Origin of the sequence: Vibrio sp. 070316B (assembly GCF_013114115.1) — a bacterium.
Classification (GTDB): Bacteria; Pseudomonadota; Gammaproteobacteria; order Enterobacterales; family Vibrionaceae; genus Vibrio; species Vibrio chagasii_B.
Genome location: NZ_VTYC01000037.1, coordinates 1 through 56867 on the forward strand (window position 1 = coordinate 1; position 56867 = coordinate 56867).

43 protein-coding genes and 1 pseudogene are annotated in these 56867 nt (G+C 43.2%); 19 read left to right on the forward strand and 25 right to left on the reverse strand.

The genetic code is table 11. The features are described 5' to 3' along the window. A pseudogene (locus F0251_RS24710) lies at positions 1–122 on the reverse strand (regulator); the annotation flags it as partial. An 804-nt stretch (positions 123–926) separates the two neighbouring features. Here F0251_RS24710 and F0251_RS20895 point away from each other — a divergent pair. Then, positions 927–1526 (forward strand): porin family protein, encoded by a 600-nt coding sequence (locus F0251_RS20895; protein ID WP_116872033.1) that lies wholly within the window; start codon positions 927–929, stop codon positions 1524–1526. Between the two features lie 315 nt (positions 1527–1841). Further along, complete coding sequence (locus F0251_RS20900; RefSeq protein ID WP_061033436.1) at positions 1842–2444, forward strand: DUF2971 domain-containing protein; 603 nt, start codon at positions 1842–1844, stop codon at positions 2442–2444. Between the two features lie 94 nt (positions 2445–2538). Here the strand turns inward: F0251_RS20900 and F0251_RS20905 are convergent, their stop codons facing one another. The 4 genes from F0251_RS20905 to matP all read right to left on the reverse strand — a co-directional run bounded on the left by F0251_RS20905 (position 2539) and on the right by matP (position 5107). After that, complete coding sequence (locus F0251_RS20905; protein WP_171731729.1) at positions 2539–3759, reverse strand: hypothetical protein; 1221 nt, start codon at positions 3757–3759, stop codon at positions 2539–2541. Positions 3760–3902: 143 nt separating this feature from the next. Beyond that, a complete protein-coding gene (locus F0251_RS20910) occupies positions 3903–4214 on the reverse strand; it encodes a hypothetical protein (protein WP_105057175.1) in 312 nt (103 codons plus the stop codon). Between the two features lie 105 nt (positions 4215–4319). After that, complete coding sequence (locus F0251_RS20915) at positions 4320–4628, reverse strand: DUF3634 family protein (RefSeq protein ID WP_171731730.1); 309 nt, start codon at positions 4626–4628, stop codon at positions 4320–4322. Positions 4629–4651: 23 nt separating this feature from the next. After that, the gene (gene matP, locus F0251_RS20920; RefSeq protein ID WP_008221970.1) at positions 4652–5107 is read right to left on the reverse strand and encodes a macrodomain Ter protein MatP; all 456 of its coding nucleotides are present in this window, start codon (positions 5105–5107) and stop codon (positions 4652–4654) included. A 189-nt stretch (positions 5108–5296) separates the two neighbouring features. Here matP and F0251_RS20925 point away from each other — a divergent pair, with 189 nt between their 5' ends. After that, positions 5297–6949: a Lon protease family protein gene (locus F0251_RS20925; RefSeq protein ID WP_105057177.1), complete on the forward strand. Its 1653-nt coding sequence runs from the start codon at positions 5297–5299 to the stop codon at positions 6947–6949. Between the two features lie 70 nt (positions 6950–7019). Then, positions 7020–7535, forward strand: coding sequence for a bifunctional 3-hydroxydecanoyl-ACP dehydratase/trans-2-decenoyl-ACP isomerase (fabA, locus tag F0251_RS20930; protein ID WP_004742305.1), 516 nt, complete (start codon positions 7020–7022; stop codon positions 7533–7535). Positions 7536–7780: 245 nt separating this feature from the next. Here the strand turns inward: fabA and rmf are convergent, their stop codons facing one another. The 14 genes from rmf to F0251_RS21000 form a co-directional block, all read right to left on the reverse strand. Then, positions 7781–7954 (reverse strand): ribosome modulation factor, encoded by a 174-nt coding sequence (gene rmf / locus F0251_RS20935; RefSeq protein WP_004742306.1) that lies wholly within the window; start codon positions 7952–7954, stop codon positions 7781–7783. Between the two features lie 162 nt (positions 7955–8116). Beyond that, positions 8117–9823 carry a DUF3466 family protein gene (locus F0251_RS20940; RefSeq protein WP_061033441.1) on the reverse strand — a complete coding sequence of 569 codons (1707 nt, stop codon included), beginning with the start codon at positions 9821–9823 and terminating at the stop codon, positions 8117–8119. A gap of 9 nt (positions 9824–9832) precedes the next feature. Beyond that, positions 9833–11749 (reverse strand): ABC transporter ATP-binding protein, encoded by a 1917-nt coding sequence (locus tag F0251_RS20945; RefSeq protein ID WP_061033442.1) that lies wholly within the window; start codon positions 11747–11749, stop codon positions 9833–9835. Further along, the gene (locus F0251_RS20950; protein ID WP_081090360.1) at positions 11727–11987 is read right to left on the reverse strand and encodes a glutaredoxin family protein; all 261 of its coding nucleotides are present in this window, start codon (positions 11985–11987) and stop codon (positions 11727–11729) included. Before F0251_RS20950 ends, F0251_RS20945 begins: the two co-directional genes overlap by 23 nt. Positions 11988–12012: 25 nt before the next feature. Continuing rightward, the gene (gene rlmKL, locus F0251_RS20955) at positions 12013–14133 is read right to left on the reverse strand and encodes a bifunctional 23S rRNA (guanine(2069)-N(7))-methyltransferase RlmK/23S rRNA (guanine(2445)-N(2))-methyltransferase RlmL (protein ID WP_061033443.1); all 2121 of its coding nucleotides are present in this window, start codon (positions 14131–14133) and stop codon (positions 12013–12015) included. A gap of 507 nt (positions 14134–14640) precedes the next feature. Beyond that, positions 14641–15192 carry a cell division protein ZapC gene (locus F0251_RS20960; RefSeq protein WP_008221983.1) on the reverse strand — a complete coding sequence of 184 codons (552 nt, stop codon included), beginning with the start codon at positions 15190–15192 and terminating at the stop codon, positions 14641–14643. A 220-nt stretch (positions 15193–15412) separates the two neighbouring features. Then, complete coding sequence (gene pyrD, locus F0251_RS20965; protein ID WP_061033444.1) at positions 15413–16423, reverse strand: quinone-dependent dihydroorotate dehydrogenase; 1011 nt, start codon at positions 16421–16423, stop codon at positions 15413–15415. Positions 16424–16728: 305 nt separating this feature from the next. Continuing rightward, positions 16729–21570, reverse strand: coding sequence for an NAD-glutamate dehydrogenase (locus F0251_RS20970; RefSeq protein WP_171731731.1), 4842 nt, complete (start codon positions 21568–21570; stop codon positions 16729–16731). A gap of 228 nt (positions 21571–21798) precedes the next feature. Beyond that, positions 21799–22017, reverse strand: a complete 219-nt coding sequence (locus tag F0251_RS20975; protein WP_081090361.1) for a DUF2835 domain-containing protein — start codon at positions 22015–22017, stop codon at positions 21799–21801. 206 nt (positions 22018–22223) lie between these two features. Then, positions 22224–24830 carry an aminopeptidase N gene (gene pepN, locus F0251_RS20980; RefSeq protein ID WP_171731732.1) on the reverse strand — a complete coding sequence of 869 codons (2607 nt, stop codon included), beginning with the start codon at positions 24828–24830 and terminating at the stop codon, positions 22224–22226. Between the two features lie 218 nt (positions 24831–25048). Then, complete coding sequence (locus tag F0251_RS20985; protein ID WP_061033448.1) at positions 25049–25732, reverse strand: hypothetical protein; 684 nt, start codon at positions 25730–25732, stop codon at positions 25049–25051. Between the two features lie 260 nt (positions 25733–25992). Further along, on the reverse strand, positions 25993–27987 hold the full coding sequence (gene prc / locus F0251_RS20990) for a carboxy terminal-processing peptidase (protein WP_171731733.1): 1995 nt from the start codon (positions 27985–27987) through the stop codon (positions 25993–25995). Positions 27988–28004: 17 nt separating this feature from the next. Beyond that, positions 28005–28628, reverse strand: coding sequence for an RNA chaperone ProQ (gene proQ / locus F0251_RS20995; protein ID WP_004742319.1), 624 nt, complete (start codon positions 28626–28628; stop codon positions 28005–28007). A 97-nt stretch (positions 28629–28725) separates the two neighbouring features. Then, positions 28726–29199 carry a GAF domain-containing protein gene (locus F0251_RS21000; protein ID WP_008224656.1) on the reverse strand — a complete coding sequence of 158 codons (474 nt, stop codon included), beginning with the start codon at positions 29197–29199 and terminating at the stop codon, positions 28726–28728. Positions 29200–29289: 90 nt separating this feature from the next. Here F0251_RS21000 and F0251_RS21005 point away from each other — a divergent pair, with 90 nt between their 5' ends. The 4 genes from F0251_RS21005 (at position 29290) to rsmF (ending at position 36649) form a co-directional block, all read left to right on the forward strand. Next, the gene (locus tag F0251_RS21005) at positions 29290–31086 is read left to right on the forward strand and encodes an ABC transporter ATP-binding protein (RefSeq protein ID WP_116872024.1); all 1797 of its coding nucleotides are present in this window, start codon (positions 29290–29292) and stop codon (positions 31084–31086) included. A gap of 66 nt (positions 31087–31152) precedes the next feature. Next, a complete protein-coding gene (locus F0251_RS21010) occupies positions 31153–32424 on the forward strand; it encodes a paraquat-inducible protein A (protein ID WP_253821646.1) in 1272 nt (423 codons plus the stop codon). Continuing rightward, positions 32411–35068, forward strand: coding sequence for an MlaD family protein (locus tag F0251_RS21015; RefSeq protein ID WP_105057186.1), 2658 nt, complete (start codon positions 32411–32413; stop codon positions 35066–35068). Before F0251_RS21010 ends, F0251_RS21015 begins: the two co-directional genes overlap by 14 nt. A gap of 159 nt (positions 35069–35227) precedes the next feature. Continuing rightward, on the forward strand, positions 35228–36649 hold the full coding sequence (gene rsmF / locus F0251_RS21020; RefSeq protein WP_171731735.1) for a 16S rRNA (cytosine(1407)-C(5))-methyltransferase RsmF: 1422 nt from the start codon (positions 35228–35230) through the stop codon (positions 36647–36649). A 311-nt stretch (positions 36650–36960) separates the two neighbouring features. Here the strand turns inward: rsmF and F0251_RS21025 are convergent, their stop codons facing one another. Next, positions 36961–37869, reverse strand: a complete 909-nt coding sequence (locus F0251_RS21025) for a S1 RNA-binding domain-containing protein (protein ID WP_008223483.1) — start codon at positions 37867–37869, stop codon at positions 36961–36963. A gap of 28 nt (positions 37870–37897) precedes the next feature. Here F0251_RS21025 and F0251_RS21030 point away from each other — a divergent pair, with 28 nt between their 5' ends. Then, positions 37898–39253 (forward strand): hypothetical protein, encoded by a 1356-nt coding sequence (locus tag F0251_RS21030; protein WP_061033454.1) that lies wholly within the window; start codon positions 37898–37900, stop codon positions 39251–39253. 102 nt (positions 39254–39355) lie between these two features. On the opposite strand, the gene F0251_RS21035 is transcribed toward F0251_RS21030, so the two are convergent. Both F0251_RS21035 and F0251_RS21040 read right to left on the reverse strand, forming a co-directional pair. Next, positions 39356–39841, reverse strand: coding sequence for a PaaI family thioesterase (locus tag F0251_RS21035; RefSeq protein WP_061033455.1), 486 nt, complete (start codon positions 39839–39841; stop codon positions 39356–39358). 176 nt (positions 39842–40017) lie between these two features. Continuing rightward, on the reverse strand, positions 40018–40905 hold the full coding sequence (locus tag F0251_RS21040) for a putative PEP-binding protein (RefSeq protein ID WP_137406476.1): 888 nt from the start codon (positions 40903–40905) through the stop codon (positions 40018–40020). Positions 40906–41112: 207 nt separating this feature from the next. On the opposite strand from F0251_RS21040, the gene F0251_RS21045 reads away from it, so the two are divergent. Together F0251_RS21045 and F0251_RS21050 are read left to right on the forward strand one after the other, a co-directional pair. After that, on the forward strand, positions 41113–42171 hold the full coding sequence (locus tag F0251_RS21045; protein WP_171731736.1) for a 3-deoxy-7-phosphoheptulonate synthase: 1059 nt from the start codon (positions 41113–41115) through the stop codon (positions 42169–42171). A gap of 12 nt (positions 42172–42183) precedes the next feature. Next, positions 42184–42666, forward strand: coding sequence for a YajQ family cyclic di-GMP-binding protein (locus F0251_RS21050; protein ID WP_004742331.1), 483 nt, complete (start codon positions 42184–42186; stop codon positions 42664–42666). Between the two features lie 157 nt (positions 42667–42823). On the opposite strand, the gene F0251_RS21055 is transcribed toward F0251_RS21050, so the two are convergent. Further along, positions 42824–43765, reverse strand: a complete 942-nt coding sequence (locus tag F0251_RS21055) for a bifunctional precorrin-2 dehydrogenase/sirohydrochlorin ferrochelatase (RefSeq protein WP_171731737.1) — start codon at positions 43763–43765, stop codon at positions 42824–42826. Between the two features lie 480 nt (positions 43766–44245). Between F0251_RS21055 and F0251_RS21060 the strand changes: the two genes are divergently transcribed. The 6 genes from F0251_RS21060 (at position 44246) to F0251_RS21085 (ending at position 49963) form a co-directional block, all read left to right on the forward strand. Further along, on the forward strand, positions 44246–45274 hold the full coding sequence (locus tag F0251_RS21060; RefSeq protein ID WP_061033459.1) for an amino acid ABC transporter substrate-binding protein: 1029 nt from the start codon (positions 44246–44248) through the stop codon (positions 45272–45274). A gap of 147 nt (positions 45275–45421) precedes the next feature. Beyond that, positions 45422–46627, forward strand: a complete 1206-nt coding sequence (locus F0251_RS21065) for an amino acid ABC transporter permease (RefSeq protein WP_171731738.1) — start codon at positions 45422–45424, stop codon at positions 46625–46627. 1 nt (position 46628) lies between these two features. Next, positions 46629–47726: an amino acid ABC transporter permease gene (locus F0251_RS21070; protein WP_061033461.1), complete on the forward strand. Its 1098-nt coding sequence runs from the start codon at positions 46629–46631 to the stop codon at positions 47724–47726. A 22-nt stretch (positions 47727–47748) separates the two neighbouring features. After that, positions 47749–48513: an amino acid ABC transporter ATP-binding protein gene (locus tag F0251_RS21075; protein ID WP_004742336.1), complete on the forward strand. Its 765-nt coding sequence runs from the start codon at positions 47749–47751 to the stop codon at positions 48511–48513. Positions 48514–48807: 294 nt separating this feature from the next. Further along, positions 48808–49473 carry a Bax inhibitor-1/YccA family protein gene (locus F0251_RS21080; protein ID WP_105057192.1) on the forward strand — a complete coding sequence of 222 codons (666 nt, stop codon included), beginning with the start codon at positions 48808–48810 and terminating at the stop codon, positions 49471–49473. 160 nt (positions 49474–49633) lie between these two features. Continuing rightward, positions 49634–49963 carry a TusE/DsrC/DsvC family sulfur relay protein gene (locus F0251_RS21085; protein WP_008223499.1) on the forward strand — a complete coding sequence of 110 codons (330 nt, stop codon included), beginning with the start codon at positions 49634–49636 and terminating at the stop codon, positions 49961–49963. Between the two features lie 44 nt (positions 49964–50007). Here F0251_RS21085 and yccX read toward each other — a convergent pair whose 3' ends face one another. Next, entirely contained in the window at positions 50008–50295 is a 288-nt protein-coding gene (yccX, locus tag F0251_RS21090) for an acylphosphatase (RefSeq protein ID WP_008223500.1), read from the reverse strand. An 88-nt stretch (positions 50296–50383) separates the two neighbouring features. On the opposite strand from yccX, the gene F0251_RS21095 reads away from it, so the two are divergent. Both F0251_RS21095 and F0251_RS21100 read left to right on the forward strand, forming a co-directional pair. Continuing rightward, complete coding sequence (locus F0251_RS21095) at positions 50384–51787, forward strand: methyl-accepting chemotaxis protein (RefSeq protein WP_061033464.1); 1404 nt, start codon at positions 50384–50386, stop codon at positions 51785–51787. A 150-nt stretch (positions 51788–51937) separates the two neighbouring features. After that, complete coding sequence (locus F0251_RS21100; RefSeq protein ID WP_008223506.1) at positions 51938–53131, forward strand: class I SAM-dependent methyltransferase; 1194 nt, start codon at positions 51938–51940, stop codon at positions 53129–53131. Positions 53132–53186: 55 nt separating this feature from the next. Here the strand turns inward: F0251_RS21100 and F0251_RS21105 are convergent. Then, a partial coding sequence (locus F0251_RS21105; protein WP_171731739.1) for a VWA domain-containing protein occupies positions 53187–56867 on the reverse strand: 3681 nt, incomplete at its 5' end.

Genomic DNA, 56867 nt, shown 5'->3' on the forward strand with positions numbered 1-56867 from the left:
TCTTCCTTGGTCATTTGGCACTCTAACTCTCGAAAAATGTAATTCTTACTCATTTCGCGATACTTCAATGATAAAACCTCTAAATACAAGAGGTTGCACTGATTTAAGGAGATATGCACGATTGAACATAAGCAGACATAATGCGCAGTGATGCACATTAAAATCTAGGAGACTTATTAGCCTTATTCCTAGCAGATTTTACGTACAGAGCTATTTAAATTAACTCTTTTAAGCATTTTATGGATTGGCTACATGTTTAATCGATATAATTCCCACCACCTTGATTGCATCAGATAAACACTCTTACAGGCTCCAATCAAAGCGTCTGTCAAAATTAACTTTTACCTCATTACATTACAGCGCCTGCTGGAAAAATTTCAGGTCGACTTCTTGCAAAAACTAACTCTATCTTGATGTTATCCACTCGCTGTTGAAAACAGTTTATCTCTGAGACCTGAACAAACTGAAAAGCCTGAATAACCTGGCCAGCTCATAGTGCTCGTGCATTCCAAGATCTCCCACACATGACTAATGTCTAATCTGAATTGCTGATTACTTAGTTGGGCTCTTTCAAGTTGAGCTCGCTTTAAGCTCTATCAATTTACATCGTTCTCATTACTCAGGCTTAATTAGCTTGTCTCTGATACTCAAAAGAGATTCTTAGAAAGCTGCATAGCATTGAAAATGTATCCGTAGTTAATCGCACTGCAGTAAATTGTGGATAAGTGACAACGCAACGTATTTACTGTTCATATTCATCACTTTGTTGGTGCTCTTCATACCTTGTCTTACATGTGAGATGTTGATACTTCTATTACCTACAAGCTTTTAAAATCAGATATTTAGACAGGTTTCGTATTAACTAATACGTCTTTTGTTTGATAGCATGTCCGGGAAATCAATAACTTACTAAATAAAGGTTTTACATGAAAAGCAGTATGGTCGCCCTATCACTATTATCTATCTTCGCAATGAGCTCCCAAGCGGTTGCTAGTGATAAAGAAGCTTCATCTAAGGAGCTTGGTCAGTTTTATGTTGGTGCTGATATCGGCTTTTACAATGAAACCGAATTTGAATTCCCTAACAACGCTATTGAAGATTCATCAGACCTTTCTGACCTCAGTTATAACCTAGTTGGAGGCTACGAATTCAATACTCATGATGTTGTTAAGTTAGGACTAGAAGCCGAATACCGAAAAATTGGTAAGGTAAGCTATAGCGATTCGATGGATATCGAAGGTCAGGCTTTCTTCGTCAACGTTAAGCCAAAATTCATTGTTAAAGGAGATGCGTTAGACTTATACGTATCACTATTAGCTGGTGTTGGCTCGATGGATATGGACGTAAAAATGTCCGGAACCTCGGAATCTAAATCAGAAGCAGCTTACCAAGTTGGTGCAGAGCTTGGTGCGATAGTCTCAAACAATATCGACATCCACCTTGGCTACCGAAATGCACGTGTTGAAATCTACGATGTCGATGTTTCTTCACAAACCGCTTATATTGGTGCGCGATACAAGTTTTAACCCCTTCGAATAACCGTTAGTCCACTCTAGCAAAGCCTTCCTCTCTAAAGTGGGCGTTACTCGGTCCTTTATCTTGACTGAATCGGCCTATATAAGTTACGTTGTATCTTATTTTGTGTAGGTATAGGAAGTTTAAGGGACTACGTTTTGCAAAATAAACCACCTAAACAGACCACTATTTCGTGTTTAAATTTTGATCTATCAAACAGTTATAATTGAAAATAAGGTGATTAAGCAATCAAATGCTGTGCATTCGGAGTTGCATTACCAATTAAAGTGTTAACATCAGGAAATGTTGTAAACTAGGTGTTTGATATGTTGCCTAAACTTTATAAGTTCAGATCGCTCCACGATAGAAACATACAATCTATATCCGAGTGTTCGTTGTGGTTTGATTACGCTAAATCCTTTAACAACCCTTTTGATTCTAACCACATCTTCAGCCAGTGCCTTCAAAATGATTTTAAGGTGATGTGTTTCTCGCAGTCCAGCGACCACCCTATACTGTGGTCTCAGTATGGTGACAACTTCAAAGGTATGTGTATTGAGTATGACCTTAACTATTATGAGGGTGACGCGAACCTAAATTGCTTTGAGGTTCAATATGAAGACCATCCAAACAATATCTGTTTGCCTTTGTTAGAGAAGTTACCGCCATTAAACTTAGGTACCGAACTCTTTAAGGTAAAGCACTCTAATTGGCGCTATGAGCGAGAATATCGCTGGGTACTTCCTAAGGAAGAGCTCGAAGGCAATAAACTGTTTCTTAACAAGCAATGCCTTACTTCAGTCATTCTCTCAGAGCATGCTCCAGCGGATAGAAAGCTTAAACTGTTAATGACATGCCAACGCCTAGGTATTCCAGTCAAACAAGCAATGGCCAAACAGGACTCATTCACGTTTGAAGTGGTTTGCTAAACAGCCACTGTTGGTAAGTCCGGCTTTGTCAGCAACCTAAATAAAGTGACAGTGCAACTTAAAAGAAAGAGCCACACAAGTGTGGCTCTCTTCATTACATCTTATCGGTTATTTTACCTGGTACCCTATTCTGCATTTGCTCAATTGTCGTCGCTGACATTTGAACATTGGAAAACCAATAGGGTCTGTGCTTAACATTGAACAAATCACTATTATCCAGCGCTTCAAAAATAGAAAACTTTCTCCCTTGGGCTAACGCAGCTCCATAAAGGGTTCTTTCTAGCGCTGGTATGTCATTTACTTCCTCTAACAACGCTCGCTTTATAAACTGGTTGGTTGGGCTCCAGTCAATAAATTCGACAAGCTTCTTAAGTAGCTTGAGTTCGAGTTGCTCTATCATCGACTCTAGAAATTTCGTATTTGGGATGACTTCAGCGCAAGCATAATACTCTTCATGCTTATCACTCGCATCACGATAGCCGATCATGGTTTTAACCAAAGCATCTTCGAATGTCGAAGAGAAATGATTACAAATCAGAAATAAAGGTAAGACTCTCAGTACACCTAAAAGAATTCCAACATTTGGATCTTTAACGGACGTTTCTTGTAACCTCATGCGCGTAGTATTCGAGGTCACCACCAAATGTTGCCAAACCTTCGGTACGATATGTTTAATGTTGTTGTCATTCCACTTAATCAGTTGCTGACTCATTAGTAATGGAAACAACAAACGGCAGTTCTCGATACCGATTTGCCTTGCCGCAACTTTGGGGTCGAGAATGATTTTAGATTTCTTACCGTACTTTTCTGTGAACTCTCGGTTAGACACAAACTCAACAAGGCTAGAGCTAAGCGTCCTGCTTTCTGATGATATTTTGTGTAACTTTGAAAAGTTTAAAGATGGAGAATACCCAACACTCGCGAACTGATTGTAATCGGGTAATTGGGTAAATAAGGAGCTTATGAGTGTGCCTTGAAGCTTCTCTAGCATGAGTACAGAGGCGGCGTCACTCACATCGTCAATGACGTAACGCAGTGTCTGTTGTTTGGCCGCTACCTTCTCGCGTTTGGCATTTACTCTATCTTGTTCACAGCGCAACAGAATGCGCTGGTTATGTGAAATTCGATCCGCTTCATCAAAGATTACGCTCTCGCAATATCTATTCTCTAAACTAAGTAGCGTGTCGACCTTTGATTGGTCGAGTTTATATTTTGTGGATATCAACCATTTAGTAAAACGAGCCTCAACGTTAATTGAAACTTTTCTAGAGATCTCTATGACTTCTGGGGTGTAATTTTTATTTGCTAACAACAACCGAGACTTTCCTTTGCCCTAATCTTCTTTTGGCAGCATATGCTGACTTTATAAGTGAGCTAAATATTAATAGAAATTAGAGATTGGTTCACGAAATTGTTTCATTAAAATTATAGATATTTAATTATAGTGCATTAGAGCGGTTATTCTGATATGTGAAGACGAATGTATTTCTCAGGAAAGCTGTACTTGAACTTTTTACGCTTAGGCAGATGCTTTTTAGCTTCTTTACAGATTTTGCTATCCCCAGAGGTTCTGACCTTTTTGATTCTTGCATAACCTTTGGCGTGCTTCATCTCAATCATAAGATCACAATATCCTTCTACCTCAATATGACTCTTACTGAGCCCTTTAAGGACAGAGGTCTTAATCTTCTTTGCTACTGGGTTAATCAAGGCATCGTCGGAAAGTGTTAGTGGTGACAAAAAGCACAATAAAATTACAAGATATCTCATACTGTTCTCTTTTAGTTAAGATTGAAAACAGTATGCAGATAATGGAGAGATGTTTAGGATTAACTTAGTATGATGTTGTATTGGATAACACGTAATTATCGAAAATTAAGCTTTCTTTGAGCCTTTAGACTTGAATCCGTTATGCGGGAACACATTGCGAATGCGTTGCTGTACGCTTTTAGGTACGTCCTTAGTGAACTTCAAGTTATAGCCAGAACGTTTCGCATACACTTTTAATTCGCCCTTAAACGCATTGTTGTGGCCGATCTCTTGAAGGTTGTGCTTAAAACTCGGCGGAAGATGACCTTTAACCTGCTCAATAGCGCCATCATTGAATTTGATTTTCAGGACGGGTCTATCTACAGCGACCAACCAAAATACCAACACTGCACCGATTAAGATTACATACATCATAACGTCACCACTAATATTGATGGTTACTTATCGTCAGAAAGAAGCTTGCTTAAATCTTCTTTAAGGCTCGTTACCGTTTTACTCGCCTGTTCGCTGCGTGATGCTTCACTCACCAAATATTCGATGGCGTCAGACAAGGTACAACCTAGCTCATTCGCTCTTTGGGATAGCTTTTCCCAGACGCGATAATCGAGGTCGATTGATTTCTTTTTGGTATGAACTTGTTCAGCGTTAAAGTGGCGTTTGCGCTTCGCCCTAATCGCTTGTTTGAGCTTATTGTCGAGCTCTGGAGACATGTTGTCTGATATCCACTCAAGCACACCTGTAGGTTGGTGTTCGAGCTTTAATAACGCCTGAATAGCGACGTCAGCTTCACTTGAATCAATGTGGCAGGTGATCGATTCGCCTTCTTTCCATTTTTTGACCAGATAGTTCCATTTCCAACCACATTCTAAGTTTTCAAGTTGCTGATATTTCATGTCTAATCTCGAGTGTTAATCCTAGTGACAGCGTAACCCAAAATGGGCGATTTAACAATTATTGTCTTGAAAGAATAGACCAAGATCATACTTATATTAGTCCAGTGATCAGTAACGTCCATATAGAGCTACAAGCGAGATCGGTTTTTCTATATACTCCCTACCTCATTATCATAATCAGAAACTTAAATGACTCAAGTAGATTGGCGACATGTTACGCCTCAGTACGACGAATATAGCGCTCAATTAGAGCAATTCCATGACATCTCGCCTCTCCCATTTTCAGATATTCAACACAGATTCAGAGACGCGTTGACTCGCTTTGTCCGCTTATCAAACCTTTCACGTGTTTTGTTGGTCAACTCTCCGGACAACTCGATCTATCGCCAAATGATCGTTGAGTCTTTAGTCGCTGAACTGAATGACGATACACAGCCCGTTATCAAAACCGAATCGTTGAATGCAATTTCTCTGTTTGACCAAGTTCAGTCTAGAGATGGAAAAGTCATCGCGACGAAACCTGGTCTACTCACCAGAGCAAACAACGGCTACTTGATCGTATCTGCAAATTTGATTCTTGCTAACCCGGGTAGCTGGTTATTATTAAAATCTGCGCTTCTTAGCGAAGCTGTGGAGCCAATCAGCAGTAACCCTGAGCACTTGAATCAATCACCAACGCTTCCTCTTACATACAACATCAAATTGATTGTCGTTGGAGACAGAGCGCAACTCGGTGACCTTGATTACTTGGATAGCGATATTCAAACTGGTTTTTGTCTTTTTAGTGAAATTGAACAAGACATTAAACTGTCTGAAGAGACTTTGACTCAATATCTAGGGTATCTGAAGTGGCTTCAGAAGCGTTACGAACTGCCGAATATTACTCAACAAGCGTTGACGGCAATTTTGACCGCAGGCGCTCGAGAAACAGAAGATCAAAGTTACATTCCATTGTGTCCGATTTGGCACAACGCGCTACTGAATGAAGCGCTGATTGAAGCCAATAACGGCGAGATTGATATTCAGCATATCCAACAAGCTCAACAGCATAAATACAATCGAGAATCATACCTACCAGAGCGCGCACTTGATGATATTCGAGATGGCCAAGTCATCATCGAAACTGAAGGTGAACAAGTGGGCCAAGTGAACGGCCTAACCGTTATCGATGTTCCAGGCCACCCAATCTCTTATGGTGAGCCAGCACGTATTTCGTGTGTCATTCACTTTGGCGATGGTGATATTGCCGATGTTGAACGTAAAGCTGAGCTTGGTGGTAACCTGCATGCGAAAGGCATGATGATCATGCAAGCGTTCGTTAGCAGTGCGCTAAACCTTGAAGATCCATTGCCATACGCTGCGTCTGTCGTGTTTGAACAATCGTATTGCGAAGTTGATGGCGACAGTGCTTCGCTTGCTGAGCTGTGTTCTCTAGTGAGCGCACTATCTGAATACCCTATCGACCAACAAATCGCTGTAACGGGTGCTGTCGACCAATTTGGTCGTGTGCAAGCGGTTGGTGGCCTCAATGAGAAGATCGAAGGTTTCTACCATGTTTGTAAGCATCAAGGCCTAACAGGCAAACAAGGCGTGATACTTCCAAGGTCTAATCTGAGACATCTTGCACTGAAACCGGACCTTATCGAAAGCATCAAAAACGAAGAATTTCACATCTGGTCTGTGTCAAATGTAGACGAAGCTATTCCTCTCATTATGAGCAAACCATTTAGAGACGATGAAGAAGAAAGCGTTCTTAGTAAAATCGCGGAACGTATTGAAAACTTTGAAAGACATGAGCACCCAATTGGAATTGTTGGACGCATCAAAAACTGGTTTGTCTAGTACTGATCGGACTTGTTTAGCGTACACCTGTTCACTAATATGCACCTATCAAAAATCGGAGTAATTGATAATGCAAAACAAACGTGATTCTTACACTCGCGAAGAGCTTCTAGCTTCAAGCCAAGGCGAACTATGGCCACAAGGTCCTCAACTACCAGCACCAAACATGTTGATGATGGACCGCATCACCAAAATGTCTGAGACTGAAGGTGATTTCGGTAAAGGTTTAGTGCTTGCTGAGCTCGATATTACTCCTGACCTATGGTTCTTCGATTGTCACTTCCCTGGTGACCCAGTAATGCCTGGTTGTCTAGGCCTTGATGCAATGTGGCAACTGGTTGGTTTCTACCTTGGTTGGGTTGGCGGCGAAGGTAAAGGCCGTGCTCTAGGTGTTGGTGAAGTTAAATTCACTGGTCAAATCCTACCTACAGCGAAAAAAGTAACGTACGAGATCCACATGAAGCGTGTTGTTAACCGTCGCCTAGTTATGGGCCTTGCTGATGGTCGCGTACTTGTTGATGGCAAAGAGATTTATGTTGCTAAAGATTTGAAAGTTGGCCTTTTCCAAGACACGTCAGCATTCTAATTAGATAGTTAAATTTAAATAAAGCAGCCAATGGCTGCTTTATTTTTATCTGCAATATATTTAGTTATAGTGCATTAAGGTTCGGATTAATTGAGATATAACATCCACCAGCTATGAATGCTACCTTCAGAACATACCAACTACTCTCTATGTTATTTTGCAAACTTTACCTCCCCCTAAAAACTAACAAGGCTCCATTGTATTTAAACCAATGAAGCCCTGACCTTGAATTCGTTGCGCTCTATCTACTTGTAGAGACCTGCTTGTTTATCATCTCTGGCATCTCGCCAACCACCTAACCAATAAGACCGAGAATCCATTTGACTATATGGGCAAGCTTCTTGTGACCTACCGTTTAAACCAGCTTTATAGCCTTGAGATTGTGCTCGTTCTAGTCGATCACGCTTTTGTCTCTTCATAGTGCAGTCCTCATACGGGTATTTCGATTTACTAACATACAATGATTACAACTTTGCGGAGTTTTTGTGACTCCAAGTTTAAGAATTGACCAATTTCTCAGTTTTCTCAAGGTGAAAAAAAGCCCGAGTTCAGAATTGTGAACTCGGGCTCAAGAGAAAAAATTATTTAAATTTTCTACGGAACCCTAACAGACCAAGTACAGTCAAAGTTAACCAACCTAGGCTACCACCTTGACGATCGACTTTCTCTGAGTCGGCACTACGAGCTTGAATATCAGCTTGAGTTTTGCCAGCAATAGGAACAAGTTTAACCGCTACAACCTCTTCTACCGCATTAGATGACGCGCCACCACAGTATGAGTTGTGAGACGTTGTATCATACGGCTGAGCTGTTCCACCAACAGTACACTTAATCGCAGTCGCCGAGATTACACCAGCATCGTTAATGTCAGTTGCGTCGATGATTCTAAACTTGTTGTTTTCACCAGAAGCATCACCATCATTGGTTAGATCGTCTAGCCACCAAGCTTTGCTCTGAAACAGCGCAATTCTTGATGCGTCAGTGCCATTTGCTTGATACGGGTAAATAAAGCCTCTGTGTCTTCTTTCACTACCGTCTACTTCACGAGTCGTTTCCGCATCAATCTGGCCTACAAATTCATTGTAGTTATTTACTGCTTTAGCTTCGCCACTTGAGCCACTAAAGAAAATGCCACCGGATAAGAATGTTGCTGTTGGGTTTGTCGCATCCGTTACAACAAAGATCTTATTACCTGCACTACCATTCTCTGGAACATAGCCATTACGTTTGGCATAACCAACAGCGAACAAGTTGTTGTTAATATCAGTCGCAACAGAGTTGCTGTATCTCGCATCGTCATTAGACGAGCCAGACTTAACCTCTGCGCCGCTAATCTGTGTAGTTGTCCATGTCGCACTCGTTAGATCTAACGAATTGCTCACAAAGACACTGGCATTCATGTCTTGTAGGTCGCCGTTACCATTTTCGGTATTATAGCCAACACCATAGAAAACAGAGTTTGATTCAACGATTGAGCGCATGCTGCCTTGAGCAAAATAATCACCTTCTTGAGCATTACCGCTGCGAATCCAATCAATTTCTTTGGTCGTAGTGTCATCCCAGATTGCCGCTTTAGAAGCAAAAGCTTTGTCTGGCTCAGATGTATCTGTAGGTGCAAACTCCTCAGACACACTACCTACATTGTAAACAGTGCCGTTACTTGCTGTGATAGCTTTCCAAGCACGTGTTTCAGAAGTACCAGTAGGTCCATTTGTCGTCGTAAATAGTGCGTTGTTGCGGATACCACCTTCAGATTTAACACCTAATGGTTGAGCTGTATCATCTAGAGAGTTAATCACCGTATTACGGCTCTCATATGTGGCACCACCTTCGACAAAGGCTTTAGCGTTTACATGAGTGAGATCATTTCTTTCCTTGCTCCAAGTATCGTTCCAACGATTTTGAGCCCAGCTCTCACATGTAGAATATCTCAGTTCTCGATAGCAATAGTTTTCGAAATCATCAAACTCTTGGATGTACTGGAATGGAGCATCCATAGCGAAAGGCACTTCTTCGCGATAGCTTACCGCTTCAACCGTATTGCGAGTTTCACCAGCCAGTTTGAATGTAGTGTCAGCACAGTTTGTTGCAGCTGAGTTAAAACACCCTAGTGCAAGGTCATTCGTTCCGTCGGTAGCACTACCAGGCTGGATCGCTACACCAAAAATCTCAGATGCACCGGTAATCGAAGGCGTTACTTCAACGACCTTATACAGCGCAGCGTTGGCATTAGTTGCAGCCAAAACTAGAGCTGCAACTGTTGTTAATTTAAATTTAGTACAAGTCATTATTACTTCTTAACTTTCCTGTTGTAGTGCCTCGAGCTCTTCCCAGCGCTCAAATGCAACTTCAAGCTCCTGCTCTGTCGCAGTTAGCTTATCTAAAACTGGCTGTGTCTGCTCTACAGATTTTGAAAAGAAGCTTGGATCATTAACTTCTTCCTGAAGAGCTTCAATTTGTGTTTCCAATTCTTCTAAACGTTGTGGTAACGCTTCTAGCTCTCGCTGTAGCTTATACGATAACTTCTTAGGTTTAGCTTTAACTGGTGCAGTTTTGGGAGTTTCCTCAACTACTTTCGTTGGCTTTGATGGCTTTTCAACCTGTCGGTATTCAAGCGCCTGCTTTCTTTGCTGTTGCGCATCGTGATAGCCACCAACAAATTCTTCAATCACGCCGTTGCCTTCGAAGATCCAACTTGTCATTACTGTATTATCTACAAACTGACGATCGTGGCTTACTAAAAGAAGCGTACCCTGATAGTTGGCAAGCAAATCTTCTAAAAGTTCCAAAGTTTCGATATCTAGATCGTTGGTTGGCTCATCGAGAATCAGCAAGTTGTTCGATTTGAGGAAAATCCGAGCTAATAACAGACGGTTTTTCTCACCACCAGACAGCGCTTTAACAGGAGTACGAGCGCGTTTAGGCGAGAATAAGAAATCTTGTAAGTAGCTAAGCGCATGACGCTCACGTCCACCTACTGTAACTTCTTGCTTACCGTCAGCTAGGTTATCGATAACCGACTTCTCTGGGTCAAGGATCTCGCGGTATTGGTCAAAATAAGCCACTTCAAGCTTAGTACCGCAATGTAGACGACCTGAATCAGGTTTTAGCTGGTCAAGAAGCAGTTTAAGTACCGTACTCTTACCACAGCCATTAGGGCCGATAAGAGCGATACGATCACCACGCATGATATTGAAGCTGAAGTCTTTAACAATCTCTTTGCCTTCGAAACCAAAGTTGATGTTCTCAGCTTCAAATACAATCTTACCTGAACGCTGAGCATCATCGATTTGGATAACCGCTTTGCCCTGCACTTCACGACGATTCAAACGCTCTTCACGTAGCTTCTTAAGCGCACGTACACGACCTTCGTTACGAGTACGACGAGCTTTGATACCCTGTCGAATCCATACCTCTTCCTGAGCGAGCTTTTTATCGAATTCAGCGTTCTGCATTTCTTCAACGCGAAGCGCTTCTTCTTTCTCAACTAGGTAATTTTCGTAATCACCAGGGAAAGAACTCAATTTACCGCGATCAAGGTCGACGATACGCGTAGCCATCGACTTAATGAACGCACGGTCGTGCGAGATAAAGATGATTGAACCACGGAAGTCTTTCAGGAAGCCTTCTAACCATTCAATAGTAGCAACATCCAAGTGGTTCGTCGGTTCGTCGAGTAGAAGCACGTCAGGGTCACACACAAGCGCACGAGCAAGAGCCGCTTTACGTTGCCAACCACCAGATAAGTCCGTCAGCTTAGTTTCGGCTGTCAGCTTTAAAGCACCTAGAACATTCGTTACACGGTCTTCAAAACGCCATGCATTAGCGTGATCCAATTGCTCTTGTACACGAGTAAGACGGTTTAGGTTCTTTTCACTTGGGTCGGTCGCGATCAGATCCAGAAGATCATGATAGATCTTTAGCTGCTCGCCGATTTCAGCAAGACCACCAGCTACATAATCATAAACTGTGCCTTCTTCGTTACGCGGCGGATCTTGTTCCAAGCGAGACACAACCACATCTTGTGTAATTTGCATCTTGCCGTCATCCATGATGATGTTGCCAGAGAGGACTTTCATCAACGTAGACTTACCAGCACCGTTGCGCCCTACTAAACAAACACGCTCGTTTTCTTGCAGCGCGAAGTCTGCACGGTCTAATAGTGGGTGGTCGCCAAATGCTAACTGCCCATTATGAATTGTAAGTAATGCCATTCTTCTTTAACCAATCATTAAGTTCTAACAAGCCAAATGGCCAGTTAAGCTCTGAGTGTTGAGAACCGTCAGAGCTTTCAAATTTGAGCACCGGAATAGTGACCCCGTAACGGGAAAAGAGCTCATCATCGAATGCGATGTCGACAACATTGATATGATGGCTAATGTTTAACTGTTCCGTGAGTTGGAATGCCATCTCACATAGATGGCACCCTTCTGTACTGTAGAGAGTCAGCACTATATATCCTTATACAATCTCTTAACTACTTATGAGTAATCAACCAGCAGTTATGAATATGCTTATTGCGAGAGAAATCTAGTGGAAGTGTCTTCGCTGAGATGTTCTGAGCCTTAAGACCTAGTTCGTCTAGAGCTTCCAAGTCCATTTTGAAGTGACGCTTGTTGTTAGAGAACACAATCGTACCTTCCTCACGAAGCAGGCGTTTTAGGTTCTCCATCAATTGGATATGATCACGTTGAACATCGAAAGATTGATCCATACGCTTCGAGTTAGAGAACGTTGGTGGATCAATAAAGATCAGATCATACGAACCCTGCTCTTTAGCCAGCCATTGTAGACAGTCAGCTTGAACAAATTGATGTTGACGACCGACACGTCCGTTAAGCTCCATGTTCTCTTTCGCCCACTCTAGGTAGGTATTCGACATGTCAACGGTGGTTGTAGAGCGTGCGCCGCCCACAGCAGCGTGTACAGATGCACTACCTGTATAAGCAAACAGGTTAAGGAAATCTTTGCCTGCTGCCATTTCACCGATACGACGACGAGTAATCTTATGATCAAGGAATAAACCTGTATCTAGGTAGTCGTGAAGGTTAACAATCAGCTTAACGCCATACTCATTTACTTCTAGGTTCGATGAATCTTGAGAAAGCTTCTGGTATTGAGAGCGCCCTTTTTGCTTCTGACGAACTTTCAGCACAACGTTGTTGGCTTCAACGCCGGTCACTTGAATAGAAGCACGGATGATATCGGTTAGACGACGTTTTGCTTTCTCTTCCGGTACATCTTTAGGTGCAGCGTATTCTTGAATCACAAGGTGACCTGGGTATACGTCAATCGCTACATTGTATTCTGGTAAGTCTGCATCGTAGATACGGTAACAATCTAGTTGCTCTTTCTTAGCCCACTTGCCAATTTTGCCGATGTTCTTCTTGAGACGGTTCGCGAAATCAGGCGCAATCTGCTGTTCTTGTTGCTCTGCAGGACGCTCTGACATCGGACGATCTGAAATTGAGTAGTTCTTTTGGTGACACGGTAACGCACCGTTGTTCAGTTTGAACTGTTTATCAGCACGCATACGTAAGCAGCTTAGTAACTCGTCTGAACTAGAGAAGATAGATGCGTGACAACCACCAAACTCAGCTTTAAGCTGTGCGCCAAATGCCGTGTATAGTGCAATCAAGCCAGGCTCTGTGCCTAGACGCTCACCATAAGGTGGGTTTGATACAACCACGCCGTTATCGAAATCAGCAGGACGCTTAACTAGCGCAGCATCACCTACTTCAAATTGAATTAAGTCTTCAACACCGGCACGACGCGCATTGTCACGTGCAGTCTTGATCATTCGCTCATCGTTATCGTAACCGTAGAACTTACACTCGACTTTCTTAACACCACGGCGACCTTGAACATTCGCTTCTGATTTAACTTCAGCCCATAGCTCTGGTTCAAAATCTTCCAGAGCTTCGAAACACCATTTCTGACGCTTAACACCCGGAGCCATGTTCGCAGCCATCATTGCCGCTTCAATAACAAGCGTACCTGAACCACACATAGGATCTAAGAAAGGTTTGGTTGCATCCCAACCACTACGAAGAAGAATCGCTGCAGCCAGTGTTTCGCGTAATGGTGCACGACCTGATTCAGGACGGTAGCCGCGTTGGTGAAGGCCGCTGCCGACCATATCCAAACCAAGAATCGCTTTGTCACGGTGTAGACGAACGTGAATACGAACATCTGGGTTTTCTTTACTAATAGAAGGACGAGGCAATGACTTCTTCTCGAAGCAATCAACGATAGCGTCTTTCACTTTCATCGCGCCGTATTGGCTGTTGCGGATTTCACGGTTAGTACCGTTGAAGTCAACCACAAAACGCTTAGAGCTATGGAATTGATTCACCCAGTTAACCGCAGTGGTCGATAGGTACAAATCCATGTCGTCCTGACAAGTGAATTCAGAAAGGACACGTACAAATCGAGAAGCCAAACGACTCCACAAACAACAACGATAAATTTGCTCATTGGTCGCTTTGAATTTAACACCTGCTTGAACAGGTTTTGCGTTTGTAATCCCTAGTTGGGTTAGTTCTTCAACTAATAAATTCTCAAGGCCGTTTGAGGTAACCGCTAGATATTGATTCATAGTGTTCTTTTATTGATAAAAATGAGCTCGATTATACCTGATTTTGTTACCAGAACATCACTCTAAACTCGTCTTTTCATTGAATCTTTCGACTAACTGGCTAGCAAACACACAGTACTGAAGCGATCGCTTACCCAGTCCCCCTTACAGCATAAGACCTAACAAACCCAATTTTTTTACATCCAATTCTCGACCGAATCAACATTGTGAATTAATATTCACCCTAAAATTGGTATATACCAAGAGGAAATAATGGGTGAAATTTAGCTACAAAAGAGCGAAAACAGGGAATAAAGAAGACTAAATTACACTTTTGAGGAATTAAATGAGGTGAAATTAACGTAAAAAAAATTGTCTTAACTTCACTATTTTGATGGTTAGCGAGTGATGCATTTATCAGGATGAGGTTTTTTAGGCACAAAAAAATCGGCTATTAAGCCGATTATTTGGAAGGTTTAGTGAGGTTGTTCTGTGCGACGTATGGCGAAATGATGTATTAAACTTGGGTTAGCCTACCATCGCAATATGATGAGATTGATGCAGAATTGCGTTAGCATCAAGCATTCTATCGTGCATCACCTTGATTGAGTCGCCAAAGCGCAATCCTTTTGAAGGAGTCAGTAGGAACTCTTCTAGGTCTACAAACGCGCACAAGCTCGCACACTCGCCCACTTCTAATACAATGAAGTAACCAAGGCTATGCTCGTTATTCATTTGTACAATATCCCCTTCCTGAGGATACTCATGGCCTGCACCTTGAGGTGCAAAGAACCAACTCTTTGGTTGTACAGGCTTGTGGAAACGCTTCGCAGCCACGCAGTAAAGCGCTAGTTCTGCTTGGCGAGGCTCAGATAGCTCTAAGCCAGAAATTTGTTCTTTGAAGGTTTGGTATGAGGATGCGTCATCAACGGTGAATTCATTATCTCGAAACGCGCAGTCCACCAGCTTATTGCGGACCAGATTCGTTTTGAAAATCATATCCTCTCCGAGGTTTAGCATTAATGAACATTGCTGCTCATCGTAATACCAACTCCATGTATCGCTAGGTTTAAGCATCATTTCGTCTCACACTGTTGAACCATTCCATTAGGTAAAACGCAAAATTACCTTCAATTGCAGTAATTTTACTGAGCAATAGGCAAAAAAAAAGAGGAAATGAATTCCTCTTTCTTATCGCTTTTCTCTACAACTCAGGGAGTTACAGTGTCTCTTTTAGTAAGACGATGTCAGTTTATAGGTACTTCTGATATTGATGTTCTATAACGACCTAGTTTACAAACTACAGGTTTTTGACAATGTCAGCTACAAGGCGTGGACCTTTGTAGATAAAGCCAGAGTAAACCTGAACAAGCTTAGCGCCTGCCATCATTTTCTCTTTTGCAGCAACATAAGAGTCAACGCCACCTACCCCGATGATCGGCAGTTGGTCACCTAGCTCTTGGTGAAGTTTACGAACTACTTCAGTACTACGAGACTGAACTGGACGTCCACTTAGGCCACCGGCTTCGTCACAGTGTTTCATGCCTTCGACAATTGAACGATCCAATGTCGTGTTTGTTGCGATCACACCATCGATCTTATTTTTGATCAATGATTCGCAAATTTGGCTGATTTCGTCGTCACTTAGATCCGGCGCAATCTTAAGAGCTAGAGGAACATACTTACCATGCTTCTCTTCTAGTTCAGCTTGTTTTGCTTTCAGCTCAGACAGCAAATCATCAAGTGCTTCGCCGTATTGTAGAGAACGTAGCCCTGGTGTGTTTGGTGAAGATATATTTACCGCAATGTAACCCGCGTATTGGTATACCTTCTCCATACAGATCAAGTAATCTTCTGCGCCCTTTTCAATTGGCGTGTCTTTATTTTTACCAATGTTGATGCCCAAGATGCCGTCGTAGTTTGACTTCTTAACATTCTCAACCAGGTTATCTACGCCTAGGTTGTTGAAACCCATGCGGTTGATGATACCTTCAGCTTCAACAAGACGGAATAAACGAGGTTTATCGTTACCCGCTTGTGGACGTGGAGTCACAGTCCCTACTTCTACAAAGCCAAAACCCATCGCGCCAAATGCATCAATACACTCGCCGTTTTTATCTAGGCCAGCCGCAAGGCCAACTGGGTTTTTAAAAGTAAGACCCATGCATTCTACAGGTCGATGAGGTAATTGTTGGCGATACAAAAGATCAATGGGAGTGCCGGTAAAGCGTTTGAAATTTTGAATTGCAAGATCATGTGCCTTTTCGGCATCAAGTTGGAAAAAGCCAGTTCTGGCTAGACGGTAAAGCATTGTGCCTCCGATAGAAAAAAGCCCCGTGTAAACGGGGCGATATTATTTACTTATTTACCCAACTATTCAATCTATTACTGTCTGTAAGGGTAAGATAATCGAGTTTGCTAACGAATGAGCTTCTTTATTAAGCAAACGTTACCGTTATCTAGGCAGTTAGCACTCTTTAATTCACTATCCAGTGAATCGGTTTGAGACATTACGAATTTACGGCTACTCACTTTCCAGGGTAAGCAATCATAACCCGAAACGAAAAAGGCAGACCAAATGGCCTGCCCTTAAATCGTTTTACTTGAGTCTAATCGTTAGTCTTTCGACATGCAGTTTAGATTCAGTAGCATCAATTCGCGCAACGCAACTGAGAACTTAGCAAACTCGTGAACAGAACCTACTTTGAATTCGTTCAGGATACTTTCCCAACGATGTAGAGAAACAGAATTGCTTTCCATCCAATCGTCGAGCGCTTTGATCACATCAAGATCCGAACCACAACCGCAGTTAAGTACTTGACCTGTTAATTGACGTTGTTGCCAATCCAGATCTTCTCTGAATGCAGCGCGTGCCAATGCTTGCCAGTTGTTGTCGACGGCTTGGCCATTGATCTGCTTCAAGAACCAGTGCAGAGACAGACGGTCGCCCAGATTGAAGTAAAGTTTAGACGCTTGTTGTACTGTTTTACCCGTTTCACGAGCCACTGTGGATATATCCAGTGCTGAATACAAGCTAGACAGACGAGCTACTGAATTCGCCAATTCTGCTGTAACGCCTTGGTCAATCCATACTTGCGCCATTGCTTGATGCTCTTCTACTTCTGAAGCGACCAGATTTTCATCCAGCTTCTCAGTAATAGCGACTACATCGCCTTGGTAAAGTTCAACCAGTGCTTTCACAGATTGTTTGCCAGTACGGTTTCTTAGTAACCAGCGTGTTAAACGGCGTAGTGTACGACGTACATGGTACAGCAACTCATATTGAGCTTCTGAGCTAGAGATATTGTCCAGTTCACGGATGCTCTTAAGCACTTTACCCAAACCATAGATTTCACGTGATGCCGCGTAAGCATTCGCAATATCGACAATGTTTGCGCCCGTCTCTTCTTGCAAGCGAGTAATGAAGTTACAGCCCATTTCGTTAACCATTTGGTTAGCAAGAGCCGTCGCAATGATCTCTGCACGCAGTGGATGGTTATCCATGTGTTGAGAATAGTTACGGCGTAACTCCGTTGGGAAGTATTGCATCAATTGTTGCGCATGGAACTCATCATTCGCAATATCATCACTCACAAGATCTTCTTTTAGAACCATCTTACCGTAAGCAATCAATACTGATAGCTCAGGTCGCGTCAGGCCTTGACCTTGCTTCTCACGCTCTAGCAGAGTTTCATCATCTGGGATGTATTCCAAACCACGATCCAGATACCCTGCTTTCTCCATAGTATGAATGAAGCGGATTTGCTCTTTAACTAAACTCACGCCTTGATGTTCAGTTACCGAAATAGACTCAGCTTGGCAGTACGCGTCATCAAGAACGATTTCACCAACTTCATCTTCCATTGACTCAAGCACTTGGTTACGTTGCTTAACAGTCAGATCACCATTAGACACCAAACCGTTCAAGAAGATCTTAATGTTCACTTCGTTATCTGAACAGTCAACACCACCCACGTTATCAACGAAGTCTGTGTTCACTCGGCCGCCGGTAAGCGCATATTCAATACGACCCAATTGAGTCATACCCAAGTTACCGCCTTCACCAACAACTTTTGCTTTCAAATCGCCGCCATTGATACGCAACACGTCATTAGCACGGTCGCCAACATCAGTGTGAGTTTCACTAGAAGACTTAACGTAAGTACCGATGCCACCATTCCAAAGTAGATCAACTTCCATAGACAAGATCGCTTTGATCAGATCATTTGGCGCCATTGATGCTTTCTTGGTACCCAGCATTTTCTGAATTTCAGGTGTTAGAGAGATAGACTTCGCTCGACGAGAGAAGATGCCACCACCCTGAGAAATCAGTTCTTTGTTGTAATCTTCCCAGCTTGAGCGAGGTAGATTGAACAAACGATCACGCTCTACCCAGCTTGATGCTGAATCTGGATTCGGATCAATGAAGATGTGCATGTGGTTAAATGCCGCTTGTAGACGGGTGTGCTTAGATAGCAGCATACCGTTACCAAATACGTCACCCGCCATATCACCAACACCAATAGCAGTGAAGTCTGTTGTCTGACAGTTAATGCCCATTTCACGGAAGTGACGCTTAACCGATTCCCAACCACCTTTTGCGGTGATACCCATCGCTTTGTGGTCGTAACCGTTAGAGCCACCCGAAGCGAACGCATCACCTAACCAGAAGTTGTACTCTTCAGATACTGAGTTCGCTAAGTCAGAGAACGTTGCTGTACCTTTATCAGCTGCAACAACCAAGTACGGGTCATCTTCATCATGACGAACCACGCTCTTAGGTGGGATAACCTCACCTTCAATGATGTTGTCTGAAACGTCTAGCAATGCACGAATGAACCGCTTATAACAACGTTGACCTTCCGCGAAGATCTCATCTCGGCCAGACATAGTGTGTTGACGCTTACAAACGAAACCACCTTTAGCACCTACTGGAACGATAACCGTGTTCTTAACTTGTTGCGCTTTAACTAGGCCTAGAATCTCAGTACGGAAGTCCTCTTGACGGTCTGACCAACGTAAACCACCACGTGCTACTTTACCGCCACGTAGATGAACACCTTCAATATCTGGTGCGTACACGAAAATCTCAAACGCAGGAACCGGCGCAGGGATATCTGGAATCTCGCTTGGTCTCATTTTCAGAGCCAACCAAGGCTTAGACTGCTTGTTTTCGTCTACTTGGTAGTAGTTAGTACGAAGCGTTGCAGTGATCATTTCCATGTAGCGACGAATGATACGATCATCATCCAAGCTCTCTACATGATCCAACTGTTCAGTGATCTTCTTAATAAGATCTTGTTGGCCTTTCGCGCTGCCCTTCAATTTCGGGTCAAAACGCTTGCCAAACAAGCTCACTAGCCCTTTTGCTAACTCTGGGTAATGAGACAATGTGTCTTCGATGTATTGTTGGCTGAATGGGAAACCTACTTGACGCATGTAACGAGCATAAGCACGTAAGATTGAGATTTCACGGCCAGAAAGACCCGCGCCAAGTACTAAGCGGTTGAAACCATCGCTGTCTAACTCACCCGCCCAAATTGCAGCAAAGGCTTGTTGGAAAAGATCGCGCGCTTCACGAAGATCAATTGTTTGGTCGCTCTTGTGCAGCATAGAGAAATCAAGGATCCAATATGTCACACCATTGGTCTTACGCACTTCGTATGGCGACTCACCGATTACGCGTAGGCCAAAGTTTTCAAGCATTGGCATCACATCAGAAAGGTGAATTGGCTCTGCACTGTGGTAGAACAGTTTTAAGCGCACTGCTTTCGAGTCTGCAGCTTCTTCTTGTGGACGGTAGAAAAGCATACCAAGTTTGTTGTCTTCACTCAGTGCTTCTAAACGTTCGATGTCTGCAACGGCAGAACCTGGCATCATGTCTTCTTTGTACGAACGTGGGAATGCACGCATGTACTCTTTCGACAATGGAAGCCCTTTACTCTCACCAAAGTTTGCAATGATTGATTCAGATAGACGGTCATCCCACGTAGACGATACTTCCATTAAATTTTGCTCAATTGTTTTCACGTCCACATCCATGTTGTTGTTATCAACACGAACAATATAGTGCGTTCTTGCCAGAGGGCTCTCAGAGAAGTACGTTGTAAATTCTACTTCTTCTTCACACCCAAAGTACTGCTTCAAGATGCGCTGTGTTTGGCGACGAAGTTCAGTGTTGTAACGATCTTTTGTTACGTAAACCATACAGCTAAAGAAACGGCCAAACGGGTCTTTGCGAACGAACAGACGCAGAAGATCACGATCTTGCATCTGTACGACACCCGTACCCACTTCAAGCAGTTCTTCTTCTCGAGCTTGAAGCAGTTCATCACGTGGGTAGTTTTCAAGAATGTTGTGCAGAGCTTTGTAAGAGTATGAACCCTCACGATAACCACTCGCGTTTAAGATACGCTCTACTTTCTCACGAACTAGAGGAATCGTTTCAACGGTTTGGTTATAAACAGCAGAAGTGTAAAGACCAGTGAAACGGTGCTCACCAATTACCTTGCCGTTCTTATCGAATTTCTTAATGCCGATGTAGTCATTGTAAGCTGGGCGGTGAATGCGTGAAGCCGTGTTGCCCTTTGTTACGATAAGTACATACGGTTTTTTTGCTTCTAAACGCGCCGAGTCAGAAAACTCAGACAACTTAACGTTACGTACACGATCTGAATTCGCAAACAAACCAAGACCTTGCTCCTTGGTCGGTTGCAGCTCAGTATCGCCGTTAACTGAAACTAGGTCATATTCCTTATAACCCATAAAGGTAAAGTTGTGTTCACCTAACCAACGAAGAAACGCCAACGTCTCATCAAAACGTTGACCATCTACTGGAATGCTTTCTTTTTGCTGTTCAACTTGGTCAGTGACTTCTTTCAGCTTTTCAACCATCGTTAACCAGTCGTTAACCACTAGGCTAGTGTCAGTGAAAATGTCTAGAAGCTCTGTCTTAAGTGCCGTCATTTCTGCTTTGCTACTTAGACGGTCAACCTCGATGTGGAACAAAGATTGGAAAACACCTTCACCACTGCTCACACCCACTACACTTCCCGAATCAGAGCGAGAGATTTGCGTTGGGTTATGCAGCATAAGGTGAGAAGAAAGGTCTAGGCGAGTCAGTGCCATTTTTACAGAATCAACAAGGAAAGGACTGTCCGGTACCACTATCTCAACGATAGTGTGAGTGGACTGCCAACCTTGACGACTTACCGTCGGGTTGAAAACGCGTACTGAGATTTCGTCAGCTTTCTTTTCGTTGATGTGGTGCCATAAACTAACTACAGCACCATATAAATCGGATTCATTTCTCTGAGTCAGGTCGTCATGAGAAACGTTACTAAACAAGTGTTGAGCAAGTTGAGTTACGAGAGGTCGATGAGCAAGGTCAAGTTTGTCTTGAATCAGCTTGTAAACTTTTTCAAGTAAAACTGGAACCACAGTTTCACGTGCGGTCATAGTCACACTCCACAATTAGAATTATATTTTATTATTAGGGGTATCACTTAATCTGGCGTTTGAATCGCGCTTTTGAACACTTTTCTACTAACGAGTTAAGCAAAGGTAATGCATTCATTTATTGTAAAAGCATTATTGAAAAATGGTTAATTGTTTTGGAGGTGGTAAGAGGTGAAATGTTTGATTATGTGATTAAGATTCCTTTTAACTCACTAGGCATGCCAAGCTTTACAGAGCTTCTAACTTAATAAACTTATTTTTTTGGTCAGTTGTCAGCCTAAATTGCCCTCTAACCCCTATTTGTGTAAGAAAAGGTCTGAACCGAGTTGCAGGTAACTGAATACGCAATCCTGTTGTTGTCATTACTTGTACTTTACTTGCCGCACCAGAATAACTGGCCAAAAACTGCTGATATGAGATGTTAAGTTGGAAAATATAGTGATTCATACGATACCTGTATAAATATACAGTGCCGGTATTTTTTGGCACTTAACGATGTCTGACAGTGAGACTGAGCTTGAAACTGTTCTAGCTTATCGAAAATTCGATGAGCCAGAAACAAAAAATCAGTGGCAGATATTCTCTACCACTGATGACTTTTCTTTGTAAGTAAACAGTTTATAAGTAAACCGTTAGCCTTGAGAACGCTTAACTTAAGCTTCTAGTGCTTTCGTTACTTTCTCAAATAAGTCTTTTGCTAAGTTATCCATGTTCTTCAATGTCTCAAGTTCTTGCTTGATAAGAGCTTGGCGATCATCATCATACTTACGGAATTTAAGCAGTGGATCAATCAGACGTGAAGCCACTTGCGGGTTACTGCTGTTTAGCTCACGTAAGATCTCGCCAGCAAATGCGTAGCCCTGACCTGATTTGTCATGGAACTGAACTGGGTTCATGTTTAAGAACGAACCGACCAAGTTACGAGTACGGTTTGGGTTCTTTAAGCTGAACGCTTGATGTGACATAGACTCTTTGATCACTTCAAGGGCATTTGAACTTGGGTTTGTACCTTGCAATGCAAACCACTTATCCATAACAAGACCATCGTGTTTCCACTTGTCACTGTAATCCGCCATCAAGGTTTCACGACATGCTAGTTGTGCACTGTTTGCCGCCCCCATTGCTGCCATCGTATCTGTCATGTTATTCGCTTGTTGGTACATCGCAACAACCAAGTCATTACCCTGCTCAGTGTGAGCTAAGTAACTTAGGCAAACTTTACGTAGAGTACGCTTACCAATCGAATCGTGATCGATCGTGTATTCTGTTAGAGCGTGGCTGTGATAAACAGCCGCTAACTCGTCTTCAAGTTCTGCAGCTAGTGTTACTTTCATCGAGTTAAGGACCGATGCGATCGCATCAATATCAACACGCTCGTACCAACCCGATACTTCATTGTGGCTTGGCAGTGAAAGCATTTCTGCAATAAACGCAGGCTCTAGTGAATCGCTCAGCAGTACGCCACGGAATGCGTCAACAACAGAATCAGAAAGCTCAAACGCTTGACCCTGTTGAACCTTCTCTACGTTACTGCGGATGTACTTCGCTAATAGCATTTGACCCGCATCCCAACGAGAGAACTCATTGCGAGCATTCACCATCAAGAAGATCAGCTCATCATCTGAATAGTCGTATTCCAATTTCACTGGCGCAGAAAATTCACGAAGTAATGATGGGATCGGTTGTTCCGCAACGTTTTCAAACACGAAAGTTTGTTCCGCTTCTTTCACGTCTAACACGTTATGAACTGGCTCACCGTTACATTGTAACTCAACAACATCACCCGACGCAGTGTACAACTCGATATCTAGAGGGATATGCAAAGCCTGCTTTTCAGCTTGCTCGTGAGTTGGCGCCGTTACTTGACGAGTTGTTAATGTGTACTGTTTCTTCTCTGCGTCGTAATGGCTTTCAACAGATAGCGTCGGCGTACCAGACTGGCTGTACCATAAACGGAACTGAGACAGATCAACACCCGATGCATCTTCCATTGCGGCAACAAAATCTTCACACGTTGCTGCCGTGCCATCGTGACGTTCGAAGTACAGTTTCATGCCTTTTTGGAAACCGTCTTCACCCAACAATGTGTGGATCATACGGATCACTTCACTGCCCTTTTCGTACACGGTCAATGTATAGAAGTTATTCATTTCTATCACTTTTTCAGGACGAATTGGGTGAGACATTGGGCTTGCATCTTCGGCAAATTGTGGACCGCGAATGATACGCACATTGTTGATACGGTTTACTGCGCGAGAGCCAAGATCCGATGAGAACTCTTGGTCACGGAATACGGTTAAACCTTCTTTCAAACTCAGCTGGAACCAATCGCGACAAGTCACTCGGTTACCTGTCCAGTTATGGAAGTATTCATGGCCAATTACCGCTTCAATACCTAAGTAATCGGTATCCGTTGCTGTTTGGTCGTTAGCCAAAACAAACTTAGAGTTAAATACGTTCAAGCCTTTGTTTTCCATCGCACCCATGTTGAAGAAATCTACCGCGACGATCATGTAGATATCTAGGTCGTACTCTAAGTTGAAACGCTCTTCATCCCACTTCATTGAATTAATCAAAGACACCATTGCATGGTTTGCACGGTCTAGGTTGCCTTTATCAACAAAGATTTCTAGGTCAACTTTGCGACCCGATTGCGTGGTGTATGCGTCACGAAGTACATCGAAGTCACCGGCTACGAGTGCAAACAAGTACGCTGGTTTTGGATGCGGGTCTTGCCATTTCACCCAATGACGACCATTTTCTGCCTCGCCTTCATCAACACGGTTACCGTTACTTAATAAGAACGGGTTCTCTGCTTTGTCGGCGATAACTGTTGTTGTGAATTTCGCCAACACATCTGGACGGTCCATGTAGTAAGTAATACGACGGAAACCTTCGGCTTCACACTGAGTACAGAAAGCGCCGCCTGACTTGTATAAACCTTCTAGTGCACTGTTACCTTCTGGGTTCACTTCAGTAACGATGGTTAACGTAAACTCCTTCGGAAGATCAGTTAACGTTAGTTGAGTTTCAGACTGCTCGTATTGCGTCCACTCGTTGCCTTCAACCAACACAGAAACCAACTTCAAGCCTTCACCATCCAGTACTAATGTTGAGCTGTCTTTTTCTTGCTTAACACTAGACACCGCAGTAATGATAGATGCTGAATCGTATAAATCGAAAGTAAGATCGATTTCAGAAATAGTGTGAGATGGTGATTGATAATCTTTACGATACTTGGCTTGAGGTGTATGTGCCATGACGAGTTCCTTTTGATCGTTATACGTAATAATTTTTTAACTGTATATATCTAAAGGTTGATCGCCAATAAAACAAGGGGAATATTAAAAAAAGTAGGCATTGTAGGAAAATACCTCCATGTTTTGCTATTTTATCAATCAAATCAGACAGGAACGACTAATAAAAGAACTGTGCACAATATTATCAACGAGTAACACTTTACGTCTAAAACTCACAATTATCGGATGCGATTCAGCACCGCAAACATATCTCCCTCTTCACCTTGTAGCGTTAACACATCGCTGTTCAGTGTATATCGAGTGCCGTGTTCACCGTTTTCATACAGTAACACTAGTTGGTCGCCTTCGGTGTAATACACCCCGCGACGAATAACTTCGCCACCTTCTTCATCAGACACGCGGAACATGAAGATAAAGTCAGGCTGCAAAACCAAATCCATTTTTTGGATGTTACTCGCTCTTAAATCGCTACCCGATAGCTCAGCGCTAGACCAAATACCCGCCAGTGCATTGGGTAATGCTTTAGTAAACATCACACCATTAAGATTCAGCATGTTGTGATTACTGCTGTAAGAATAGACTTGAGGCTCAGAAGTGTTCAGACCCAGAATAATTGTGTCTTCATTGGCATTATATAAACCTTCCCAATGGTCGACACTATAGTCTTTTTTCTGGATATCGATAGTAAACGAGTAATTTGAATCGAGAGTCAGCTTTATTGCTCTAAAGTTTTCAGTGCCTTGCTCCGGATCTGGATTCATTAAATACCAGTCACCAAGCAACAAAGGAAGGTCAAAATGGGATAAGTTACTATCACTTTTTGATTGCTGACCGTTAGGAGTAACTTCACTCCCAAAAGCAGCAAAACTTAAACAAGATAAAAATAGTAGAATCCATTTCATAAGCGCCCCCTCGTTTTTCTTTAAGCTTAGGCACGTAATGAATAGAAAGCGAAAAAATATGATCCAAGTCACTAAATTTTAAATGCGAAGTAACTTAAATGTCATTATTTACCAAACAGAAATCTAGAAAACTCACAGGGCATTCGCTTACTAACTAGCAATAAAAACCAAAAGAAACATATAGATAGAGATACATCAGACCGAACAGATACAAAAAAAGCGAGCCTAAGCTCGCTTTTTAATTTCAACAGGCGGTAAGCCTATTTCTTTATCATATCTAGCATGATTGCAACCGACTCATCAAGATAAGCGTCAGGGGCTTCATAGTCGTTCGGAACATCGTCCAACGTTTTGAAAGGCTCTAACTTAGCGACTTTTTGACGTTGATTAATACGTTCTAAACGAAGTGCTTCCGCATCATCACTCTCTTGCTGGCGAACCTTTTCATTCAGAGAAAGTTCGTTGTCGTCTTTATCCGCCTTATACTTTTCAATATCTTGCGCAATAAAGCCGAATTCCATGTCTGTCGCGATACGAGCTTGGTGTTTAGCCGTTAACGTTGCGATTTTCTCATCGTTACGCTGTAACACTGAGTACTTCGCTTTGTCGATGCTATCCCAAGGTAGTGCATTATCTTCGACACTTTCACCTGTATCTGCTGGATCAATCGGCGTTGGGTAAGCAATATCAGGAACTACCCCTTTATTTTGCGTACTACCACCATTGATACGGTAGAATTTTTGGATTGTGTATTGAACATAACCTAACTCTTTATCGAACAAATCATAGATATGATTCAAAGAGCGATGCTGTTGCACCGTTCCTTTACCGAAAGAGTTCTCACCTAGGATTATCGCACGACCATAGTCTTGCATTGCAGCGGCAAAGATCTCAGATGCTGATGCACTGTAACGATTCACCAATACCGTTAACGGACCTTGGTAACTGATCTTACCATCGGTGTCACTGTTCACTTTGACACGACCATAGCTATCACGAACTTGGACAACAGGCCCCTCTTTGATAAATAGACCAGAGAGTTCCGTTGCTTCGGTAAGTGCACCACCACCATTATTACGAAGATCGACAATGATACCCTCGACACCTTGCTCTTTGAGCTCAGTGATCAGTTTGTCGGTATCTTTAGAAAGGCCAACGTAGAAACTTGGCACTTCTAGTACACCAATCTTTTTACCATCTTTCTCGATAACTTCTGATTTAACAGCGCGGTCTTCTAGACGAATCTTATCACGAACAATTGTGACAACGTGACTTTTTGCATCTTTACCATCAGGTAAGATCTGCAGCTTCACTTTAGTCCCTTTCGGGCCTTTAATAAGTTGTACTACATCGTCTAAGCGCCAGCCGATAACATCAACAATCTCTTCTCCATCTTGACCAACGCCGACAATACGATCGCCATCGCTCAATTGTTTACTGTTTGACGCAGGGCCACCAGCAACTAAAGAACGAATAACGGTGTAGTCGTCTGTCATTTGAAGCACAGCACCAATCCCTTCCAGAGATAGGTTCATCTCAGATTGGAATTGCTCTGCATTTCTTGGAGAAAGGTAGCTAGTGTGAGGATCGACCTCTCGTGCAAATGCGTTCATGTAGATCTGGAAAGCATCTTCATTATGCGATTGCGTAATACGCTTCATCGCATTGTTGTAACGCTTTTCCAAAACTTCTTGAATCTCTAGCCACTCTTTACCAGTTAGTTTTAGATTCAACGCATCGTATTTAACGCGTTTTCTCCAAAGCTCATTCACTTCAGCGATATCTTTCGGCCACGCTGCTTCACTACGATTAAGTTCAATAGTTTCATCGGTATCAAACTTGATTTCAGTATCGAGCAAAGACAGTGCATACTGGAAACGTTCAAAACGCTTCTGCATAGACAAATTGTAAACATCGAAAGCAATCTGGTTATTGCCTGCTTTTAGCTGGTCATCGATTTGCTTCGATGCCGCAGAGAAAGAGTCAATATCAGCTTGGGTGAAGATATTACGATTGTAATCCAGCATCTCTAAATAACGATTAAAGATAGCTTGAGAGAAATCGTCGTTGAGATTGAAGTGTTTATAGTGGGAACGAGTAAATCGAGAAGTAACACGTTTACTAGCAGTTTCGTGTTGGACCTCAGGAGCGAGTAAAGGTAAATCGTCCTGATCTAATTTGGCTTCAAGAGCCTGAGCTGAAGCTGCTAGCAAAAAGCTAGCAGCAATCAGTGTCAATTTTGAACGGCATTTCATGCGTAGGAGTATCTCCTTTAAGCGCGCAAGTGCTCCGCTTTAACAACCATTTGTAGGCCGTTTGCTAACTGAACACGTACATCTTCCTTATTGATTTCAACAATGGTCGCAGCCATGTTTCCTTTACCCATGTTCACATTTACTTCTTTGCCAGCGATGAATTCGTCAGCGTTCAAAGCGCGTGTTTCTACAGGCTTTTCTACTTTTGGTGCTTTAGGCGCTTGGCGACGAGGCTGTGGAGCTTTCTTCGCCTTAGGTTTCGCTTTGCCTTCTTCGCGAGCTTTTTGTGCTTGCTCTTTACGACGAGCCTGAACTTTAGCTTTGCTTTCTGCAAGTGTAGCTTTAGCGTGCTCAACGTGCTCTTCTTCTAGTGTGCCACACGCGTTGCCGTCTAGGTCAACACGCTCTGCACCAGCTTTTACGCCGTGCAGGTAACGCCATGATGATGTGTACTGTCTTAACGCTGCACGAAGCTGAGTCTTACTTACTTTTTCGTCTTCATTTAGACGTTCAGCAAGATCTTGAAAAATACCAATTTTAAGTGGCTTCGCTTCACCTTCTAAAGTAAAGCATTTAGGGAAACATTCAGCAATATATGCGATAACTTCTTTGCTGTTTTTTAACTTTTCAGTGTTTTCCATGTGGGTTCCTGGTTTTTGCGGTTTTCCGCGAGCATTAAGAAAATATTTTTACGTATTATAGAGAGATGCTTGGGAAAAACCACAGTAAGAGAATAATTTATGCCTTGTTCGCGTGCGAATTAAGCAGCTTTTCCACTTCAGCCATGAAAAACGTCAGTCCTTCCTCGTCAATTTCGCTAAATCGACCAACATTTGGGCTATCGATATCCAGCACGCCTGCTATTTTTCCATCAATCGTAAACGGAATCACAATTTCTGAGTTACTTGCCGCGTCACAAGCAATGTGACCTTCGAACTCATGCACGTCGTATATACGTTGAACGGTGTTTGTCGAAACTGCAGTTCCGCATACACCACGACCGACAGGAATACGTACACATGCAGGCTTACCCTGAAATGGACCAAGAACCAATTCATCGCCCTTCATTAAGTAAAAGCCTGCCCAGTTAAGATCGTCAAGTTCCATCGACAGTAATGCACTGATATTTGACAAATTTGCGATCATATCGGTTTCTGATTCGATTAATGCAACGGCTTGTTTGGTTAAGCGATGGTAATGTTCTATTTTCATTATTAACTTCCAATTAAATTGAGACTTCCATTATTAAGAGAACACAGTAGAATGCGACCACCAACCTAAATAGGACTTATTCTCATTAAAATGACCAATTCAGATGACACTATTAGCCGTTCTTGGCTGATAACTCAAGTAAAAAAACACAAGTCCAAACTGGTGTTTGCCAACATCATCGCGGTGCTCGCGACACTAATCAGTGTCCCTATCCCCCTGCTAATGCCACTTATGGTGGATGAGGTACTTCTCGACAAGCCAGCATCTGGGCTTGAGATGATGAACCATCTGCTGCCAACCTCAATGCAAACGCCTACTGGCTATATTGCGTTGACTCTTTTACTTGTCATTTTGATGCGCACTGTCAGCCAAGGGCTTAATATCCTTCAAGGACGTCAGTTCACTCTAGTCTCTAAAACCATCACTTATAAGATGCGCAGCAAGATGATCGACAAACTTGGTCGTATCAGCATCAGGCAGTACGAGACAAAAGGCAGTGGCGGCATCAATGCTCACTTGATCACAGACATAGAGACCATCGATAAGTTTATTGGTTCAACACTGTCTAAATTTCTAATCAGCTTTTTAACTGTGTTCGGCACAGCGATCGTTCTATTGTGGCTAGAGTGGCGCTTAGGGCTATTCATTCTACTGGTCAATCCTGTTGTCATTTACTTCTCACGTAAACTAGGCAGCAAAGTTAAGCACCTGAAGAAACACGAGAACCAATCGTTTGAACGTTTTCAAAACCGATTAGTAGAGACACTAGACGGCATCTATCAACTACGCGCAGCTAACAAAGAACGTATTTTCCTTGATGAACTCAAAGTTCAAGCGAACCAAGTAAGAATCGATGCTGACAAATACGCATGGCAATCAGAAGCTGCCGGGCGCGTTTCATTTCTACTTTTCTTATTAGGCTTTGAGCTGTTCCGAGCGGTCGCGATGCTGATGGTTCTGTTCAGTGACTTAACCATTGGTCAAATCTTTGCGGTATTCGGCTACTTATGGTTTATGTTAGGACCTGTTCAAGAGCTACTCGGCATTCAATTCTCGTGGTATAGCGCTAAGGCAGCACTGCAGCGTATTAACGATCTCCTACAACTGGAAGAAGAGAGACGCCCGGTTAGTAAGGTAAATCCATTCCATGATGATAAGGAAGTGACAGTCGACATTGAAAACGTTACATTCTCTTACACATTAGAAAACACTGTTTTAAATAACCTTTCGCTACACATACCTGCTGGTAAAAAGGTGGCTTTGGTGGGCGCAAGCGGGGGTGGTAAATCCACACTAATCCAGTTACTGATTGGGGTTTATCAAGCTGACTCTGGGTGTATACGTTATAACGGTGAAACCACCGACGACATCAGCTTTGATATTATACGCAATCAAATTGCTGTTGTTTTACAACAACCTATACTCTTCAACGATACATTAAGGCATAATCTGACACTTGGTGCTGACTACGATGAAATGTCGTTGTGGCGTGCGCTTGAAGTCTCTCAAATGCAAGACGTCATCAAGCAGTTAAGTAACGGCTTAGATACACAAATTGGTAGGAACGGGGTTCGCCTCTCAGGTGGCCAGCGACAACGTCTAGCGATTGCTCGTATGGTGCTGAGTAATCCTAAGTTTGTTATTCTTGATGAAGCGACATCAGCACTAGATACGGCAACAGAGTCCGCTTTACACAAAGCATTGAGCGAGTTTTTGAAAGATCGCACAACTTTGATCGTGGCTCATCGATTATCAGCGGTGAAACAAGCCGATTTAATCTATGTTTTAGAAGATGGGCAAGTCACACAGACGGGAACACATGGTGAACTGGTTGAACAACAAGGACTTTATCAAACACTCTATGGCAGTGTGCAGTCGCACGCCTGATGTTTATTGTTCTACTTACGTACACCACACTTCTAAACTGACGCACAATTCTATTTGGGAGGTCGCATGACCCCCCCATCCGTACCCCAAGACTTATCAACCGAACATCAATGTGACAGCAGCTCTGTGCGATTATGCCAAGGCTGCGAACTGCCCGTTGATAAAATGGATATCCCGTTAGGTAAGTCGGCCTATTGCCCAAGGTGCGGCACTCAACTTTACCGCGGCGGCACCCCTAGCCTATCTGGAAACCTAGCAATTGCAATTACCTGCTTATTGCTGTTTATCCCATCGCACTTTTTTGAATTCATCAGTATTCGCCTGATTGGCGTCATGATACCCGCGACGTTACCATCCGGCGTCTTTACCTTAATGGGTGAAGGTTTTCCACTACTTGGATTGCTTATCCTGTTCTGCAGTTCCATTGCCCCTTTATTGGTATGTGGCTCTGTGCTCATTAGCCATTTTTCACTTCGTTTCGCACTTTTTACGCCGTTCCGCTACTCGCTGGCAATCATTCAAACCTTAAAACACTGGATGATGCTGGATGTATTCTTAGTCAGCGTTGCTATCTCGTGCTTTAAGCTACAAGACTATTCAGACATCTTTGTTGGCCCCGGCTTAATTGGCCTTATCTTGTTGCAGCTGTTTAGCGTTTTACTGGTGAGCCGAATTAGTGTTCGACGTTACTGGGAAGCATGGGCAAAAGAGTCGGAATACAGCTTTACCGAAAGCAAGAACGTGCACTGCCATAACTGCCATCTTTCTCAGCCCGAAGGTCACGCTTGCGTTCGTTGTCATCATGCTCTGTATCACCGCAAGCCTTACTCGATACAAAAAACATGGGCACTACTGTTTGCCGCCGCCGTTGCGATTGTGCCAGCCAACGTGATTCCTATATCTATTCTTATTACAAACGGGCAAAGGCTGGAAGATACGATCATCTCCGGTGTTGCCTCTCTTATCAATAGTGACATGTACGGCATCGCTGCCATCATTTTTATTGCGAGTATTGTCGTTCCCGTTGCCAAAATCCTTGGGCTTGCTTACATACTGATTTGCATTCAAATGAAGCGAGCTCTCTACCACAGACAACGAATGACCATCTATTTTATCGTGAAGTGGGTGGGAAAATGGTCCGTTATGGATCTGTTCGTTATTTCGATCATGATGACACTGGTCGACCGTGGACAAATTTTAAACTTCACACCAGGTTATGGTGCAGTCGCTTTCGGCGTTGTTGTGGTTCTCACAATGCTGGCAGCGGAAAGCTTAGATCCTAGGCTAATTTGGGATAACTATACCTCTAAAGATGAGTCAGTGAATGAACGACAATAACCAATCACAAACATCATATTCACCGGAAGTCAGAAAAAACAAAGGCATTTCCCCTTTGTGGATTCTCCCGATCCTCACCGTCGCGCTTGCGGGCTGGCTAGTAATGAAGTCAGTCCATGATGCAGGCCAACGTGTACAGATCTACTTCTCAGATGCGGCAGGCTTAGTCGCAGGACGCACCACAATTCGCTACCAAGGCTTAGAAGTGGGTATGGTTCGCGATATTACCCTCTCGAAAGACTTATCTAATATCTATGTTGATGCTGATATTTATCCGGAAGCGAAAAAGCTGCTGTCTAAAGGCACTCGATTTTGGTTAGTGAAGCCGACCGCAAGCTTATCTGGTATTTCTGGGCTAGATGCGCTTGTATCTGGTAACTACATTGCAATTCACCCAAGTGAGACCAAACAAGAGCCAGAAACTGTTTTCCAAGCTTTAGAGTCTGCACCTTCTGACTTGTTAGCTGCCGATGGCTTGAACATATCACTGACAACAAAAGATTTGGGTGGCGTCTCTGTTGGCTCTCAGATTGTTTATCGTAAAATCCCAATCGGTGAGGTCTACAACTACCAGCTTAACGAAAGCGGCAAGTCAGTCACGATTCAAGCGGCTATTAAAGATGAATACAGCCATATCATTACCGACCAAAGCCGTTTCTGGAATGTTAGTGGCTTAGGAGCAAGCATTGGGTTTTCAGGCGTTGATGTTCGTTTAGAGAGCCTAAGCGCTCTATTAGGTGGTTCTATCGCCGTAGACTCACCTGGAGATGGTCAGCCAGTTGAGATGAACACCAAATTCAAACTCTACCCAGATCTAAAAACTGCTGGTCGTGGTATTTCTATTAAGATCGCTGTTCCTGATGACAACAAGATCAGTGCAACTGGCGCTCCAATCATGTACCGCGGCATCGAAATCGGTCAAATTACCGACTTATCACTCAGCGAAGGCCGAGAAAACGTTGTTGCTTCAGCAGCTATCCAGCCTGCTTTCAGCGACTTCCTAAACAGTGGTAGTAAGTTCATTCTTGAGGAAGCCGAACTATCACTGACGGGTATGAAGAATATCGCGAACTTAGTAACAGGCAACTTCTTAACGCTAGTCCCTGGTGAGGGTGAAAAAGCGCGCCGCTTTACCGCGATTCGCAAAACGGAATACAGCCAAGAACAGGAAAAATCAGTAGCGATTCGCTTAACCTCTAATAACTCTTTCGGTTTAGATGTTGGCACGCAGCTACTTTACAAAGGGATTGCAGTCGGCTCTATCATCAAAGTCGGTTTAGTTGATGGCGTTGGCACAGGAAGCGACAAGCATGAAGTGTTCATGGATGCGTTGATCGATAATGAATACGCACATCTCATAAAAAGCAACAACCGCTTTTTCGTAACGGGTAGCGCGAGTGCAGAATTAACTGAGTCTGGGTTAAGCGTTACCGTTCCACCTGCAAAACAACTATTGACTGGCTCAATTAGCTTTGTAAGTGAAGGTAAGGCTCAAGCAAGACCGAGTTACCAACTGTTCCAAAGCAAATCACTGGCAGAAATCGCCAAGTTCAACCAATCGGGTTCGAAGACACTGTCACTGTTTGCCAGCGAATTACCGTCAATTTCAAAAGGCAGCCCACTACTCTACCGCAATCTTCAGGTCGGTAGCATCAGTGACTTCCAGCTTGCCGACGGTGGTGTGAGAATCCAGGTCACCATTGAAAACCGTTACACACACCTAATCAACAAACACACGGTTTTCTGGAACCGTTCAGGTGTTGAGGTTGACGCGTCTTTGTCTGGTATCAGCATCAAAGCGGCTCCGGTTAAAACTCTGATTCAAGGCGGTATCGCGTTTGATTCACTGCCAGGTATCGACAACAAACTGGGAGATGTTTGGAAACTCTATACTGATTCTAAATCTGCTCGTAAATTTGGTCGTGCCATCACGATTACTTCTTCGGGCGATCAAGAGATTAGCAAAGGTACACCAATTAAATATCAAGGCGTCAATGTCGGTGAGGTGACTTTAGTCGTTCCGAATTTCACTAAAGGTGGCATTGAGATTACGGCTCGTATCCTGCCTGAGTATGTCGATAAGATAGCTGTTGCTGGTAGCCATTTTTGGCTAGCTGAGCCGGAGATTGGTTTGAATGGGATTAAGAATGTCTCTTCTCTGATTTCTAAGCACATTAAAGTTGAACCGGGTAAAGGAAGCAAAACCACAGCATTCAAGCTAAGTAATGGTCCAGTTCAACCTGAAGGCAAGATTTTCACGCTGCAAAGTGAGAGTCGCGGTTCAGTATCAGAAGGTACGCCGATTCTATTCCGCGAACTAGAAATCGGCACAGTCATTGACGTTCAACTTGGTGAGTTTGCAGATCGTATTATCTCTACCATTCAAATCAAACCAGAGTTCGCTTACTTAATTCGTGCCAACAGTGTGTTCTGGAATGTATCGGGTGTGGATGTGTCTATCGGCTTGTCTGGTGCAAACATCAAGGCAGGTACTGTCGATAGCTTAATCAGAGGTGGTATTACTTTCTCAACACCACCCACTAATGAACTTCAGCCTTTGGCACAAGAAGACCAGTCATTCTACTTGTACCCTAAAGCCGAAGACGAGTGGAAGTCGTGGAGAACCGCTATCCCTCGCCCATAAACGCGCGTTATAGCATCGGTTCTCTGAGCGAATAGCCGACAATTAACATCCAAATGCAGCCTTTGAGCTGCATTTTTATTGTTTAAAGCAAATTTGGTTTAGGACAATCTCATTTTGCTTTAAACTGCCCGCATTAACGCTATAAATCGAGATACCCTTTTGCACGCTAACGTATATATCCCAGAAGAATTCCTTACTCATATTGAAAGCATTATGCCTAGCCATTTAGACATGGCTTCGTTTGTCGCTTCTTGTCAAAAGCCACTTCGTAAAAGTATTCGAGTGAACACTCTCAAAATCAGTGTTGAAGACTTTCTGGTACGCGCGAAAGATAAAGGTTGGGAACTGGAACCAGTACCTTGGTGTGAAACGGGTTTTTGGATCAATGCCGATGAAACTGAAGCGCCACTAGGTAATACTGCCGAGCACATGTCTGGCTTGTTCTACATCCAAGAAGCCAGCTCAATGATGCCACCGTCAGCTCTTTTCCAAGGTGAAGAGAACTATCAAGCAGTTCTAGATACCGCTGCGGCTCCAGGTTCTAAAACCACTCAAATAGCAGCGCTGATGAACAACCGTGGTGTGTTGGTTGCCAATGAATACGCAGCAAGCCGAGTTAAAGTGCTTCACGCCAACATTGAACGCTGCGGCGTAAGAAACGCAGCACTCAGTAACTTTGATGGTCGCGTGTTTGGTGGATGGTTACCTGAACAATTCGACGCTGTATTGTTGGATGCGCCCTGCTCTGGTGAAGGCACGATTCGTAAAGATGCCGACGCAATGAAGAACTGGACGTATCAGTCGGTTGTTGAAATTGCTGACACGCAAAAAGACCTCATTGAAAGTGCATTCCACGCTCTCAAACCTAATGGTGTATTGGTCTACTCGACGTGCACGTTAAGCACAGAAGAAAACCAACAAGTGTGTCATCACTTAAAAGAGACCTTTGGCGATGCGGTTGAGTTTGAATCTCTAGAATCTCTATTCGATAACGCGAAAGCGACCACAACAGAAGAAGGCTTCCTACACATATTCCCTCAGGTTTATGACTCTGAAGGCTTCTTCGTTGCTCGCATCCGAAAATTAGCATCTGTGGCACCACCAGAAGTGAAGAAGCGTTTAGGCAAGTTTCCATTTGAGAAGGCTTCGAAGAAAGCACAACAAGAAGTTGCAGAACAGCTTTCAAGTGCGTTAGATATTGAGTTACCAAACGATACTCAAGTATGGACACGTGACAAAGATGTATGGCTATTCCCTGAAGCGTTAGAGCCGATGATTGGTGAGTTTCGTTTCTCTCGCATGGGCATCAAGATCGCAGAAACCCATAAAAAGGGCTACCGCTGGCAACACCAAGTGGCGACAACCCTCGCGACAGGCAACGAAGCTAACATTGTTGAGCTGACTATCGACGATGCTCGCGAATGGTTCATGGGTAGAGATGTTCGCCCAGAAGGCTTATCCGGCAAAGGAGAAGTGCTGGTCAAATACAATGGCGCAATCATTGGCCTTGGTAAGTGGGTTGGCAATCGAGTCAAAAACGGCCTGCCACGAGAATTAGTGCGTGATAAGAACCTGTTCTAACCAACATTCCGCTTCTATCGCAAATTAGACAAACGAATAAACAAAAAGCCCAAACAACGCACGTTGCTTGGGCTTTTTCTATTGAACTTGAGTCATGCTATCTATATAGAAAGGTCTTTCGAACCAATACTTAATAACAAAACAATCAATTCAAGTCGCTATTTTAACGGTCAAAAATCGCATATTAGGAAAATTAAACTAAACTTCATCTAGTAAACAAAGAATTGAAACGATTAGCGTAGGCTCTTCGGAGCCCTTTCCCCTAAGCCCAAACAGGAAAGTTTGGGCTTTTTTTTAACCGAGAGCTTGGCTTATTTAGCTAAGCTAATGCCTTCTTTATCGATAGAGATCTTGCCAGCTTTGTACAAACCACCGATGGTCTTTTTGAATGTACCTTTACTGGTTCTGAAAGCAGAGAAAATAGCTTCAGGTGAAGACTTATCATTCAAAGGCAAAAAGCCGCCTTTCTTCTCAAGTAAGTCTAAGATCTTAATGCTTAGGTCATCCATCTTAGCTACGCCAACTTTCTGAAGAGAAAGGTCAATCTTACCATCTTCTTCACGAATGTTTTTAATGTAGCCTTTCAGCGTCTTACCGATAAATAATTTACCGATGATGTCTGATGGGAAAATCATGCCCCAGTGTTCGCCATTCACGATCGCTTTGTAGCCTAACTGGCTACGTTCAGCGATGATTAAGTCAACTTGCTGGTTGCGTTTGTAATTCGCAGGAGTGTTGTCTAACCACTTGTTAAACTTAGTTGTACCTACAATGCGGCTAGATGCTTTATCAATGTACACATATACTAAGATTGACTGGCCTTCGTTTAATCGACCACGTTGTTCGCTGAAAGGAACCAATAGGTCTTTGCCTTTCACACCCCAGTTCATGAATGCACCGGTGCTGTTTACACCTTCAACAGTCATCAAGCCAAACTGGCCAACTTGTGCGATAGGTTTTTCAGTCGTTGCAGCGATCTGGTTGTCAGAATCAATGTATAAGAACACATCTAACTTTTGACCAATTTCAACACCTTCAGGAGTAAATCGTTTCGGCAGCAACACCGTTCCATAGTCGCTAGCGTCAAGGAATACACCGAAATCTGCTTGTTTTACTACTTCTAAGTTGTTTATTTGACCAATATTAATCATCAAGATTGTCTCTACTTTAAATTTGGCGGAGATTATACGTGATCTCTGATATGCTTTCGCTAGTTTCATTCATATTTTTACATTCTAGGAGCCATCGTTGATCACCGTTGATAAACAAGATGCGATAACACTCAAAATTAACCATGCAATGGCTAAAACCAAAAAGCTCGACATGGATGTTTATCTATTCATTCCCGGTGAACTTGGACTCACTCCAGAAGTACTTTCTGAGAGCGCATTTTTCTATAGCTCAATCACTCAAAAACGCGCGTACTACAGTGATAAAACACTACTCCCCCTAGTACACAGCCGTTTAGCAAAACGTGGACGACTGTCTACCACTCAATACCGTGTAAGCTTGAGCTTGTTCGCCTACCAATATGTTATCGCTTTAGATAAAGCGGTCAGCAGCTTAAATAAAAATGATAGTGACGACGTAACGGCTGACGAAGTGGATGAGGTTATCGAACTGGCTTTAGACATATTAAAGAAGCTGCGTCGAAGTATCCCTTATGAAGAAAACCTGAAACGCTACTATGCCAATATAGACAACTACCTATCTTGGTATACCGAGCAAAAATTCCTATCGCTAGTGTCACACATGCCTCGTGGTAGCGAGTATTCAACCATCAAAGAGCGTCTTTTAACCCTTTGCGATAAAGAGACCGCTCACCGCAAACTGAACCGCTACAACTCAGCCAAAGTTCGAGAAGATGTAACCCGCTTGAGTAACAAGATGCGTTTGCTGCGTCGTTTGATTGAGCACCCTATCGTACTCAAAGAGAAAACCACCTCAATGGGTAAAAACGTTAAACGAGCAGTAAAAGGTGTTGCGACAGGTTTAGTAATGGTGGTTGTGACCACAACGGTTATCTTAGCCCGAGATTTCCTAGGAGAGATTACCGCTTCTTTCATCGTCGCGATGTCTTTCATCTATGCACTACGCGAGATATTCAAAGACGATTTAAGAGACATTCTTTGGCGCTGGCTTCGTAAAGGCAAGCCAAAGTGGAAACGCCGTTATTACGATCCAACTACCAATAAGTCAGTTGGTCATAAACTCGAGTGGTTGGACTACGCAAACTTTTCTAAGCTCGCGGACCGCATTCAGTCAATACGTAAGAAACGTGTGGTGCAGCGTGAAGAGCAAATCTTGCATTACCGGTCGCACACAGAGATGTCGACATCAACCTTTATGAGTGGCTACGAGGAAACGCGTGAAACCTTGTCGATCAGTCTAAGAGCGCTGACACGCTTAATGGATAAGGGCTCGAACAAGATTTATCGATTGAATGAAGGTCAAGTGAGTCGAGAGTCCGTTGAGAAGCGTCACCTGCTCAATCTGATCATTAAAGAGAACAACCACGATAATGAACCAACTTACTATCGTTGGAAAATAGTCATGAACCGTTCAAAGATTGTCGATATCGAGCAAATCACACAAGAGTCATAGAACTACTGCGATTCGTGCTATTACGGTATGTGGATATACATTCACATACCGTTTTTGTTAGTTCGAGCCCCACCAAATACCATTCTAAGCAGATACTTGTGGTTACTTTCTAGATGGGATTTTTTTGATAGAGAGCGTGAGTGTAAATTCTGCCATGGGCTCTTCGCCATGCAGTGATGGGCAGGTTGCGATAATGGTTACTGGCTGATTTACTCGCTCTCCGGTCGACATGGTTTCTGCCAGCATAGTGTTGATCAGCTCACCGTCAGTACAGGTGAAATGCACATCGCCTTCAGGTCGCTTCAGAAAGTTACCTGTCACCTCTTTAAACGCCAAAGAGATCTTCTCACCTTGCTGTTGAGATTTACTCATAGCAAGAAAGCCACCTGCTACATCCGCACCTACAGCTAAAACTCCGAAATACATGCTATTAAGATGGTTTTTGGTGCGCCTTCTAAGCGGAATTTTCACCTCTACACGCTCGTTATCGAGTACCAGAAGCTTTGGTCGACACAGCCAGATGAGTGGGACTTTGAAAAAACCAAACATGCTTAAATAGAAATTTGCTTTTTGTAGAGAGGTTAACATTGGAATTACCTAGCCTAATCAGTCATCAGACCAGTTAATCGACTAACGATTAAGATGTCAAAAAAATGTTACAAAAAAGAGATATCATCACACAATGATATCTCTTTTATTCTCAAAGCATTAGCGCTTCGAACCAACTCATACGCCAAGTTGATAAATTACAGCAACAGACTGATTTATGCCGTCACGACGGTTTCAACCCCTTCAAGGTCAGCGATGTAACCTTGTAAGCGCGGATAATCAACCAAACCTTGAGTAACAAGTAAAACGGGTTTCTTAGCGTTCTGTGTCGCCTTAACAATCATATCTAGCAGTGTAATTACCGCTTCGTTTTGTGGATCAAAAGCGTGTTGCTGCGCTTCATTCTGCTTATCAACACCAAGTGTGAAAGACGCTAGACTGTCGACATTCACCACAACACCATCAAAGTAATGCAGTAGACGTTCACTCAGTAGAACGGCAGATGGCACATCGCATGAGAACAATACCTTCAAGCCATTCAAACCGCGAGGCAAGCCTTGCTCTGCAAGTAAATCGATGATCTTAGCCGCGTCGCTTAATGCGCGTACATAAGGCACCACGACTTCGACATTGATGCCTTGTTCGCGCAGTGTTTTAACTACCTGACACTCCAAAGCAAACGCTTTGCTGTACTCTGGCGTCGCATAACGAGCAACACCACGAACACCCAGTGCCGGGTTCACCTCTTCTACTTCGCAATTACCACCTAACAGCGAACGAAAGCCGTAGCTGTCGGCATTGCTTAAAGCGATACGCACAGAACTATGGTTTGGTTGAACAGCCGCTTGAATCGCCGTTACCAAGGTCGAAACGAAATGTTCATCAACGCTTTTGCCACCAAGAATCGCGTCTAGAGAGGTTTTCTCTATATCAGAAAGTGTGTCTAAATGGCTTTCAATACTTGGATGATAGAAGACACGATCCATGACCAATTCAGAGAGAGATACGTATAAGTGGTTGGAATTATTATTATCGTTATAAGAAGGCAGCACATCGCCTAAGACCAGTTCTGGGTGCAAAGTGCTTTGATTTTCTTGAGTCATTGCTGCTCCAGCATTTTTATGTTGTGTTCAAACGAAAATACCGATAGCTGCCTGTTAATACAAGTGAAAATCCCGTATTTAGCGTCGGGCTGCTGATAAAAATAAGAATATTAGTAATAACAGAGATAACTTTGACTTAAGAGAGTTTATTCCTCGGTTCAATTCCGTTATCTTAACCACTTCGCAATAGAATAAAAAAGCTATCACATGCCATTAAAAACTGATGAGTTGAGAACCCAAGCTCTGGGTCCTATGCCAACTCCTGCCGAATTAGGCAACGCACACCCTATTACTGACGACGTTGCTGAGCGTATTGCAAATTCTCGCCGCCAAATCGAAGATATCCTAACTGGTCGTGATAACCGCCTATTAGTTATCGTAGGCCCTTGCTCTGTTCACGATACAGAAGCGGCACTTGATTACGCTGAGCGTCTAAGCCAAATTCAAGAACAATACAAAGACGAATTGTTTGTTGTGATGAGAACCTACTTCGAGAAACCTCGTACGGTTGTAGGTTGGAAAGGCTTAATTACCGATCCAAACCTTGATGGTTCTTACGCACTTGAAACAGGCTTAAACAAAGCACGTCAGCTTCTGCTTGATATCAACAAGCTTGGTCTAGCAACCGCAACTGAATTCCTTGATATGATCACAGGTCAATACATTGCAGACCTGATCACTTGGGGCGCAATCGGGGCACGTACTACCGAATCTCAGATTCACCGTGAAATGGCTTCAGCATTGTCTTGCCCAGTTGGCTTCAAAAACGCGACAAACGGCAACATCAAGATCGCTATTGATGCAATTCGCGCGTCACAAGCTTCTCACTACTTCTACTCACCAGATAAAAATGGTCGTATGACAGTTTACCGCACTTCGGGCAACCCATACGGTCACGTCATTCTGCGTGGTGGTGATAAAGGTCCAAACTTTGACGCACAATCTGTGGATAGCGCATGTAAGCAACTAGCTGAGTTCGACCTACCTCAACGTTTGGTTGTGGACTTCAGCCACGCTAACTGTGAAAAGCAACACCGCAAACAGTTGGACGTTACAAAAGACATCTGTGAACAGATCAAATCGAACAAAAATCAAATTGCAGGCATCATGGCAGAAAGCTTCATTAAAGAAGGTAACCAGCCAATGACGGATATCAACAACCTAGAATACGGCAAGTCGATTACTGACCCGTGTCTAAGCTGGGAAGATACCGCGACAATGTTAGACATGCTTGCAACAGCAATCAAAGATAGAAACTTAGCTTAAGGAAATAAAACAATGCCATCATTTGACATTATCTCTGAAGTAGAAGCAGTAGAACTACGTAACGCTGTAGACAATGCTAACCGTGAACTATCGACTCGTTTCGATTTCCGCGGTGTTGACGCTAGCTTTGACTACAAAGATGAGTCGGTAAAACTGACTGCTCAAGACGATTTCCAGCTTAAGCAAATGCGCGATATTCTTCGTAGTAACCTAACGAAGCGCAATGTTGATCCTAACGCAATGGAAGCGAAAGCAGCAGATCAAACAGGTCGTACTTGGCACCAAACGGTTATCTTTAAGCAAGGTATCGAAACTGATGTTGCAAAGAAAATCGTTAAGCTAATTAAAGACAACAAGATTAAGGTTCAAGCGTCTATTCAAGGTGAAAAAGTACGCGTAACAGGTAAGAAGCGTGACGATCTGCAAGCTGTAATGGCACTAGTTCGTAACGGTGAACTTGGTCAACCTTTCCAATTCGATAACTTCCGCGACTAATTTTGATTTAAGTAACTACGTTTATTTGTTGCTCATTGATCGTCACGATATTGTGTTCGAAATAGCAAAAAGCCACTTCCTGCGAAGTGGCTTTTTATTTATCTAGTGATTTTAGCGTATTAGACACCAGTTTTACGACAGCTAGCTGGTCTGCCTTTTAGCTCAAAACCTTGGCAGAAGACAGCTTGAGGTCTTTCCCTACCAACAAATTGAATTCAACGCTCGCTGGTGGGATGAACACACATACTCTTAAGTTTTCAGCTTTTGCTTGCTCAAGCTTCGTTGAGAGCTCTCCACTGTTTGCGTAACTTTCTCTTTCCGAATCACGACGACATAGATCTACGTATTCGAATGGGCACTCTTTCGGAGACAATACCAGCTCAGCTTCCTGCATCAAGCGTAACGCCTTCATAGACAGCAACTCGACATCTTGTTCAAATTCGATCCAGGTTACCTGCCCTTCACTATCAACGCCTTCTGTCAGCGCTTGCTGATAATACGTTTCTAATTGCTCTCTATCCGTTACCTGCTCGATAAAACTGGACGATAAAAAGCGTTCCCAAAACTTGCGACGTTCATCGACGGTAGGATACGACTCTTTGATCGAGTTGCGTTTTGATGCACCAAAGTCTGCGAGAAGAACGATATTCTGTGGCAATACGGTTTCGAGTTTTTCTCTAATATTTCTCACTAAAACAGGTGATGCACCACCACTAGATATGGCAATTTGGATTCTTCCACGATTTATCATTGAAGGTGTAATGAAGTCACAGTATGGCAAATCATCAACCACATTGACTAAAATACCCAGTTTTTTTGCATCATTATACACCTGATGATTCAAGCTAGGGTTATCTGTGGTCGCCCATACTTGAAGGTATTCTTTCGAGATAATTTGTGACGAGTAAAAGTTTTGAACCCAGTGAAGTTTGTTCTCATCAACAAGCTGCTGTAAGTACGGCGCAACCTTAGGAGAAACTAACGTAACGTTAGCGCCTGCTCTTAACAAGCTATCCACTTTACGGCAAGCAACCTCACCCCCACCGACCACGAGAATCGGCTTATTCTCTACATCCAAAAACATTGGGAAATAACGCATGTTCTTCCTTGAGACGACTTCAATAACTATTCAGCCATGCTACCAAATTTGGAGCATATTAATAACTATCGAAGTGTAATAAAAATATTTATTGACCAAATTTCAATCTTTTTTAAGTTTAATGTTTCACCAACGTGAGATTCATTCAGGATTTTTATCTAGTCGATTATCAATATAAAAATCTAAATCTTGTTGCACCAACAGTGTGAACCCTTGCACTATTTACATTCAGTTAACATTTGGTCATTCTAAATGTGTTCGGATTTGTGATTTCATTCAAAATTCTTTTTAAATTATACATTTGTGAAACTACGGATCCTTTCCTAACCTTATAAACAGTTGATTAAATCGCACACAGTTTCATTTGCAAAATGCAACTCGTTTGATTTAGACAACAAGGTCATAGAAAACGCAACACATATAGAAAACTCAAATGAGCACGAGTATCAGGTGTCACCTGGTTAACAAGGAAGGATACAAATGACAAATAAACTAACACTTCTTGCTTCAGTAGTAGCTGCATCAACTGCGATGATGGCAACATCAGCATCAGCGGCAGAAAGCACTCTGGACAAAGTCACATCTCAAGGCTTCTTAACTTGTGGTGTAAGTACAGGTCTTCCAGGGTTCTCTAACCCAAACTCAAAAGGTGAATGGGAAGGAATCGATGTTGAGTATTGTCAAGCTCTTGCAGCGGCTGTACTCGGTGACAAGACTAAAGTTAAGTATGTACCTCTAACAGCAAAAGAGCGTTTTACTGCGCTTCAATCTGGCGAAATCGACGTACTGTCTCGCAACACAACATGGACACTGCATCGTGATACCGCTCTAGGTCTTAACTTCGTAGGCGTTAACTACTACGATGGTCAAGGCTTCATGGTTAAGAAAGATCTTGGCCTAACCAGCGCTCTAGAACTTGATGGCGCGTCTGTATGTGTTCAATCAGGCACAACGACTGAGCTTAACCTAGCCGATTACTTCCGTAACAACGGCATGTCTTACAAGCCAGTGGTATTTGATACAGCAGCACAAACATCTAAAGGTTTCGACGCAGGTCGTTGTGATGTGCTAACCACTGACCAATCTGGTCTATACGCGCTTCGCCTTAACCTAGCTGATCCTAAATCTGCACAAGTACTTCCTGAAATTATCTCTAAAGAGCCTCTAGGCCCAGTTGTTCGTCAAGATGATGACAAATGGTTCAATGTAGCTAAGTGGACACTTTCAGCAATGGTCAATGCGGAAGAATACGGCATCACTTCTAAAAATGCTGATGAAATGCTCAAGTCAAAAGATCCAAACATCAAACGTATTCTTGGTGTAGACGGTCCTAAAGGTAAAGGCCTTGGCATTCGTGACGACTGGGGTTACCAAGTAATCAAACAAGTTGGTAACTACGGTGAAAGTTTTGAGCGTACTGTTGGTACAGGTTCTCCACTTCAAATCGATCGTGGTGTAAATGCGTTATGGAATGCGGGCGGCTTTATGTACGCTCCACCAATCCGTTAATAGCACAGGACGTGATTACTTGTTCGTAATCGTTGCTATCGCTCTTGTTGAGGGTGATAGCAACAACCCAAAAATGAATGTTTGAGTAACACGATTTAGGGCGGTTTTTCCGCCCTAAATGTTAAATGGATTTGAGGTTATTGCAGTATGAAACCTAACAACACTCTTACTCCTTCCCAGGAAAAGCCCGAAGCTAAAAGTGCTAACCTTTTATACAACCCGACTTTTCGATCTGTCGTTTTCCAGATCATCGCCATCGGAGCACTTGGCGCTTTCTTCTATACCATCGTAAACAACGCCCTTACCAACCTTGAAGCCCGAGGCATTGCCACTGGTTTTGACTTTTTAAGTCAAGAGGCGGGTTTTGGTATCGGCCTTACCCTCGTCGAATATGACGAAACCTTCTCATATGGTCGAACATTCGTTGTCGGCTTATTAAACACCGCTTTAGTATCTGTATTAGGTATTATCTTAGCAACGGTTCTTGGCTTCTCTATGGGTGTCGCTCGTCTGTCATCTAACTGGCTAGTGAGCCGATTTGCCGCGGTATACATTGAAATCTTCCGAAATATCCCACTACTACTTCAAATCTTCTTTTGGTATTTCGCGGTTCTTCAAGCTCTCCCATCTGCAAGACAAAGTCTCAGTTTGGGCGAAGCGATTTTCCTAAACGTGCGTGGTCTTTATTTCCCTGCCCCTGTTCTTGAGCAAGGAAGCAGCATCGTTATCGCGTCACTGATTGCTGGTATCGTAGCTACCATCATCATCAACATATGGGCTAACAACAAACAAAAGCTGACTGGGCAACAAACCCCTATGTTTCGAATTGCTCTTAGCTTGATCGTCGGTTTGCCTCTGGTTGTCTATTTTGTGCTTGGTATGCCGATTTCAGCTGAATACCCGGAACTAAAAGGCTTTAACTTCAGAGGTGGTATCAGCATTATTCCTGAGTTAGCCGCTCTTGTATTAGCACTAAGTATCTATACGGCGTCTTTCATCGCAGAGATCGTTCGTTCTGGTATTAATGCAGTTAGCCACGGCCAAACAGAAGCTGCGATGTCTCTAGGTCTTCCTCGAGCTCGCACATTAAAGCTGGTTATTATTCCACAAGCGTTGCGAATCATTATTCCACCGTTAACTAGCCAATACTTAAACCTCACTAAGAACTCTTCGTTAGCAATGGCTATTGGCTACCCTGACTTAGTTTCTGTGTTCGCAGGTACAACTCTCAACCAAACAGGTCAAGCTATCGAAATCATTGCCATGACCATGGGTGTATACCTAACGCTAAGCTTATTGACCTCTGCGTTAATGAATATCTATAACCGTAAAGTCGCATTGGTGGAGAGATAATATGAGCACACATCAATTTCAACCGGATCTTCCACCTCCCGCTAATACCGTTGGCGTAGTCGGCTGGTTAAGAAAGAATCTCTTTAATGGGCCGATAAACAGCATCGTCACCGTTGTTTTGGGTTACATCGCCTTTTCACTGCTCTGGACAACCTTCGATTGGGCTTTCCTAAATGCAGACTGGGTTGGCACAACACGTGATGCTTGTACTAGTGACGGTGCTTGCTGGGTGTTCATCAGCGTTCGCTGGGATCAGTTCATGTACGGGTTCTACCCTGAGGCAGAACTGTGGCGCCCTCGCCTTTTCTACGCAACGTTGGCTATCTTTGTAGCACTATTGGCTTACGAGAAAACACCTAAACGCACGTGGATTTGGTTATTTTTCGTAAACATCTACCCATTCATCATTGCTGGTTTGCTATACGGCGGTGTATTTGGATTGGAAGTTGTTGATACGCACAAATGGGGTGGCCTACTTGTTACGCTTATCATTGCATTGGTGGGTATCGTTGTGTCACTACCGATTGGTGTCGCACTGGCACTTGGCCGTCGCTCTGAAATGCCGATCATCCGTAGTATTTGCACTGTGTACATCGAAATTTGGCGTGGTGTTCCACTGATTACGGTGCTGTTCATGGCATCTGTAATGCTGCCACTATTCCTTACTGCAGGCTCTGAGACCGATAAGTTATTCCGTGCGCTAGTAGGTGTGGTTCTATTTAGTGCCGCTTATATGGCCGAAGTAATTCGTGGTGGTCTACAAGCTATTCCTAAAGGTCAATACGAAGCTGCAGATGCACTTGGCTTAACCTATTGGAAAAAGATGGGGCTGATTATTCTTCCTCAAGCGCTGAAAATCACAATCCCATCAATCGTGAACACATTCATTGGCTTGTTCAAAGATACCAGTCTTGTACTTATCATCGGTATGTTCGATGTACTGGGTATTGGTCAAGCGGCGAACACCGACCCTGAATGGTTAGGCTTCGCAACAGAAAGTTATGTATTTGTCGCGTTAGTGTTCTGGGTGTTCTGTTTTGGCATGTCGAGATACTCGATATGGCTAGAAAACAGACTTCACACCGGTCACAAACGATAGTTAATAAGATCAAGGACGTATTATGACGCAACAACTAAACCCAGAATCGCAAGAGTTGATGATTGAACTTAAAGACATGAACAAGTGGTACGGTGAGTTCCACGTTCTTAAGAACATCAATTTAGAAGTTAAAAAAGGCGAGAAAATCGTTATCTGTGGCCCTTCTGGCTCAGGTAAATCAACGATGATTCGCTGTATCAATAGACTGGAAGAGCATCAGAAGGGACACATCTTTGTGTCTGGCAATGAGCTGACTGAAGATCTAAAAAACATCGAAGCCGTTCGTCGTGACGTTGGCATGTGTTTCCAGCACTTCAATCTATTTCCGCATCTTACGGTACTAGAAAACTGTACCTTAGCCCCTATCTGGGTGAAAAAGATGCCGAAAGAAGAAGCTGAAGCGATTGCGATGAAATATCTAGAGCGTGTAAAGATCCCTGAGCAAGCAGACAAGTTCCCAGGTCAGCTTTCTGGTGGTCAGCAACAACGTGTAGCGATTGCACGTTCTCTGTGTATGAACCCACAAGTCATGCTGTTTGATGAACCAACATCAGCGCTCGATCCAGAAATGGTTCGTGAAGTTCTAGACGTTATGGTTGAACTGGCAGAAGAAGGCATGACCATGCTTTGTGTAACGCACGAGATGGGCTTTGCTAAGGAGGTAGCCGATAGGGTTATCTTCATGGATGCCGGGGAAATCATTGAAGAGAACAACCCGGTCGACTTCTTTGAAAATCCGCAGTCAGACAGAACGCAAAACTTCTTGAGTCAAATCTTACACCATTAATGTGTTATGATGCATAATTAAGGGAGGCGGCTTAGGTCGCCTTTTTATTTTTCAAATTGATAGTTGGTTGATAGAAGGATATAAATAGGTAACGCAAGTATCAAGGTTAAACATCGGGTGTTAATGGCACTTTGACATCAGCATAAGACATACTTTGTTACACCTTCAGAAATACTTAACCAGCTATTTTGATTATTATTTTAAGTATACAAGTGGACTGTAAGACTTGATTTTTCGAACTTTCAGCCCCATAAATGTACTAATAACTATTGAAGTCACCTTACGAGGAAGATTATGAACAGCCCTATGTTTTCACGCACAGCATCTCAAGAAAGTGCTCTGCAAACCAATAAAGTGTTGCGTAATACCTACGCACTACTGTCTATGACACTACTTTGGTCTGCTGTTGTAGCAGGCGTATCTATGGCGATGAACCTTCCTCGTCCTGGTCTTATCATGATGCTAGTTGGTTTCTACGGCCTACTTTTCCTAACAGAGAAGAACCGTAACAACAGCATGGGTCTAGTCTTTACGTTCCTGTTCACAGGTTTCCTAGGCTACACCATCGGTCCAATCTTAAACATGTACGTTGGCGCAGGCATGGGTGATGTTATCCTAACTGCTCTAGGCGGCACCGCATTAGCATTCATGGGTGCATCGGCTTACGCTCTTACTACCAAGCGTGACCTGTCTTTCCTTAACGGTATGCTACTAGCAGGTTTCGTCGTGCTACTTGTAGGCATGGTTGCAAATATCTTCCTACAAATGCCGATTCTGTCATTAGCAATGAGTGGTATGTTCATCCTGTTTTCGACTGGTGTTATTTTGCTGACAACGCAAAACATCATCCGTGGCGGTGAAACTAACTACATCTCAGCGACAGTTAGCCTATACGTATCAATCTACAACATCTTCATCAGCCTACTAAGCATCCTAGGCATCATGGGCAGCGACGACTAATCACTCGCCTAATTGAAGAATATCTAGCCCAAGAGCCTATCTCTTGGGCTTTTTTGTATCTATAGGATCAATATTTTTCAAGATCGCAACGATATCTATTGAGAAAGGTAAACTTGGTCATGTACCCTACCTAAATAGTTAATTGGATTCTGGACTAAACATGTTTGAATATAACGGCAAGCAAATCGAAACCGACGCTCAAGGCTACCTGTTGGATTACACACAATGGGAAGAAGGTATGATTGAAATTCTTGCACAAGATGAAGCCATTGAGCTTACCGAAGCGCACTTAGAAGTGGTGCATTTTGTAAGGAGCTTTTACGAAGAGTTCAACACTTCCCCTGCGGTTCGCATGCTGGTTAAAGCGATGGAAAAAGCCCATGGCCCAGAAAAAGGTAACAGTAAATACCTGTTCAAATTATTCAAAAAAGGCCCAGCGAAACAAGCGACCAAACTCGCAGGCTTACCTAAACCAGCAAAGTGTCTGTAACAACAGGTTACTAATTATCTCAATCAAATACTGTGGCCTGTTAGCTACAGTATTTGGAACTCCCCAACACGCACATTGCGCTTTTCACCTTCTCCCAACCTTTGCTTAACCACATTGTCTACCGTTGCGCTCGCAGGACCTACTTGCAACCATTGGTATAGCTTATCTACCTGGCCACTTTCGCCAACAGCCAACACTTCAACTCGACCATCATTTAAGTTCTTGGCATACCCTGAAATGGCAAGCTTTTGCGCTTCTCTGCTGGTGTGATAACGGAATCCAACACACTGAACTACGCCTGATACGACAAATATAGATTGTGAATTTTTCATAACGTTGCCTCATAAATTGTATGAATGATATAGTTGAGACTCTATTCATTCACCGCTTATTGGTGGACTTACTTCGAGTATAACGATTATGAAAGAAATCCCATTTCGTTGGATTGATAAATATCTCATTCACCTAAAAATCCAAGAAAAGTTTTATCTCCTCTTTTTATTACCTCTTCTCGCTCTTGTTATATTTACTCTCGTTTTAGATAGTGCAGCAGATTCACTACTGGCCCACCTCTATCAAGAAGAATTGCTCTTAATGAAGGGGCTTATCGAAGCTGGTCAACTCACCAAAGAACAAGTTGCTCAACTGGTTAATAGCTCCGAAACTATCTCCCTTGGTTATGGCGCAGGCTCTGTTTCAGTTATGAATGGTGCATTTAGTTTGGTTGCTAACCACGACCAAAACCTGTGGTCTGCGCTTTCAGCAACACAGGTATCGATCGTTGCGGTCACCCTAACTTTGATTGCACTCGGTGTTTACTACATCATGACTTTCATTGGCGGAGCAATGTTCTCAATGAACAAAGCACTGAGCACACTCGCGAATGGTGACCTAACTTGTCGTATGAACTACTTCCCTGTTCGTGATGAGTTTAGTGAAATCGCAATTACTATCGACAAGGTAGCAGAACGCGAGCAAAACATGGTGCTTTCGATTCAAGAGTCTGTTGCGCTCATGCAGCAAATTAGCTCTGACTTGAATCAGTCAACGCAGCAAAGCTCTGATATCTCAGGAAACCAACAAGAGCATCTGAACAGTCTAGCAAGTGCGACTGAACAAATGGCCGCAACCATTCGTGAGGTAGCAACCCTTGCTCATGCATCAAGCTCTCAAACGATGGACGCTCGCGGTGTAGCTCAGAGTGGGCAAGTCAAAGTGTCAAATACGTTGGCGTCTATCTCTAGCTTATCTCAAGAGATCCAATCCGCATCTCAAGCCGTTGAAGAGCTGGATGCAAACGCAGCGCAAATTGATGAAGTCGTGACAACCATCAATGGTATTTCAGAGCAGACCAATCTACTTGCATTGAACGCCGCCATCGAGGCCGCTCGTGCGGGTGAACAAGGTCGAGGTTTTGCGGTTGTTGCTGATGAAGTTCGTGCACTTGCCGGTCGAACTCAACAAGCAACGGTTGAGATCCAAAGTATGATTGAATCGTTACAGCGTAACAGTCAATCACTAACAAAGCTGATGGAAGTGACGGTGAACAACGCCAATGAAGGACAAACATTGATGTCTGAAGTGAATGTTGAGATCGGCTCGCTAGCTGAAAAGAATCAATCCATTTCTGATAGCAGTACCCAAATTGCGACCGCAGCCGAAGAGCAAGGTGTCGTTGCTGATAACATTGCACAAAGCGTTGAAGAGATTCGTCATCAATCAGATAGCATCTGTGAAATGATCAGTAAGAGCAATTCTAATGTTGACCAGCTTCGTAAGCAAAGTGACACCATGGAAGGCTTATTGACAGGTCTTAAAGCATAATCTTGGTCTTTCAAAGGCAGTATTTAGAATATTGCTATCTAACTGATTAAAATCATGACAAGGGCTGCTCACGTGGCCCTTTCTTATTTGCTTTTCACCTGCACTTCCCCGACAATACCCCTCCTTCAAATTCAACAAACAGAGTAAATTATGACTCCTTCTATTCATCTAGCGAAAGGCCGTGACAAATCATTACGCCGCAAACACCCATGGGTATTTTCACGCGGTATCGATAAAGTCGAGGGTGAGCCAAAACAGGGTGAAACGGTAGACGTATATGCTCAAAATGGTCAGTGGTTAGCGAAGGCTGCTTACTCACCATCTTCTCAAATTCGAGCACGTGTTTGGACATTTGAAAAAGAAGACATCAACAAAGCGTTCTTCGTAAAACGAATTCAAGACGCACAGTCATTACGCGAAGACATCATCGAACGTGATGGCCTAACAGGTTACCGCCTGACCGCAGCAGAATCAGACGGCTTACCAGGTATCACCATCGATAAGTATCAAGACTACTTAGTTTGCCAACTCCTTAGTGCTGGTGCTGAATTTAACAAAAGCGTATTGGTTGAAGCGCTAATTGAGTGCTTCCCAGACTGCAATATTTACGAGCGCTCTGACGTAGCGGTTCGTAAGAAAGAAGGCTTAGAACAAGTGGTTGGCGTTCTTCACGGTGAAGAGCCACCAAAGTCTATCGTAATTGAAGAAAACGGCGTTAAGATCAGCGTAAACATCATGGAAGGTCACAAAACAGGCTTCTACATGGACCAACGTGATAGCCGTAAAGAGTCAATGAAATACGTAAAAGGCAAAGATGTCCTTAACTGTTTCTCGTACACTGGTGGTTTTGGCCTGTACGCGCTTAAAGGCGATGCAAAGCGAGTCATCAACGCAGACGTATCTCAACTTGCTCTTGATACAGCCAAATTCAACGCTGAGCTTAACGAGTTTGATATCTCGAAAAAGCGCGCTGTATTCCTAAATGCTGACGTCTTCAAGCTGCTTCGCGAATACCGTGACCAAGGCACTAAATTTGACGTGGTGATCATGGACCCACCGAAGTTTGTTTCAAGTAAGAACAACCTGACATCAGGTGCAAACGGCTATAAAGATGTAAACATGCTTGCAATGCAAATCCTAAAGCCAGGCGGTACGCTACTTACCTACTCTTGCTCTGGCCTAATGGGTACAGACCTATTCCAAAAGATCATCGCTGATGCGGCCATTGACGCTGGCAGAACCGTTAAGTTCGTCGAGCGCTTCGAGCAAGCCGCTGACCACCTAACCGACACTGCTTACCCGGAAGGTTTCTACCTGAAAGGCTTTGCTTGTAAAGTTCTGTAAACAGTTAAGCTTTCAATAACGAGCTAATAAAAAAGGGCCTTTCGGCCCTTTTTTATTATTGGTCTGGTAACTGTTTGAATAACTGATTGATCAAGTCGTTCAATTGTTGTCCCGTCACCTCTCCTGAGCTCAAGCCAGTAACCTGGTTCGCTGCACTATCAAGGACAATCGTTTGTGTATCTCCTGTATGACCTGCTGATTCCGAAATCGTAATAACCAAGTCGTTTCCAGAAGCCTTTTCAATAACAATATGTTCTAACAGGTCACTCATCGTATTCTCATTCGGTAGTAACTGAGAAATATCTAAGTGGTCTTCATCAAGCGTAAAGTCAGTTATTGTATCGACATCATTCTGGAATGGTTGATCAGCCCACAGGAACAAATCCTCACCACCGTCCCCTGTTAAGATATCGTCACCAATACCACCAATAAGAATGTCATCATCACCTTCACCTCTCAAGTGATCGTCGCCAGCTCCACCAATAACAATATCCCTACCACTACCAGCACGAATATAATCATTTTCAGAACCGCCATCCAAATAATCGTCACCAGAACCACCTGATATGAGATCGATACCTGCTTCACCCAAAATCACATCATTACCGGAACCGCCTTGACCTACATCAGCCCAACTTGGTGCTACATAAGGGGAGTCTAGTGTGCCATCTTCAGAATCTCCTTGATAAATTTGAGAAACATCTGCCTCTACAAACTTTTCAGCGTCTTGAACATCAAATACCACATTACTGCCACTATCTCCTAAGTGAATAATGTCGTTGAAATCGCCACCTTCAACGTGATCATTATCACCACCTGTGACGATTAAATCTGAGTCGTCGGCAAGTTGAGGATTTTGCTGCCCTCGTTCAACTTTTACGCCATTAACCGTTATGGAAGGTTCTGGCTGACTTTGCCAATTGTCGCCATGATTGCTTGAAACAGTCCCTTGCGGCATATAAACCGCATTTATACCGTTTCCGTCAGATATTGTGTTACCGCTATGCGCTGTTATCGAAACCGACATAGTGGCGCTGTCACTATTGCCATTTTTATCCGTTGCAGTATATGAAATTTCAACGATATCACCGGCATTAGCATTGTCACTAGGTACAAACAACACTTGACCATCAACGATTGATACTTGGCCATGCGCAGGATTTATCAATGTTACGCTTGATAGAGTCAAAATCGATGTCAAAGCATGTGGGTTATAGTCATTGGCTAAGACATCAATCAACACCGGAACCAATTCCGTGGTAGACACATCATCATCATTAGCTTCCATCACTGGAGCTTTTATATTGAAAGTCATACTACCGCTACTAGTATCTCTATCGTTATCTGACAACTCATAGTCGAAGTCCAACGAAACATCTGAGTCCACGACTGCAGCAAAGAATTGGTAAGAGCCTGTGGCCATATCCAAAACCAATGTGTGACTATTATCGATAAATATAGAAACTTGGCTTCCGTCTATCGCCGTACTCACACCAGAATCAAAACCAGAAACAGAGGCTCCAATACCATTATAACTAACCGTTACACCACCAAAGGTAACTTCAGATACGTAGCCCCCGTCTGCGCCGAAACCGCTTATGGAACCATTACTACCATCGTTAACCACTTGACCGGAAATAGGATCAACAACAGATTGCAAGATGATAGGAGGAAGCTGAGTAATATCAGGAACCACGACAGCTCCAATCTCACTATCGGTAGCACCATTGTACGCGATATCCTCTAGGTAAGTGATTGGCACGGCTTCACCCATACCGTAAGCAAGTGCTGTAATGTCATTAGAATCAACGAAGCTCTCCCAACTCGATTTTTCATAATCTGTTAGGCTACCGCCAGAGTTTGGTGCACCGTCAGACAAGAAATAAGTTATGTTTGATGGATTACCATCAACCTTTCCAGTGTCACCCCAGTGATCCATAGCCGCATCAATAGCAGTGTCGTAATAAGTTGCACCGCCAGCAGCCAAATTATCTATCAAGTCAATAGCTTCTGTCACAGACATCCAACTCGTACCGCTTGCTCCACTTTGCGCATCAGAACTACCTGAGAATGTGACTATTTGTACTTGTGTAACACCTAAGCTTTGGTACTCGCTAAGTAACTGCTTTGCCGCATCTTGCATAATGGATAGACGAGATTCATTAGTAACCGTCGAACTACCAGTTACTGAATCCCAGGCCATCGATCCAGATACATCTAAAATAAGCTGTACGTTTGCTCCCGCCTTAGCTGAAGGCTGCAAATCATTAATTATTGGCTGTGCAATTGGAGTATCGTCGGCAATAGACAGTGATATAGTACCGGTTTGACTGCCATTGCTGTTCGACGCAACTACCCCAATATCGATCGACATTTGGTCTAGCTGTGTATTGCCATCCAAATGATCAACGGGTCCACTCAAACTTAAGTCGTAGTTACCGGCATCATCGATAGTCGCAGTTAAAATTACTGACCCGTTAACAGTACCAACAAGCGTTTGCCCAGCGTTCGAAGAAGTCCAAGTAATACCATGTCCATTAGATGTGTAGCTTTCAGAAGGTTCCTGCAAAGTAATACTGTCAGCGTAGAGTACGTCTATATTCCCCACAACAGATTGTGTCGCGCTAGCGTCTTCAGACACGTCACGCGAGACACTAGTCACTTCGGGGGAAGGTTTCACGATAGATTCCGTCTCAATCGTGACTTGCGCTGTTGAACTCTCTAAGTCACTAGAGTCTTCTGCTTTGTAATCAATGGTCTCTGTAACTTTTGCATCAACTACCTCAACGCCTTTAAAGGTAATATTTGAATTTCTATTAGGGTTCGATGATCCATCTTGAGTTGTGAACACTTTTAGCTCAGTAAACGGAATAAAACCTCCGTTACCATCGGGAATCGAAACGTTAACAGTCGCATTACCGCTAGAATCAATAGATAAAGTATACTCGTCGCCGAAATTGGAATTGTTTTCAGTATTGAAGTTGAACGTACCAACAACGTTACCATCAGAGTCCAATGCAACAACGTTAATCTCACCGTCAGCGCTACTGTTAGGGTTGTAATTCCCATAAACGCTACCGAAATCTAGATTAGCAGACAAAATTTCCGCACCACTATTCCCAAAATCGACAGAAATGAATTCTTTCGAGGTTACGTCAAGTTCGCTACTCCCGTTCTTACTTGTTGATACACCAAAACCATCTTCTACACTATAGCCATCGTAATTCAAGTAAACCCCAGGGTTACTAACTACATCGTTACCAACAGGTGAACTTCCCGTGTATGTACCAGCAGAAATCGAAATAAGATCGTTAAAATAAGAAATCGATGTACTTCCGTTTGATGTATCAATATCAAAAGCAAGATCAGATGCACTAAAGCTAAGTTGGTCAGCAATATCTGAATCTAAGACATATTCAAAATTGTCAGCATCACCATACTCTTGTCCAACCACAACCTCAGTTTTAGTACCATCATCTGCAACTTCGTATAATGTACCAAAGATAGGGTCACTTTCGACGATAACCGAAGTTTCAATTCCCGCCGCATCATCTTCTTCATCTCTTGTATGTGGTGCAAAATCAACAGATGTTACGCAGTCGACAGTTGTTTCAGTGAAATCATTGGCTGTAGGCGCATCATTCACTGGAGTCACCGTCAAGTTGAACGTGCTGTCTACCGGTGTGCTGCCATCTTCGTTGCCGTCTTCAACGTTCACATCGAACGACGCCGACGT

What these genes read in the sequence shown, in the direction of transcription:
- fabA (WP_004742305.1), top strand. Translation starts at nt 7,020, where the DNA reads ATGCAAAACAAACGTGATTCTTACACTCGCGAAGAGCTTCTAGCTTCA.
- pepN (WP_171731732.1), bottom strand. Translation starts at nt 24,830, where the DNA reads ATGGCACATACACCTCAAGCCAAGTATCGTAAAGATTATCAATCACCA.
- F0251_RS20900 (WP_061033436.1), top strand. Translation starts at nt 1,842, where the DNA reads ATGTTGCCTAAACTTTATAAGTTCAGATCGCTCCACGATAGAAACATA.
- F0251_RS21060 (WP_061033459.1), top strand. Translation starts at nt 44,246, where the DNA reads ATGACAAATAAACTAACACTTCTTGCTTCAGTAGTAGCTGCATCAACT.
- F0251_RS21050 (WP_004742331.1), top strand. Translation starts at nt 42,184, where the DNA reads ATGCCATCATTTGACATTATCTCTGAAGTAGAAGCAGTAGAACTACGT.
- F0251_RS20940 (WP_061033441.1), bottom strand. Translation starts at nt 9,823, where the DNA reads ATGACTTGTACTAAATTTAAATTAACAACAGTTGCAGCTCTAGTTTTG.
- F0251_RS21035 (WP_061033455.1), bottom strand. Translation starts at nt 39,841, where the DNA reads ATGTTAACCTCTCTACAAAAAGCAAATTTCTATTTAAGCATGTTTGGT.
- matP (WP_008221970.1), bottom strand. Translation starts at nt 5,107, where the DNA reads ATGAAATATCAGCAACTTGAAAACTTAGAATGTGGTTGGAAATGGAAC.
- F0251_RS21045 (WP_171731736.1), top strand. Translation starts at nt 41,113, where the DNA reads ATGCCATTAAAAACTGATGAGTTGAGAACCCAAGCTCTGGGTCCTATG.
- F0251_RS21015 (WP_105057186.1), top strand. Translation starts at nt 32,411, where the DNA reads ATGAACGACAATAACCAATCACAAACATCATATTCACCGGAAGTCAGA.
- F0251_RS21095 (WP_061033464.1), top strand. Translation starts at nt 50,384, where the DNA reads ATGAAAGAAATCCCATTTCGTTGGATTGATAAATATCTCATTCACCTA.
- pyrD (WP_061033444.1), bottom strand. Translation starts at nt 16,423, where the DNA reads ATGCTTTACCGTCTAGCCAGAACTGGCTTTTTCCAACTTGATGCCGAA.
- F0251_RS21070 (WP_061033461.1), top strand. Translation starts at nt 46,629, where the DNA reads ATGAGCACACATCAATTTCAACCGGATCTTCCACCTCCCGCTAATACC.
- F0251_RS20910 (WP_105057175.1), bottom strand. Translation starts at nt 4,214, where the DNA reads ATGAGATATCTTGTAATTTTATTGTGCTTTTTGTCACCACTAACACTT.
- F0251_RS21040 (WP_137406476.1), bottom strand. Translation starts at nt 40,905, where the DNA reads ATGACTCAAGAAAATCAAAGCACTTTGCACCCAGAACTGGTCTTAGGC.
- F0251_RS21065 (WP_171731738.1), top strand. Translation starts at nt 45,422, where the DNA reads ATGAAACCTAACAACACTCTTACTCCTTCCCAGGAAAAGCCCGAAGCT.
- prc (WP_171731733.1), bottom strand. Translation starts at nt 27,987, where the DNA reads ATGAAATGCCGTTCAAAATTGACACTGATTGCTGCTAGCTTTTTGCTA.
- yccX (WP_008223500.1), bottom strand. Translation starts at nt 50,295, where the DNA reads ATGAAAAATTCACAATCTATATTTGTCGTATCAGGCGTAGTTCAGTGT.
- F0251_RS21000 (WP_008224656.1), bottom strand. Translation starts at nt 29,199, where the DNA reads ATGAAAATAGAACATTACCATCGCTTAACCAAACAAGCCGTTGCATTA.
- F0251_RS21080 (WP_105057192.1), top strand. Translation starts at nt 48,808, where the DNA reads ATGAACAGCCCTATGTTTTCACGCACAGCATCTCAAGAAAGTGCTCTG.
- F0251_RS20975 (WP_081090361.1), bottom strand. Translation starts at nt 22,017, where the DNA reads ATGAATCACTATATTTTCCAACTTAACATCTCATATCAGCAGTTTTTG.
- F0251_RS20895 (WP_116872033.1), top strand. Translation starts at nt 927, where the DNA reads ATGAAAAGCAGTATGGTCGCCCTATCACTATTATCTATCTTCGCAATG.
- proQ (WP_004742319.1), bottom strand. Translation starts at nt 28,628, where the DNA reads ATGGAAAACACTGAAAAGTTAAAAAACAGCAAAGAAGTTATCGCATAT.
- F0251_RS20970 (WP_171731731.1), bottom strand. Translation starts at nt 21,570, where the DNA reads ATGACCGCACGTGAAACTGTGGTTCCAGTTTTACTTGAAAAAGTTTAC.
- F0251_RS21055 (WP_171731737.1), bottom strand. Translation starts at nt 43,765, where the DNA reads ATGCGTTATTTCCCAATGTTTTTGGATGTAGAGAATAAGCCGATTCTC.
- F0251_RS20925 (WP_105057177.1), top strand. Translation starts at nt 5,297, where the DNA reads ATGACTCAAGTAGATTGGCGACATGTTACGCCTCAGTACGACGAATAT.
- F0251_RS21100 (WP_008223506.1), top strand. Translation starts at nt 51,938, where the DNA reads ATGACTCCTTCTATTCATCTAGCGAAAGGCCGTGACAAATCATTACGC.
- rmf (WP_004742306.1), bottom strand. Translation starts at nt 7,954, where the DNA reads ATGAAGAGACAAAAGCGTGATCGACTAGAACGAGCACAATCTCAAGGC.
- rlmKL (WP_061033443.1), bottom strand. Translation starts at nt 14,133, where the DNA reads ATGAATCAATATCTAGCGGTTACCTCAAACGGCCTTGAGAATTTATTA.
- F0251_RS21005 (WP_116872024.1), top strand. Translation starts at nt 29,290, where the DNA reads ATGACCAATTCAGATGACACTATTAGCCGTTCTTGGCTGATAACTCAA.
- F0251_RS21010 (WP_253821646.1), top strand. Translation starts at nt 31,153, where the DNA reads ATGACCCCCCCATCCGTACCCCAAGACTTATCAACCGAACATCAATGT.
- F0251_RS21025 (WP_008223483.1), bottom strand. Translation starts at nt 37,869, where the DNA reads ATGAAACTAGCGAAAGCATATCAGAGATCACGTATAATCTCCGCCAAA.
- F0251_RS20915 (WP_171731730.1), bottom strand. Translation starts at nt 4,628, where the DNA reads ATGATGTATGTAATCTTAATCGGTGCAGTGTTGGTATTTTGGTTGGTC.
- F0251_RS20960 (WP_008221983.1), bottom strand. Translation starts at nt 15,192, where the DNA reads ATGATGCTTAAACCTAGCGATACATGGAGTTGGTATTACGATGAGCAG.
- F0251_RS21075 (WP_004742336.1), top strand. Translation starts at nt 47,749, where the DNA reads ATGACGCAACAACTAAACCCAGAATCGCAAGAGTTGATGATTGAACTT.
- F0251_RS20985 (WP_061033448.1), bottom strand. Translation starts at nt 25,732, where the DNA reads ATGAAATGGATTCTACTATTTTTATCTTGTTTAAGTTTTGCTGCTTTT.
- F0251_RS20945 (WP_061033442.1), bottom strand. Translation starts at nt 11,749, where the DNA reads ATGGCATTACTTACAATTCATAATGGGCAGTTAGCATTTGGCGACCAC.
- F0251_RS21085 (WP_008223499.1), top strand. Translation starts at nt 49,634, where the DNA reads ATGTTTGAATATAACGGCAAGCAAATCGAAACCGACGCTCAAGGCTAC.